The organism is Patescibacteria group bacterium (genome assembly GCA_018896645.1).
Classification (GTDB): Bacteria; Patescibacteriota; Patescibacteriia; order UBA2591; family JABMQE01; genus JAHIMF01.
In genome coordinates this window covers 1-52438 of record JAHIMF010000087.1, presented here as the reverse complement: position 1 = coordinate 52438, position 52438 = coordinate 1, and the positions used below count along the sequence as shown (strand labels likewise).

Here is a 52438-nt window from a genome sequence, read left to right as displayed (position 1 = left end):
GTAGGGGTTAAAGAATTAACAGAAAGGCTTAGCCATCTTGCCAAACAAGAGGGATTAAAGATTGATAAAGATGTCTTGGTCACGATTGCCGCGCGGAGCGAGGGCTGTATTCGGGATGCGGAAAGTTTGTTGCAGCAGATTTTGTCTTTGGGGGAAAAAAGGATAACCATGGATGAAGCCAGTTTGGTTTTGCCGCGTTCGGACATAAAATTAGTCATCAATTTTTGCGAGCACTTATTTAAAAATGAGATATCTGGGGCTTTACAATTGGTTAATAATTTGCTAGAAGAGGGGGTTGATTTGGAACAGTTTGTTGGTGATACTATTGAGTTTTTAAGAAAACTTCTAGTCTATAGCGTTGATCCCGAACTCGCAACACTGAAAGCAGAGCTGGATGAAGATATTGAAGAGAAACTAAAGAATTTAAATACCCAAACCAAAACCCCGCGAATTGCTTTTCTAATTTCTCTATTTATTGATAAAAAAAGAGAAATCAAACAAGCCGAAATACCCCCGCTTCCTTTGGAGTTATTAGTGGTTGAGTTTTGCGAAAATCAAGAAAACAAGAAATCAATCCAGCCAAAGACTGATCACCCCTTGGGTGAAAATCAAAAAAACAATCAAACCCATTCAGCAGGCTCAGGGCAGGCAATTGAACAATCTGCCCGCAATGCTCGCGCAAGCGAGGCAGGCGGGTCGAACAATATATCACTGGACAACGATATAAATAAGGACAAAGATGTTAGTAATGTTAATGAAAGAGCGGGTGATATAAGCTTCGACTCAATCAAAAATAATTGGGATAAAATATTGCTGGAAATAAAAAAACAGAACCATTCAATTTCTGCATTTTTAAAAACTGGTCAATTAATTGCTTTTAGCAATCAGATTTTACAAATCAGGTTTTCATATAAATTTCACCAAGACAGAATTAAAGATGTTAAGAATAAGCGGATAGTGGAACAATGCATTTCTCAAGTCGTGGGCCAGCCAGTTAAACTGGAATTTAAAACACTAGAGGTGAATAATAATGCCGGGAAAACTAACCGTGTTATAGAAGATGCTTTGGAAGTGTTTGGCGGGGAGTTGGTGGAAGAATAATATTCGGGGGTCGTCTAATGGCAGGACAGTGGGTTCTGGTCCCACTAATCGGGGTTCGAATCCCTGCCCCCGAGCCAAGTTTTGTCAAGGCAAAATAGAAATGTCCTACTTGTAGCAATTTAGAAATGTCCTACCCGAGGGTTTAGACGTTGATTGGTTCGACCTTTAATTGGCGAGCATATTGAGGCGAAAAGATGAAAGGTTTTCGCCATGGATGATCAATCGGCGGTTTCCAGGCGGGCTCGGCCTTGGTTAAGAATTTCACTTTCATTTTTATCTTTTCCGGTCTTTTCTCAAGCTCTTTGAAATTAAGATATTTGTTTCTTAAACTGATAAAGATTTTTCCATCTAATCTTTTTTCAATTTTGACTTTATCTTTTCGGCAGATTGTGGCTGGTTGGATTTCGTCTAATTGGTACCATCTGCTTTCGTAGCTGATTGTAAAATCGTTATTGACAATTCTCGTATCTTGAAACGAAAATATCTGTTCTAAATTTTCTTTTTCAACTTTATTCAAAACGCGATGAAGATTATTTTTGCTTCTCGGAACGACCGCAAACTTGGCGTTGAATTTAGGAATGAAAACTTTTTCTAAAAACTCATTAGCTTCGTCAATCGTTGAAATATTGGCCAGCCGCAATTCTTTAATTAGCCGATCTTGCAGGGTGCCGAACAATCTTTCAATCCGGCCCTTGGCTTGGGGCGAATGAGCGTGAATTACCGCGATGTTTAAATCTCTCATTGCCCGCTCAAATTGGGTTAAGGCGCTGGAGTCGTCTAAGAGGCGCCTGGCATTGACTTTGTAGGTAGAATGCTTATCCAAGTAGATTTCAAGGGGTTTGCCGTGTTGGCTGACATAATCTTGCCAAAAGGAGAAAACCGGGACAACGTCCTCGTCAGTGGTAAAGCTGGCTTTGGTTATCTCGCCTTTGCCGTCATCAATTGCCGCCAGAAGACAGCACACCGGCGCTCGGCCTTCAAGCCAATCATGGTAAGAACCGTCGAATTGTTCCAGCTCGCCGCAGGCCTCTTTCCTTGGTCGCCAATATCGATGCTCCTTATTTTTCTTTCTTGGTTTCGGCTGCCATAATTTTTCCGCTATCATTATTTGTCTAATCTTTTCTTTAGATAATTTTATCCCATAATTCTCTTCCAATTTCTCCGCCGCGAAAGCGGGCTTGAAATCAGCATACTTTTTCTTTAAAAAATCTTTGGCTTTTTCAATTGTCTCATCGGGGATTTTACGGTTGCCGGCTCGGCCGCGGCTGCCGTGGATTAAACCTTGGGCTCCGGAATTGTTAACTTTTCTTTTCAACCTTCTTATTTGCCGGACCGATAAATTAATCTGCCTTGCCGCTTCTGCGCCGTTGATTTTCCCGGCGATCAAATCTTTGATAATGTCATACCTTGATAATTCTTTGGACGACATAGCGATTAGTTCTTGGGTCATAATTTTCCTTGTTTAGCTAGTTAATTAACCTGCAAAGAATTATGACACAAATTTAGTCGGGTAGGACATTTCTATTTTGCTCTACTAGGACATTATCATGTTGCTACGACACGAGCCAAGTTATGTTTGACATTTTTCTTTTTTTATGATAATAATAAGTAATGCCGAGATAGCTCAATGGTAGAGCAACTGTTTTGTAAACAGTAGGTTGGGGGTTCGAATCCTCTTCTCGGCTCCAGAGTAAATTATTAATTATTAACTATTAAACGTATGTCCCAAGATAACCTCATAAAATTAGAATGCACCGAGTGCAAACGAATTAATTATCATTCCCGGAAAAATAAAAAAACCGTGAAGGATAGGTTGGAATTGAAAAAGTATTGTAAGTGGTGTCGAAAACACACGGTGCACAAGGAAACCAAATAAACTCCTTTTTGATGTTTTGTTTCTTAATTGGTAGTCGGGGGTTGAGGAATATTTTAATTTACTATTTATTATCCAGTTATTTACTATTTTTCTGCTTTTATTTTCGCTTAGTTATTAAGTGAATAATAAATAATAAAGGGGGCGATTAGTTAAGTGGTATAACATCGGTTTCCAAAACCGAGATCGGGGGTTCGATTCCCTCATCGCCTGCCAAAGAAATACTGATTTTAAATACTTATTTTAATGATTTTTTTTATCCTTTGACATTTATATTGAAGTTTGATAATATAAAAAATTGCGGGTATAGAACGTTCATTTATAAATCAAGAAAGGAGGTGGGAAAACCTATCAGTCGTCTAATATGGCAATCAATCATCTAACGCCAAAAAAGGAAAGGAAAGAAGGTTATGGCCGAGAAAAAGGTTCAGGGGGGAGCAGAGAAAGAGGCGAAAGCACCGTCCACCATCCCCTTGAAGCATATTAGCTACAGTGCAGAAGTTGATGGCATCTTTGCTGGCGTGAAGTGCAGCCAGCAGTTTAAGAATGAGGCTCAAGAATCAATAGAAGCAGTTTATGTTTTCCCAATGCCCGAAGAGGCAAGTGCGACAGGCTGCGCTATGCAGATTGGTGAACGTAGGGTTGAGGCGGAACTCAAAGAACGGGAAAAAGCTCGCAAGAAGTATGAAGAGGCCATTGAGACCGGACATCATGCTTCACTGCTGGAGCAGGAGAGAGTTAATATTTTCACTATGAATGTTGGTGGTATTGAGCCGGGTGAAGAAATAAATGTTGAAGTGAAGTATGTCCAGCGAGTTCCTTGGCAGGCAGGCGGCGGCCGGTTTGTTATCCCCCTGGTAGTGGCGCCAAGATTTATTCCGGGGGAGCCTACTGGGCAGCAAGCTGGCGGCTGGTCACCAGATACAGACGAGGTGCCAGACGCTTCGCGGATTACGCCGGTAGTTGCCAAGGAGGGTGTACCTTACAATGCAGACATCACGGTTAGATTTTCACCTGGATTCAGATGCCAGCTTTCCAGTCCTTCGCATCCTGCTATTGTTGAGGAAAGAGAAGTAGGCGCGGACGAGACGGTTGAAATCCAGACTGGCGACATTCGAACAGACAGGGATGTTATATTAGTTTATGAATCTTTGTCTGAAGTGCCGGAGGTCGCGGTCCATAAGGGAGAGTTTGACAGCGAAAGCTTTGTTCTGGCCAGCATTGTGCCTCCTGGAGAGGTGACACCAGTTGGTTCAGATATCGTGGCGGTTTTGGATTGTTCGGGTAGTATGGGTTTTATGTCTGGTGCTAAGATTGAAGGTCTTAAGGTTATTGCTAAAAAGATTGCGGGAAATCTTAGAGCGCAGAATGTTGATCACCGATTAGGTATCCTGCCTTTTAGTAATAAAGAGATGGTTTGGCCCAGTCATCCCATTGGAGAGATTACCGAAGCCACAGAGAAGTTCATTGATAGGCTGAAGGCCAGTGGTGGTACGGACCTGGGGCCGGCGCTTACTCAAGCACACCAGATGTTCACTGATTCTGGCCGGCCAGGTGTAATACTGCTGGTGACAGATGGCCAGACCGAAAGTCTGCGTTACACTGGCAAAGGTGTCCGTATTATCTCGGTGGGTATTGATACGGCTGTAAACGATGAAGTTATTAAAATGTTGGCTAAAGAAACCGGGGGTACATGGGAATGTGTTTATCCTGGTGAGGGTTATGATGCAGTGGCTGGTAGGATGACGGGTTATATTTCTGGTCCGGTTCTTGAAGGTGTTTCCGTGGAAGCCAAAGGTGCTGATGTTGTTGGTCTTTCTGATGTCTTTAAGGCCAGGCCAGCGACTATTAGCCTTCGCTTCAAGGCCGAGCCAGGTCAGATCATCATCAAGGGTAAGAATCCAGTTGGTGAAGTGCTTTCATGGGATTTGCACATTGCAACGGCCGATGAGTGCAACTTCGCTACCCATGTTTGGGCCAGGGATTATATTCGGGAAAATCCGGATAAAGATACCCAGACCGAAACGAGCCTAAAGTATGGCGTTATTTGTAGGTACACCTCGTTTGTGGCCGTGTCCTTAAAGGAAATTCCCGGCAAGAAGCCCGAGAGAATAGAGATTCCTGTTAATTTGCCAACTGTTTGGGAATGGGAAGAAGGTTGGGGGACTACTGGGGTTTATTTGGGATTAATGGGAGCCCGTCGGATTCAAGCTGGTGGAGTAAAAAGGGGGACAGCCAAGGAGTTAACCTATCTTGGTTTTCCCACAGGCCGAGGAGTTATCCGGCGCATTCCGCCAATTCCCAGACCACCAGTACTGCCCAGGCCTCAACCAGTAATACCGACAGCAGTCAGATTCACTCTTGATGCCAAAGATGTTGTGGACCGTTTAGTAGCCATTCTATCCAATATTAAAGAAGACCGCGAAGCAACGGAAAAGGCTTTTGCTGGTGTGGGGCAGGAGTTCATCCCAGAAGAAGCCGGTAAGCTGCCCGAAGATAAAAAGGCAATGGCCTACTATTTTGCAGTTCGTTTAGCCAGCTATGGCTTGAAATTGGACAGGCATGTTGTGGCCGAGCTTCGGGCCAAACCCAAATCTGAATTAGCTCTGGCTTGGTATAATTTGGCTTTGAGAGAGGAAGGCCGTCCGAGCCCGGCAATCTTGCCAGCTGGTGATGAGGCTTCTGAATATATTGCTTGGAAGTTTGGTACGGGGAAGCGGCCCGAAGATGGAGAATGGTCGTTGATTCCCTGATTGTTCCTTAGAATAAAAAAGTAAGCGGAAAGGTTTTTTCATGCCTCTCCGCTTTTTTATTTGCTATAGTTTTTATTTTTTTGTATAATTATAGTACACGGATTGCCACCGATTAAAGCGGATAGCCGCAGTTCACAGATATGTTTTATCAATTTTTTGAACAATGAATAAATAAATAGCTGAATAATAAATAATAACCTATGCCTATCAAGAAACTTGACATTCTAACAATCGGCGGGGCTACCCGGGATATTATTTTTTATACTGACGAGGGTCAGGTAGCGAATAATAAAAAAGACCCAACCCGTCAAAGGTTGGTTTGTTTTGAGCAGGGAGCCAAGATTAATATTGAGGAAGCTTATTTTTCCACTGGCGGCGGAGCTTGCAATACCGCCGTGGCTTTTTCGCGATTAGGGCTAAAAACCATTACTATTGCCTGCATTGGAGATGATAAGGAAGGTGAAAAAGTAAAAGAGGATTTAAAAACCGAGGGAGTTGATACATCATTTGTTCAAGTTAATAAGGATGGGGCCACTGGGTTTTCTTTTATCGCCATAACCCGTAGCCACGAGCAAGAACACGCGGCTTTTTTGTATCGAGGAGCTAACAACGGCCTAGACATCAGTAAGGACGATTTAAAGAAAGCCAATAGTAAGTGGGTGTATTTGTCGTCTTTAACCGGGGCGGATTGGCAATCAATTTTAAAAACTATTATTTCCTATGTTCAAAAATCAAAATTTCCGCCTGGTGGTTGGCGGAAACGGTCAGGCACTAAGCTGGCCTGGAATCCTGGCAGTACTCAACTTGAAGGTGGAAAGAAAATTTTAGATAAATTTTTGCGTTTAACAGATGTTTTAATTTTAAATCAGGACGAGGCGATAGAGTTGGTGCTTTCTGACAAAACCATTGGCAAACCAAATTCTCACATTAAAAAAGCCGAATATTTATTAGAAACGATTTATGGCTGGGGTGTTGGCATGGTAGTTATCACGGCTGGAGAAAAAGGAGTTTATGCGTATGACGGTGACAAACTTTATCATAAAAGAGCGCGCAAGACAAAAGCGGTTGATACCACTGGTGCCGGCGATGCTTTTGGTTCGTCGTTTATAGCTGGCCTGCATTTGTATAATAATATTGAAAAAGCTTTAAAATTGGCATTGATAAATAGCGCTTCGGTGGTGGCGGAGATTGGGACGCAGAAGGGACTTCTAAGGTTGTCAGATATTAAAAAGTTGGGAAGTAATTTATAGTAACTCGTTGTAACTCATAGTAACACAATAGTAACACAATGGCAACACAATGGTAACTCATTGTTTTTGGAAAAGAAAAAAAGGCCCAGGGTTTGATTTCAATCTTTAATTTTTTATTAAAATGTCTAAAATAATGTTACCAGAAATTGCAGAGATTTATGAAGTTATTTGTGTTTTGGGTAAAAAAATTAGAACGACTAAAAATTACTGGAGATATATCTCGGAGACAAAACATGCGGATTTAGCTGGTAAGCTTGATTTAGTTTTATTATGTTTGACTAAGGCGAATGAAGTTTGGAAAAAGAAAGATGTTCATATTTATTATCATAAAATTAATAAGCATTGGGTTTGCGTTGTAACGCGCCACTTGAATAATGATGGATTTATTGTGACCGTATATTTAACAAGCAAATCCAAGAGAAAGGGGAAGAAAATATGGCCAAAAAAATGAGTAATAAAAAAAAGAAAATTCAAATTTTTATTGATCCTTACGGGAACACAATTAATGTTTGGTGGGGCAACCCAAAAGATTCTTTTATATCTGAAGAAGCAGATGACTCTTGGGATGTAATTGCCTTTAATAAAAAGAGGGTGCCAATTGGCTTTGAAAAGATTGGCTTTTTTCCTGATGAGCTTGATCCGATGAGATATGTAAAGAATCCGATGAAGTTGTTGAAGAGCGGGGAGTTGCCCGTAGGGATAAAGTTGGGAGTGGATAAGAAATCAAGAAGTTAGAAAAAATGAAAAGTAACTTATTGTAATAAGCTCGGTTCGCCTGCGGCTCACCTTCGCGTAATTTATTGTAACTCATTGTTTTTGGAAAAGAAAAAAAGCCCAAGGTTTGATTTTTTAACCTTTAATTTTTGTCAAGATGTCTAAAATTTTAATTGAAGTTTCCGCTCGGCATGTGCATTTATCCCAAGAACACTTGGAAAAACTTTTTGGCCGGGGATATGAATTAAAACCCTTAAAAGAACTTTCACAAAAAGGCCAGTTTGCGGCAGAAGAAAATTTAACACTGCAAACTAAACAAGCGGAGATTGAAAAGGTGAGGATTTTAGGCCCCGTCCGCGAGCAAACCCAAGTAGAGTTAAGCGCTACTGATGCTTATATTTTAAGAATTAAGCCACCCCTGCGTTTGTCAGGCGATATTAAAGATTCACCGGGGATAAAGATTATTGGTCCTAAAGGTGAAGTTAGTCTGGAACAAGGTGTTATATTAGCAAAACGCCACATTCATGCGGATCATAGTGATGCTAAAAAGTTTAGTGTTTCTGATGGCCAAGAAGTATCAGTTAAAGTTGCGGGTAGGCGCGAGGTAACTTTTCATAAGGTGGTTGTCAGAGTTCATGATGAGTATGTCTGGCGCATGCATGTGGATACGGATGAGGGGAATGCGGCGGGTGTTGTAAGGACTATGCGCGGGGAGGTTATTTAAGACATTTCAGGTAGAGATATTTTTTTCTGTGAGATTTATTAATTTATTGGTTTATTAGCCGTGATTCACTGATTTTTTGTTTAATAAATTAATAAATAAATAAACTAATAAATTAAATCACCCATGCCCAGCTCAATTCTCGTCATCAACACCGGTTCCACTTCACTTAAATATAAACTTTTTGATTTAGAAAGTTTTAGAGTTTTAGCTTTGAATGATTTTGCTGGCGTGGAAAATCATGATGAAGCTATAAAACAGGCCTTGCGCGAAATTGGCAATCTTTCAACTCTGGTAGCCATTGGCCATCGGGTAGTGCATGGCGGCGCAGAATTTAGCGAGCCGACAGAGATTATCAAAGATAACATTGGACGATTAGAGGCCTATAATAAACTTGCCCCCCTGCATAATCCTTATAACATCGCGGGCATCAGGGCTTGTTTAGAATATCTGCCGGGTATTCCTAATATTGCAGTTTTTGATACTGCTTTTTTTAAAGACTTGCCAGACAAAGCCAAGATTTATGCTATTCCTTTTGAGTTTTATAAAGAGCATGGCATTCAGCGTTTTGGTTTTCATGGTATTTCTCATAAGTTTGTGGCCCAGCAAGCCGCTGAAAAATTAGGTAAACCTCTTTCTAAAATTAATCTCATTACTTGTCATTTGGGCGGCGGAGCCAGTATTACTGCCATTAGGCAAGGCAAACCAGTTGATACTTCTATGGGGTACACCCCGCTTGAGGGGCTGGTAATGATGACCCGTCCTGGTGATATTGATGCAGGCATCGTGCTGCACTTAAAAAATTCAATGAATGGCAATGATAAGGGAATGGTTTCTGGATTATTAAACAGGACTAGTGGCATTAAAGGAATCTGTGGAATAGGTGATTATTTGGATTTACTCGAGGCAGTCAAACGTAAAGATAGCCGAGCCTTGTTAGCATTTAATATTTTTGTGTACCGCATTCAAAAGTATCTTGGCGCTTATTTAGCAATACTTGGCGGAGTTGATGCCATAGTTTTTACTGGCAAAATTGGCGCCGGTAAACCGATTACCAAAGAGAAGATAACTAAGAACTTGAAGGTTTTGAGGGGGGTGAAGATATTGGTGATTCCCAGTGATGAAGAGCTGATGATAGCCCGGGAAGTGAGTGAGGCGTTGAAAACAGGGAGTGATGAATCATAGCTAGTTTTAAAATAAGGATTGGCAACTAATAGTAATAAGCTCCCCCGGTTGCGACCGGGGTCGCGTAATACAATTGTAATACAATAGTAACTCAATAGTAATAGAGTTGTTATTTTTGGAATAAACTAATAAATCAATAAAAGCGAATCCGAACGAAGTGAGGATGAGCGCAATAAATCAATCTGCATGAATAAAGAACTTAAATTAGAAATTTTAGAAAAAATGTCAACCTTAGTGACCGCGGGTTTTGGTTTAGTAGCGGCTTTGGCTTGGAATGAGGCCATAAAGAAATTATTTGAGACGATTTTTGGCAAACAGTCTAATTTAATTGCCATGTTTGGGTATGCGATTATTGTGACCGTGATTGTGGTGTTGGCTACGGTTAAACTGGGGCGATTAGTTAACAAGGTAAAAGAGGAATTGAATAAGGAGGAAAAGAAAGAGTTGGATGAGCTGTGTGAGGAGAGGGAAAAAGTTAATAAGGTTAATAAGTAGTTAATAGAGTTAATATTTTTTGTAATAAAAAAAGCCCTGATCAATATTTGACCAAGGCGAGAACTGGTTATGACTGCGTATTATCAGGTAGCCGTCAAGCTTGTTTCGACCTGCAAGGCTACCTCTGACCCGCGTCTTTTGCGGATCAGCACAATCATCGCTCCAAAGTATATCCCCACAGGATGATTCATAAAGGTGTTGAGCATGGCAGTTTTTATCTCTTCTATCGATGGCTTGTCGTCTCCTACTACTTTTTTGAATTTTTTTAATAAGTCCTCCATATTACCTCTTCCTCCTTAGATTTAGTTTCAGAGTAGAATGTAAGGACATACATCAAATTTAAGTTGTCATATTAGAAATATTTTGTCAAGTTTTTTGTATATGCAAAAACAATGGAAAATTAAAGAAAAAATCAGCGATAAAATAAAAAACGAGTTCCCAGAGGTGAACTCGATTATTTTACAATTGCTTTATAATCGCGGGTTGACTAAGCAAAAAGATGTTGATGAATTTTTAAATCCAGATTATGGCCAGGATAGCCATGATCCTTTTTTGTTTAAAGACATGGAGAAAGCAGTGGCTAGGATTGGGCAGGCAATTGAACGCGATGATAAAGTATTAGTCTATGGCGATTATGACGCTGATGGCGTGTGCAGCAGCGTGGTGTTGTATGAGATATTTAAGAAATTGGATTTGGATGTGGAAGTGTATTTACCGCATCGGGAGAAAGAGGGCTATGGTTTAAACATGAAAGCGTGCGATTATATTATTGGACAAGGAGTAAAATTAGCAGTAACAGTGGATTGCGGGATCAGTAATAAAGATGAGATTAAAAAATTGCAGGATGCCGGTATTGATGTGATAATTTTAGACCATCATCATCCGCCAGCAAAATTACCCAAGGCATACGCAATTATTGATGCTAAAGTTGAGGGAGAAATTTATCCATTTAAAGAGTTAGCAGGAGTGGGGGTGGCGTTTAAATTTGTGCAAGCGTTAGTCAGTAAAGGTAAGCTGAAACAAGGGCAGGAAAAATGGTTTTTGGATTTGGTGGCCTTGGCAACCGTGGCTGATTGCTGTTCTTTGCTTGGCGAGAATCGGACTTTAGTAAAATGGGGAATGGTGGTTTTAAATAAGACAAAACGGCTTGGTTTGCAGGAGCTGATTAAGGCCGCAGGCAGAGAACTGGGCAAGATTGATACTTATGCGATTGGGTATCAACTTGCGCCTAGGATCAATGCGGCCGGTCGGATGAATCACGCGAATGGAGCTTTTAAATTATTGATATCTAAAAATGCGGCAGAAGCCGAGAAATTAGCTTTGGGCTTAAACAAAGAAAATGTTGAGCGCCAAAAACTGACTGACAGGATGGTGACCGAAGCGAAAGCCCAAATTGAGCCCTTCCGTGAAGAGGCAAAATTAATTTTTGTTATCAATCCAGAGAAAGGGGATTGGCCGCCCGGAGTTGTCGGGTTAGTCGCGGGAAAACTATGCGAGCAGTACCATCGGCCGACATTAGCCCTAGGCAGAAGCGAGGACGGGAAACTTGTTGGTTCTGGCCGTTCAATTGACGAGTTTAATATTATTAAGGCCGTGACAGAGGCGAGCGAATATTTATCTCATTTTGGGGGGCATTCCGGCGCTTGCGGATTTACTATAAAATCGGATGGCGATACAGAACCGTTTAAACAAAAAATGATAGAAATTGCCGAAAGTCAGCTTAAAGATATTGAACCAAGTCCGGTATTGGAGGTTGATGCTCAAGTTGGATTAAGGGAAGTAAGCTGGGAATTATTTGAGCAATTAGAAAATTTTGAGCCGTTTGGCGATGATAATCTTAAACCCCGATTTTTGGCAAAAGATTTGGAAGTGGCTGATTTTTCAGCAGTGGGCAGTGATGGCAAACATATGAGGTTGATGTTGAATCAATGCGAGGTTAAGAATCGAAAGACGATTGGATTTGGCTTTGGTGATTGGTGCGGGCGACTTAAAGTAGGCGATAAGGTAGATATGGTGTTTGAGGTTGATGTGAATGAGTGGAACGGGAATCGGGAATTGCAGATGAAGATTGTGGATATGAAATTAGTAACTGGTCACTAGTCACTGGTCACTAGGGTTTGTTTAAAGATGGTTTTTGAGCTTGTGATGGTTGGGTACTAATATTCACGAATTTGTACGCTAATTTTTAACTTTTTAAAAATGATTTTATGGGAGAAAGAGAACCAAAACAACCAAATTTTTCAGAATCGGAATTCGGGAAAAAACAGGAGGAGGCTTTGGAAATGGACGAGAAGGCTCGCGAGATGGTTGAAAAAGGTGAAGTGAAAAGCAAGCAGGAGGCGGTGGAGATGATGGAGGAGAAAGAGATGGAAGAGAAGACGGTTGAAGAGATGCTTAAAGAGGCGCTTCCCTTGGCATGGGAAGAAGCCTTAAGATTTGCTAAAAGAGAGGGTTTTGCTGTTAAGGAAGAAATTAAGAAAAGAATTGATTTGGCTAAAAAATATAATTTAGAAGTTGAGCATTTTTTCTATGATCCGGAAGAGTTAAACAAAGAAATCCCTAATCAGCAGGAGTTTGTGAAAACTGCTGAAGGATTAGAGTTAGTTAATGAATTTGCAGAAGAATTTTCCAAGCATTACAAAAAACCGATGTTTTGTATTTTTAACGCACGCAATGGGACAATTTTTTCTTATGGTATGGATACATTGAGTACCCAACTCAATACGCAGCTTGAGAAAATTACTGTCAAAGAGGAGAAAAGTGTCCAAGAATTAAGGAATGAGTTTGCTCGCGGATTAAAGGAAAATCCGCATTACAAGATGAATAAAAATCTAGCTTTAATCGAAACTGCAAAAAATTGGATGAATCAAGGTAAGATAGAATATTTATCTTTAGGATTGAAAAGATTTAGAGTATCTTCGGCAACGGCTGACGCATCATCTGATTACAGGCATGCTTTTAATCCTCGAGAAGAAGCTGTAATGAAAGAGTGTGTTAAAATGTTGGAGGATGATCTATGTAGTGTTGTATTCATTGATGCATCTGCTAAATTCCGTCAAACATTAGATTTTCCACACTCATTTTCGGCAATCGACAGCGAAATGGCTCGTCAGGGAGCAGACAGAGGTTTTGAATTTACCGAATTAATGGAGCCAGGTGTCGAGATAAAAAGGTCTGTAAAATATGCGGTAAATGAAACTGATTTTCGTCGTGAAAAGTGGGGATTTTTAGATGTTACATCATCAAAATCGATGAAGACAGGAAAAGAATGGTTTCAATGGTTTGATAATTTTCCGCAGTTATATGGTAAATTTGGTAAAGAGTTTGGACATCGTGATCGAGTTTTTGAGCTTAATAAAGGGGGAGAATCTTCGAATGAACGTATTATCCAATCCGCTCAACGCATTGAATATCTTTCCCAAAAAGTCAAAATAGCTTTAAGATATTATCAAAAAGATGAAGAAGACAGAAATTGGTACGAGAGGAATTTTGAGGGGATAATGTTGGGTAAAAAAGATGCACCGGAGAAGGGGAGCAAAGAATATTTGGAAATGCTTAGAAAATGGGTGCCGTACGAGTCGGATGAGAAGGGCGAGGCGAAACTTGATGACAAGGGTTATCCAATTCCCAGAAAAGAAGCGCCGATGACGATGGCGGCGGAGGATGAGTTGGCACGGGTGGAGGCGGCGATGGGGGAGTTAAAATAATAGACGAATTCGTAATAGACGAATTTGCACGAATTGGTACACGAATAATACGAATTACGAATTTACCGAATTCGGTTTTAAACAAAATTTTATGCCAAAAAAACTAAAAATTTATACCGACGGCGGAGCAAGGGGTAACCCTGGTCCAGCTGCTTATGGTGTTGTTATTTATGATGAAGGTGGCAAGAAAATTGGTGAATATTCAAAATATATTGGTGAGACAACAAATAATCAGGCAGAATATCAAGCGGTTGATTTTGCTATGCAAAAAGCCAAGGAACTTAAGGATAGCGCCATTCAACACAATTCCTCTCGGTCTGACTCGAGGTCCGCGACAGGGCCTTCGGAGATTGAAATTTATTCAGACAGTGAGTTGATTGTTAATCAGCTAAACCAAAAATATAAAGTTAAAAATCAAGAATTAGGCAAGTGGTTTTTAAAGATTTGGAATTTGCGGCAGGGGATTGGGAGGGTGAGTTTTATTCATGTGCCCAGGAGTAAGAACAAGGAAGCGGATAGGTTGGTTAATGAGGAGTTGGATAGGAAGGCAGGATAGATTTTGTTTGGTAATTTTGATAATTTTTTAAAAAAATAATTTTACTCCTATATTCCGATATATCGGAATATAGGAGTGCAACAAGGAGAATTTTTTATGGCTAAATATGACCCAAACAACCTTTCTAAAAAACATCGAGATGCGTTATTAAATGAGCTAAGCGCCATTCTTTTTAAATTAGAAAGTCCAAAAGAAATTTATAATTTTTTAAAAGACCTTTTAACCGAGAGTGAAGAAGTGATGATTGCTCGAAGATTACAGATTGCTAAAATGTTGTTGAATGATTGCACATATGAAGATATTAAGTCAAAACTCAAAGTTGGATATGACAATATAAAAAATGTTAAGTACTTTCTTGATTTTGGCTGGGGCGGATATTTGAAAGCGGTGAATAGTAAGAAGAAGTTGAAACCTTGAGTTCTTGACTTTTTTAGTAATTTGCGCTATGATAATAAGGCTCAAGTAAGCAAGATGGTCGCCCCCCACCACTTTTACTTTTTATACACTATGCATGTTCTATGTTTATGTTTTAAAAAGCATCAAAGTAGGTAAGTTTTATATAGGTTTTACGGAAAATTTGAAGAGGCGGATATTAGAACATAAGACGGGACAAGTAAAGTCCACTCGAAATTGGTTGCCATTAGAACTTGTATATTATGAAGCTTATAAAAGTAAAAAGGATGCATTGATTAGAGAAAGGAGACTAAAACATTTTAAGAATGGTTATAAGGAATTACGTAAAAGAATTGTGAATAGTGTTGAGCTATAGACGGTAAAAGTGGTGGGGGGAGGAAAGTCCGGACACTCACCAGCACATAATTTATGTGTTGGTAAAAGAGCAGTCCGTAACACGGACCGGGAGTAGGTTGAGTAAAGACATCTCTAGAGAGTTTTTATTTAATTGAAGCCCAGGACCAGTGCAACAGAAACAAACTACCTTGTATTATGCGAGGCAAAGGTGAAATCGTGAGGTAAGAGCTCACGCGTTTGAATGGTGACATTCAGGCGGGGTAAACTTCTGCTCGGGTGAAAGGCCAAAATTGGTAGGCCGTTAGAATCTGATGGCAACATCAGGTCTAGATAGATGACCGTTTAAAACAGAATCCGGCTTATTGCTTGCTTGGGCATTATCATAAATCCGAGGCCTTAACCTCGGTTTTATGTTTTTTTGGGCGATAAGAGCTTTACAAAGGCTCTAAAATTCGTTAAGATTTAGACATAATCCAGATCTATAGTCAAAATGCAAATCTACAAATATACACGAATGCCGCAAATATGATTCGCAATTCGTAGATTTGCATTTCATTCGTAGATTAGCATTATATCTATGAAAAAGTCAGAACTCACATTTTCAGTGGTCCTTGTCCCCTTGGACTATATTATGATTTTGCTGGCAGGAATGTCAGCGTATTTTTTGCGTTATTCAAAGTTTTATCAGGAGAATATTAGAGAGATTGTTTTTGACTTGCCATTTAACGGTTATTTTGCGACTATTTTAGGGGTGGGAATTTTTTGGGTGGGGATTTTTGCTTTGACGGGGCTTTATACGATTGGAGTAAGGCGAAAGTTTATTGATGAATTTTCTAAGATTTTTGTGGGTTGCAGCGCGGGTTTGGCCTTGATAACTTTTTTAGTGTTTTTTAAGCGCGAACTTTTTGATTCGCGTTTTATTGTTTTGGCGGCTTGGATTTTGGCAATTTTATATGTGAGCATTGGCAGATTTATTATGCGGAAAATCCAACAATATTTTGTTAAAAGGGGATATGGAATAAAAAGAGTGGTGGTTATTGGTAATGACAAAACAACTAAAAATATTATTTTTGAGATAGAAAATAATTTATCGCTTGGTTTTAAAATTGTAAAATTTTTTGAGGAGCTGAATGAATCAGTTCGAGACAAAATTGGAAATATGGACAAAGAGGTTGACGAAGTAATTTTGGCTGATCCTAATATCTCGCGAAGAGAATCTTTAAAGCTTCTTGATATTTGCAATGAACTTCATATCACTTATAAATATGCGGCTGATATTTTTAACGCCAGGACTATAAATGTTGATATTACGATGATGAATAGTATTCCAGTGATTGAGATAAAGAGAACTCCGCTTGATGGTTGGGGGCGGGTAGTAAAGCGTATTTTTGATATTTTTGGTTCGCTTTTTTTTATAATTTTACTTTCTCCGGTTATGATTATTGCGGCAATCGCGATTAAGCTTGATAGCCGGGGGCCGATATTTTTTACTTACAGCCGAATCGGCGAGCAAGGCAAGCCGTTTACTTTTATTAAATTTCGTTCAATGACAAAGAATGCTCATAAACTGAGGTTTGACGAGGAGTTTTTAAAAGAACAAGAAAATATGCGTGATGGCACTCCAATGATGAAATTCAAGAATGATCCTCGTATTACGCGAGTTGGAAAGTTTATCCGCAAGACATCAATTGACGAGTTGCCTAATTTTTTCTGTTCGCTTATTGGAACTATGAGTTTGGTCGGCCCGCGGCCGCATGAGCCGGAAGAAGTGGAAAAATATCAAAAGCGCCATAAAAAAGTTCTAACTTTGAAGCCGGGCATTACCGGTTTGGCGCAGATTTCGGGGCGGAGCGATTTGGACTTTGAAGACGAGGTAAAATTAGACACTTATTATATTGAAAATTGGAGTTTGAAACTAGATTTGCAGATTTTATTTAAGACGCCGTTCGTTGTTCTTCGGAAACGTGTAAGGGGGTAAACGTTTCTACCCCGCTTTAGCGGGGGTCGGGGAGCTTTAGCTCAAGTGTGAAATATTTACATATTTTTATATATTCATTTGATATCTGTTTGATGTTTTTTAAAATAAAAAAGGGCCCAAGAAAATGAATTTGAGCCCCTAACGGGTTTACTTTTTGCTGATCCAGCCTGGCATTTCTGGCCAGCGGGGTTTTGGTCCCCAGGCTTCCAATCTTGCTGGACGGTTAAGCAAGAAGTATTCAATAAACATGGAAAGTATGCCTGCTATAGCGAGTGCTATAAAAATTGTCAAAATGTAATCAGGGATCGATTTAGGCTCAATCCAGCTGATGAATAGAATTATTGATCCCATTGAACTTACAAACAGTGATCCAATATCGTAGAAGAAGCGTTTCTCGCAGATTTTTTTATAAGATTCGCGATAACGATTTTCAAGCTCCGTTCGTTTAGCTATTTTTTCGGCCTTTTCTTGGGCGCGCTTTTTTTCCTCCTTTTCTTTTTTCTGGATAAACTCAGTAATATTCCGTCCTTCGACTGGGCAGAAGATTGCATCGATAGGATGCAGGTGATCACAAACCGGACATTCCTTCATAATGCGAGCACCACAAAACTGACAATACTCAGTGATTAAATTCTGTTTCCCGCAGGAATTACATACAATCATGATTTTCCTCACTTTCTTTCGAGTTGAACTTTTCATCACCGCAGACGATCGTCGCAATGAACAAACTCGGGATAACCCCACAAAAGAATAATATTGCGAGCGCCATAACGATGACTAGGAGATACAGACATCCGACTATTTGCAAAAGCATGAAAACTATACCCGCAATTTCTGCAAACATGATTTTCCTCCCCTCTGTGTTATGAAGTTGTTAATGTTCATTTTTGACTCTGTTTGACTTCTACTCCAAATATAATATACACTAACCATATATTCAACAAAATTGCTAAAAATACCTAATTTTTAAACTGTTAGTTTAATATGCTCTTACAAACAAAAGAAAAATTAGAAGATTTAATCGTAAAGTTACTGGCAGAAAGACCTATCTTGACAGCTACTCAAGTGAGGCAGGAGATTAAGGAGAAAAACAAAAAATACAGCTTGCAGGCTGTATACAAAGAATTACGGAAATTACAGAATAATGGAGTGGTTTCAAAAATTAAACAGAAGTACGGCTTACGTTTGCCTTGGGCCTTGGACTTTGTGTCATTAGCTGATATTATTTCGCAGACCTACATTGATTCTCCGAGGATCGCTTCCATTCTGCCAGAAAGAAATAAAAAGGAAATTTGGCATTTTAATAATCTTTTAAAAATGAATAATTTCTGGTCGCATATTCTGTTAATTTTAATTCAACAGTCTGAAAAAAAGATATTATTAGGTTGGAATCCCCATCCATGGTTTCATTTAGCGCAGACCAAACAAGAAGAGCAGTATATCAAATCATTAGGATTAGCTAAGGGTAAGTTGTATCTAATTGTTGGTGGCAGCACTTATTTGGATAGATGGGCAGAAAAGTTTTTTGATAAAAAAATTGTGGAATATTCTTTTGGCAGAAGCGCCTGCGGGACAGAATGTTCACCTCATTATATTAATGTTATTGATGATTATGTCTTAACAGTAAAAATTGATAAAAAGACAGCTAGGATAATAGATGATTTATATAAGAATACAACATCAGCTGATGATATAGACATCGCATCCATTATGGACGTCTTTCATGGTAAGATTAATGCCAGTATCTGGTTGGAAAAGAATTCCAAGAAAGCCCAGCAGATTAGTGGTAGATTTAGTAGATTTTTTGGTGTTAAGTTTTAACAATAAACAAATGAAAATAGCATTAGCGCATGACCATCTAAATCAACTTGGAGGAGCGGAAAAGGTTCTTTTTGCTTTTCATGAAGTTTACCCCAGGGCGCCGATTTATACTTTAATCCACGACTCACGAAGCGCTCGCGGGGTTTTTGATAAATTAAATATTAAGACATCTTTTTTGCAAAAAATGCCTGGAGGATTGCGTCACATGCGGTGGTATTTATCTTGGATGCCAGCAGCTTTTGAGAGTTTGGATTTGACTGGTTATGATGTGGTTTTATCTGATGCTTCGGCGTTTGCCAAGGGCGCTATTGTTAGCTCTGGTAGCTTGCATATTTGTTATTGTCATACACCGACACGGTATTTATGGAGCGATACTCATCAATATGTTAAGGAATTAAAACAAGGATGGCTTATAAAAAAAATTTTACCGTTGGTTTTAAATAAGCTTCGCGCTTGGGATTATCAAGCAGCGCAACGAGTTGATAATTTTATTGCTAATTCTTGCAATGTCCAAAAAAGAATTAAAAAATATTATCGCCGAGAGAGTGATGTTATATATCCGCCAGTGGAAGTGGAGCATTTTAAAATTGCGGATGAATTGGGAAAATATTATTTGATTGGCGGACGGTTGGTTTCATATAAACGATTTGATTTAGCAATAAAAGCTTTTAATAAATTGGGCATTCCGTTGAAAATTTTTGGAACCGGGCCGGAAGAAGAAAAGTTGAGGAAGATGGCCAAGAATAACATTGAATTTTTAGGTCAAGTGTCTGATAATAAAAAAGCCGAGCTTTATTCCCGGGCTTTGGGTTTTATCCATCCGCACGAAGAAGATTTTGGGATTACCGCAGTGGAATCAATGGCGGCTGGCCGGCCAGTGATTGCCTACAAAAAGGGCGGGGCTTTAGAGACAGTGATTGACGGTGAAACTGGTGTATTTTTTGAAGAGCAGGAATGGGAGGCCTTGGCGGACGCGGTGATTAGGTTTGAGCCGTCAAATTTTGATCCTGTTAAAATCCGAGAACATGCTTTGGGATTTGGTAAAGACAGGTTTAAGAGGGAAATGGTGGAATTTGTGGAGAAAAAGTGGAAAGAGTTTCAGGCAGGATAACTGATAATTAATAATTAATAATTTTACGGTTTGACGGTTGGAACCGTCATATTGTGATTATATTTTCATTTAGCATTTTCCATTTATCATCTTGTTTGGTTTGATATGACAAGGTCATCCCTTCGGGATAATGTAATATCATAAATATTGTAATTTTATGTTATGATGTTATGGACTATCATAATGTGAAGAATAAAGTGGACTAATCGGGTGAATAGTACAATACTTTTTGAAATAAAAAAGACCCCCTGCAATCCAATTGCTTGGATGGGGGCCTCGTGAGGTATGTCTGTGATGGTTACAAAGCTATGTAAAGTAGCCAGTTTAATTGGGTTTTGTAATCACTGTCTTCCATCTTGCATTGTACGACAAATGCTCACATATGTACGCCATAATAACCATTACAATGCAGCCAATGTCGCCAATCAAGATTGGTAATCCTACCCACCACCATGAGTATCCCCACGCAATTGAATCCATCAGGCAGTCAGCCATTTTCCCAACTGCGGTGAAAAAAGCCACACCGTTGCCGGACAAGAGAAGAACAATAGATATCCCAAATGATATAGCGGACACCTCACCCCACATTTTTTGCTTGTTTTTCATCTTGGTTTCCTCCTTGATTTAGAGTGTGAGACGGCCAGTTTTCGTGGGTTATATAAAATTATCATATCTAAAAATTTTTGTCAAGATGCGCATCGCCATTGATATTCGTTCCCTTTTAGAGCCCTGCATGAGTGGGATAGGCGAATATAGTTACAATGTATTAAAGCGAATTTTAGAAGCTGATAAAGAAAATCAGTTTAATTTGTTTTATAATATTCGGCATTCGGTAAAAACTAAACCACCTAAGTTTGACTACCCCAATGTGAAAACTCTTGGATATCAATATCCAAATCGCTGGCTGAATTTGTCTTTGAGGTATTTTGGTCGGCCAAGACTGGAAAAGTTGAGTGGTGACCCAGATTTGATGTGGTTTCCTAATTTTGGATTTATGAATTTTAATATTAAAGTGCCTTATGTTTTGACAGTGCATGATTTAAGTTTTGAGCGGTATCCGGAGTTTTTTACGCCGGCGCATCGGCTTTGGCATAAGTTGATTGATTGTCGGAGGATGGCGCGGGGAGCGGCAAAGATTATTGCGGTGAGCGAAAATACTAAGAATGACTTGATTGAATTATACGGGATTTCTAATGATAAGATTGATGTGATTTACGAAGGTGTGGGTGAGGAATATTTTAAAGAAACAGAGAAATTAAGCCATTCGACAAACTCAGGCCAGGAAAATAAAGAAATAAAGGACGACGCGAATATGCGAAAAGTTGTGGGGAAGTATGATTTACCGGAGGAATTTATTTTGTTTTTGGGAACCATTGAACCAAGGAAAAATATAGAGGCCATAATCAGGGCTTTTGACAAAGTTTGCAACACGCCCCAAGCCCCAAGCCTCAAGCTTATACTAGCCGGGGGGAAAGGTTGGAATAATGAGCAAATATATGACATTTATAAACAAGCTAAACATCGTGATAAAATTAAATTTATTGGGTATGTTGATAAAGAAGACAAACCAGCGCTTTATAGCTTGGCCTCGCTTTTTGTATTTCCTTCAATTTACGAGGGGTTTGGCTTGCCGCCGTTGGAGGCCATGGCTTGCGGCACAGCAGTGATTGCGAGTAATGCCTCGTCTTTGCCAGAGGTGGTGGAGGATGCCGGGTTGTTGGTTGACCCGTATAATGTGAATGAGTTGGCGGAGGCGATGCGGGTGATGTTGGGGGATGATAAGTTGAGACAGGATTTTATAGAAAAGGGGAGAGAGCAGGTGAAGAAATTTTTATGGCGAAGTTGCGCTGATAGGACATTAGAAGTGATAAATAGGGTTGGCGGGTTATTTTAGTTTGTTGTAATAAGCTCGCCTCGCTGTCGCTCGGTTCGCGTAATACAATAGTAATAAAATTGTTATCTTTAGAGTTTTAGAACTCTATAGCTTTAAGCTTTATGGCTATTAATATGCGCATTGCCATCGACGCCCGCCTCTACGGCCCCGCTAAAAATAAGGGTCTGGGCCGGTATGTTGAACAATTAGTCAAAAACCTTGAGCTCGTTGACCCTGAACCAGAGCAGAGCTCGGTTCAGGGCAAGTCCAATGAGTACATTATTTTGTTACGTAAAGATAATTGGGACGAGTATCAACCCAGAAGTTTAAATTTTAAAAAAGTGTTAGCTGATTACAAATGGTATTCATTGACAGAACAGATTTTTTTGCCGATTAAATTATGGCGGCTGAAAGTTGATTTAGTGCATTTTCCGCATTTTAATGTGCCGTTATTATATCGGGGAAAGTTTGTGGTAACGATTCATGATTTGATAATGTATAAATTTCCAAATGAGCGGGCAACGACTAGGAATAAATTTTTATATAAAATTAAGTATTGGTTGCATGGGGTGGTAGTTAAGTCAGCCGTGAAACGCGCGGAGCAGATTATTGCGGTGTCTAAACATACAAAGCGTGATTTGGTAAAAGAATTTGGAATAGTTGAGAATAAAATTAGTGTGATTTATCTTGGATATGAGGTGAGTCAAGAACAAGAAACAAGAAACAAGAAACAAGAAACAAATGAAGTTTTAATTAAATTTAATATCAGGAAGCCGTATCTTTTGTATGTTGGGAATGCTTATCCGCATAAGAATTTGGAGCGGTTGATTAAGGCGTTTGAGTCGGTGAGATTGAAATATCCAAATTTACAGTTAATGTTAGTTGGCAAGGATGATTATTTTTATGAACAATTAAAACAATTTAGCAATTTAACAATGAAACAATGGAACAATGAAGTCATCTTCACAAACCACATCTCAAACGGTGGACTCACAGAACTTTATAAAAACGCATCAGTCTACGTTTTCCCATCATTATACGAAGGTTTTGGCTTGCCGGGCCTGGAAGCTATGAGCTATGGCTTGCCCGTGGCATCATCCAAGGCCTCATGTTTACCGGAGATTTATGGAGAAGCGGCGTTGTATTTTAAGCCAACCGATATTAATGACATGACCGAAAAGATTTGTCAGATTATTGAAGATGAGTCTTTACGTGAAGAATTGATAAACAAAGGCTTGGAACAGATAAAAAAATATAGTTGGGAAGGGTGTGCTAGGCAGACACTTGAGACTTATGCACATTTACTGAACCACGGGAAAGCTGTATAATAAAAATGTAGATAGTCTAGTGTCCTGCCTCGCCACAGCCTTCGGCAAGGCGGGCAAAAATCTAAAGTTAAAAGTTGGATTTTCAGTTAAAGATTTTTAGACTGTATATTCTTTGAATTAATTTTTAATTTTAGATTTTAGACTATTGTTGACCCATGCCAAAGAGAAAATCATCCCGCCGTTATTTAGAGCGGGCTAAAAAGAAGAGAACAACTTGTTCCAAGAATAAGGGGGCGAAAAAGAAGGTAGTGGGAAACAGAAAAGCCAAGGCAAAACTAAAAAATGGAATGAAGCCCAACAAAAAGCAAGTGGCTGGAATTCAACGCCGGGTTTTTCCAATGTCCCAAACTTATCTAGAGCCCCTGATTGGCAAGGAGGAGGTCGCCTTTCATGAGAGCAAATACGCGCCGCAGGAATTAACCTGGGACCAGTTTTTTGAGTCTAATGGGCAAAACCAAGAGAAATCTTATCCTGAAGAAACTACGGTGGGTGTTAGAGATAATTATTTTTCTGGCGGCGGTTCTAAGGTTAATCTTATTACTCAAAAAGAAACTTTAACAGATTTCATAATCTCTCTTCCCAGAGATTTTTTACTGTTTTATAAAAATATTCTCAAAGCTTTATCAAAATTTGTTTATGAAGAGGCATTTTTGTTTGGTCAAATGGTCCAATGGAATTTGGAAACCATGGGTCGGGCTCCTTTGAGAATTGTTGGTGGAATTCTTTTGCTTGTTTTGTTTGGGTTATCTATTTTTGAGAAGATTTTGTCGCCCCTTATCAAATTAGTCGTTCGTTTTGTCGAGTTTGCATCTTGGAGTTGCCAAAATTATTGCTATGTTCTGCGACGGATATACGGACGCATTTTTAGATTCTTTAGAAGAGATGTTTTTGTAAAACCCCAGCCGCCGCTTGGTTGGGGTCGGGCTGTGGCTGCTTTTATTGGGATTTGTTTGGCCATAATTTTACCGTTTCAGTCCTACTTATATCTAACCAAACTAAAAAAAACCCAAGGCCTGGTTTTAGGAGCAGCCACCTCGGCTTACGAACATTTGCAAAATGCCGAGCAGGCCACTACGGGTTTTGATTTTGGCCAAGCTCACCAGGAATTTAAAATCGCTAATCAAGATTTTAACTCGGCCAAAGACGAGTTAAATCAACTTGATTTTCTAATATCCGGCATGCTTAAAGTATTGCCCCAAGGCATTAGCGCCAATCATTTACTGGAAGCGGGTCAGGCAGTAGCTGCGGCTGGGGAGCATTTGATGTATGGTTTAAATTTTATGATTACCGGCACAGAGCAGGCTTTAACCACGGAACAAGGCCAGGAAACCGAAGTTTATAAAACCGACTTGGCCACGAAACTGCTTACTTTGGAACAAAGTCTGGACCAAGCTTATCCCTTGATTACCAGTGCCCGGTATAATTTGCAAGAAGTGGCTCAAGACGCAATACCCGAGGCTAATCAGGAAAGCTTTAAGAAAATAAAGGATAAGGTTGAACAACTGGAGGCGGCTATAGGAAAATTGCGTTCTTTTACTCTAGTTTTAGGAGAAATTTTGGGGGTCCATGGTTCGCGTCGTTATTTGGTGATTTTTCAGAACGAGGCCGAAATTCGTCCTACTGGCGGATTTATAGGCAGTTTTGCTTTGATAGATGTTGCCCAGGGCAACATAAAAAAACTGGAAATTCCCGGGGGCGGACCCTATGATCTTCAAGGTTCACTCCTGAAACGCGTGGCTCCGCCAAGGCCCTTGCAAAAGATCAATGGGCTTTGGCAGCTGCAGGATGCCAATTGGTTCCCGGATTTTCCAACTTCAGCTGAAAAAATAATTTGGTTTTATGAAAATTCGGGCGGGCCTTCGGTTGATGGAGTGATTGCTTTAAATTCGGGGTTGGTTTCGGACCTTCTGGAGATTATCGGGCCCATAGAAATGTTGGAGTATGGCAAAGTGATTGATGCCCAAAATTTTCAGCAAGAAACCCAGCTTGCCGTTGAGGTGGAATATGATCGAGAAGAGAATAAGCCTAAGCAATTTATTGCTGATTTAACGCCAAAACTTTTAAATAGCTTACTCACCATTTCCGTAGAGCAGGCATTCCAGTTGTTGACTTTGATAGACAAGAGTCTTAGTGAAAAAAGGGTGCTTTTTTATTTTCTAAACCCCGAGCTGCAGGAAGAGGTCTGTAGCCGAGATTGGGCCGGACAGATTAAGTCCATAGGGCCAGAGGACGATTATTTATTCGTGGTTAATACTAATATTGGCGGCGGTAAAACCGATAACGTTATTGAACAAAAGATATATCATCAAACCGAGATCTCTGCCATTGATGGCAGGATTATTAATACCGTAACTATTCAGCGGACCCACAAAGGGGTAGGCGAAGATATTTTTCTGTCCCAGGAAAATATAAATTATATCAGGGTTTATGTACCGCGGGGAAGCGTGCTTTTAGAGGGTCAGGGCTTTACCCCCCTAGGTCCTGGTCATTTTAGAGACTTGGAAGAAAACATTGAGGAGGATATTGACCTTAAAGAAATCGAGGGCCAGGTCCTTGTGGACGAACTGACAGGCACCCGCATTACTAATGAATTTGGAAAGACGGTTTTTGGCAATTGGATAATTTTGGAGCCGGGCGAGACCGCAATTTGTAAATTTAGATATCGTCTGCCGTTTACCTTCAATCTCTATTCTGATGCTAGTGAAAGTTCCGGTGATGGATTGCTGACTAAGATATCACAGAAGCTGAATCCGACATTGACTGCCAGTGCTTATACTCTTTTGGTGCAAAAACAGCCGGGCAGTAAATATGATCAGCTGGAAAGCTCTTTGATTTTTCCGGCAGACTTGTCTGTCAGCTGGCTTTACCCAATAGACGAAAGCATTGGCCAATATAAAAATTCAATCAAGTTTAAGTCCATTTTAAATACTGATAAGTATTTTGGGGCGGTGTTGAGACCCCTGTCATCTCGACCGAGTGAGGAGTGAAACGACGAACGAGTGGAGAGATCCCGCTGGATTTCCTGTAGACTTGGGCACAACTCCGTCATTGTAACTTCCTGTCATTGCGAGCGATATAGCAATGACATCGATTACCTCGCAATGACATAGAATATCTAATATTAGCCAAAATAACAAAATTGTCAATTTAAAGCTATTGACAATTTTTTTTATTTATGCTAAGATAAAGTATTGTAATTTGACAAACAGGGTTTATTGGTTCTAAGATATTATGATTGGCCAATGAAATGGAGGATTAGCAGAGAGCCCTCCTCCTGCTCTCTGTGCCCCCCACCACTTTTGCTAAGTTTATATTTATGAAGATTATGAAGATATAGAAAGCAAAAGTGGTGGGGGGGTCCAGATTCTATCTGGATTTCCTAATCCTCCTTTTTATTGACTGATGTTTTAGCCAATAGTTCGTTCACGGTTCAATTTTTTTCCATTTAAGCCCCACATGGGGCGTTTATGCAAGGAGGCTATGATGAATGAGAAACATCGTACGGATGACCAGCCCATGGTGTGCTGTGCCTGTAAGAAGGAGCTCAAGCCGGGGAATGCCTGGGCCCCTAATCGGAACGAATTGAAGGGGGTAATCTCACGTCTCCGTATCGCGGCGAAGGCGGCCGAGGGAGACATAGCCGAAGATTTGCGCGAGCAAATCAAGGCTCTTGAAAAGCTCGTCTACCCGAAGGACGGGGAGTCGGTTTCCCTGTTCTGCTCGGGGCATGGGCAGCAGTTGCGGGAGGCCACTGGGTCTCCCAAGGCTACCATTCCCTGGGAAGTCCTCAAAAAGATCCTCGATGCTAAAGAGGATCGCGAGCGGGATATCCAGGGGGCCTTGAACCAGGCGCGCAGACTCCGTATCGGGGGACATGCGGATGACGCCTTGTCCCACATGGAGACCTTTGCGGCCGAGTTGGTTGAAAATGGTGGCCGCGAGGATCCTCGGGTGGGCAGGGAGATTGAGTCCCTGCGCCGCTACATTGAGCAGGGTCCTGCCCGGGCGAAGAAGTTATTCGCCCGAATCCGGGAAAGTCAGCAGAGACCGCAAAGGGGAGCCCCCAAGGCCACACGAGTGGCCGACGGGCGCCTGAAGCGGAGAAAATAATAGAGGAGAAACTCGAGGGGTATGGTACCTGTACTTTATGGTGCCTGCCCCTCTTTTCACATCCATCAAATGGAGGGGAAAAATGATTGGGTTGATTATTGCTGTATTAATTGGCGCCTGTGTTTATATTTTTGGGGTGCCGAGTACATTTGCTCAGGCTCTGGTCAATGGTAGCCACTTTCTTTTTTGGTGGTATATTGTGACTACACCTTTGGTGGGATTATTATTAATTTTTCCCGCCTCGTTAGCGGTTCTGGGTGTTGGCGCCTTGCAAGAGTTTTTGCGAAAACAAGGGTTCAATGGAATATTACCAGAGCCTTTGTCAAGAAGTAAAAAAATATCTTTGGGAATAGTTTTGACATTTCTCTGGCGACACGTCTTTTTTATCGTGGGGGCTTACTTTTTTTGGCAGGGAGCAGTGCCAGCCGCTCCGGTACTTTGGAAAGTCATTATTGGAGGACTATTCCTTCTTCGCGCTTTAAGCGGGGTTAAAATATCCTTCAACTTCAAAAGGAAGGATATTGGCAGATAATCTTGTGTCTCGCGCGAGTAGTGATAACCTAATATACCGTGGCTGCTTCGCTCAGAGCAGAGATAAATAAACTGGGCCCAGTCTTGGGGAGTGTGCTGATCAACTTGAGAGCAAGTTGATAAGACTCCCTTCTTTTTTTACAACTTTTTACAACCACTTCAGGTTGTTTTTTTATTGAAAAGATGATAGAATAATTACAGGCCCACCTCAGGCAATTTTTTGTCTGATTTATTTTATATGTTCCAAAAGTTTATCCACAAACTAAAAAACACAATCACCGGCGGCGCAATTGTTATCGCTAGTTTTTCTGTTTTGTCTAAATTCATCGGGCTTTTGCGCGACCGGCTGATTGCCTCAAATTTTGGCGCCGGGGATATCACTGACATTTACTTTGCGTCTTTCCGGCTGCCGGATTTGATTTTTAATACTCTGGTGCTTGGAGCTTTATCCTCGGCTTTTATTCCCATTTTTATCAAATGTCTGCAAAAAGATAAAGAAGAGGCGTTTCGAATTGCCAATTCAATTCTGCATTGCATTGTTTTAGCCTTAGCGATTTTAGCGGGAATCTTTTTTATTTTTGCGCCGCGCATTGTTCCTTTATTAGTGCCGGGTTTTGATCCAGAAAAACAAAGGGCAGTAGCCGAACTCACCAGGATAATGCTTTTTAGCATTATCTTTTTTGGAGCCAGCAATGTTTTTAGCGGTATTTTGAATTCTTTTAAACGGTTTGTGGCTTATAGCTTGGCTCCGATATTTTATAACCTGGGGATTATTGCCGGTGTCTTATTTTTAGTACCAAGGTTCGGGATCAAGGGGTTGGCTTGGGGCGTGGTTTTGGGCGCCTTTTTACACTTATTAATTCAAATTCCATCTGTTTTAAAAGCAGGTTTTAGGTGGCAAGCAGTTTTAGCATTCAAAGACAGGGCGGTTCAACGAGTGGGATTACTGATGCTGCCGCGCACTTTTGGCTTGGCAGTCAATCAAATCAATCAGCTGGTAATAAATGTTATTGCTTCTACATTGGTTGTTGGCAGTGTGGCAGTGTTTAATTTTGCTTTTAATTTACAATCATTTCCTATTGGCATTTTCGCGATTTCTTTGGCTGTTGCCTCGTTTCCTTATTTTAGCGAAAGCGCAGCCAAGAAGGATTTAAAGGAGTTTATTGCGCATTTTTCGGTTACTTTGCGCCGGATTTTGTTTTTAATCATTCCTGCCTCCGTGTTTATTTTGTTACTCCGGGCCCAGGTTGTGCGGCTAGTTCTGGGGGCCGGAAGATTTGATTGGCAGGACACCGTGATGACCTTGGAGACTTTGGGTTTTTTTTCAATTTCACTTTTTGCCCAAGCCTTAATCCCGCTCCTTGCCCGAGCTTTTTATGCTTTTCAAGATACCAAGACCCCGGTCTTTGTCAGTATAGTTTCGGTATTAATTAATATCTTTGGCGGACTATATTTAAGTAGGATACTGGGTGTGGCGGGTTTAGCCTTAGCTTTTTCTATAGCCAGTATTGTAAATGTGATTTTATTGTTTGTTTTATTAAGGTGCAAGCTGGGTTTTTTAGACGAGAAAAAAATCATTTTTTCACTTTTGAAAGTCAGCATGATTTCTGTTTTGGCCGGCGTTGCCGTTCAGATTAGTAAAATGGTCGTTGGCTCAATATTTGATTTGACGACATTTGGCCAAGTTTTACTGCAATTCCTGGTCGCGGCTGGAGTTGGAGGACTAGTGTATCTGGGCTTGGCTTTGGTGTTCAAGTGTGAAGAAATTGGAGTGATAAAAAAACTAAAAGTTTAGTTAAGGTTTTATGAACTATTTGCGCAAATAGTTCAATATTAGATTATAAGTAAATCATGTCCAAAAGAAGTAATTTAAACGAATATCCGATTCATTTTGTAACGACCAATGTAAATAATAATATTTTTTTATTTAATCGCGAGCAGTATTGCCAGATTATTGTTGATAATTTGAAATTTTATCGGAATAAGTATAAGTTTAAATTATACGCTTGGGTGATTATTCCCTGGCATATTCATTTGTTGTTGGAGTTGTTAGAAGGGATCAAAATTCAAGATGTGATGAGAGATTTTAAGAAATATTCAGCGGTACAGATTGTGCAACAGTTGAAAAAGGATGAAAGGATTGACTTACTTCAGAAATTTTCTTTGCAGGATGGCATTCCTGATTATAAATCAACGTTGGGCGTCCGCTACTCCTCGGCCGTTCAGGGTCCTCAGACCCTGAACGCACACGGTCTGAGGACCGTGTGCGGGCCAAAGGGTAGAGCAACGGCGAGGCGGAAAAGAACACGTAAATTTCAAGTTTTTGAAGAAGATTATTATGACTTTAATGTCTACACCGAAGAGAAGTTTTTTCAAAAAATCAACTACATTGAGATTAAAAATCCCGTCAAACACAGATTAGTCAAAACCCAAAAAGAATTGGAAAATTACAAGTGGTCATCATATAGGAGTCGTTGTTTTGGAGATAATTCGGTGATAAAAGTTGATGTTCCAGAAATGTAGAGATTTTATCGTGGAACTATTCGCGCGAATGGTTCACTAATAAAATTGAGAGTTAGCTTGATAGTATGGACTATCATACTAAAGTTTTAGAAAAAAAGAGCCCCAACTTTTCAAGGTCGGGGCCAAAATAAGAACAATGAACGAAACAAACTATCTATGATGGCAAATTTGTACAAAGAATTGCCTTTGTAAGTTCGACTCCTTCTCCTAATGTTTGCACAATAAACCCTGTTACTTCCTCAAGCATCCCGTGCCTGTGAATATTATTCTCCTCCATAATAACAATGATGGGTTTCCTAAGCATATCGGCCCAGGCTATTTCCATCACGGTACCGATTGAGACCCTCTTAGCTTCAAGAAAATTCACAAATAGAACATCACATCTTGAAGTATCAAATCGATCACGGCAGACCGTCCCTTTCCGAGTAGACAAAGGATGACTTTCAAGAAAACATCTACTTGCTTTACTCCCTATTTTTAATTCCTTTTTGAGAAAATCCTTGCCTCGCATTGGCGAAGCAGTGGCTATTCCAGCAATTGCTAATTGTTCGGCTACGCCTTCTCTCCAGCCGGTGCACTCTTTATAACTCGTACCAAGTATTGGACCAGCCAAATAAACTAAAGGTTTCATTTTGTCCTCCTGTGCGATAATAAGATTGTGGTGGAATAAACTTGGACTGTTAAGATAACTTTATCACAAGATAATTTTATGTCAACCCCCGCATTCAACATCCGCAACTTTTGTATCATCGCCCATATAGACCATGGAAAGTCCACTCTCGCGGACCGTTTTTTAGAATTAACCCATACCGTCAGCCAGCGGGACATGAAAGAGCAAGTTTTAGATCAGATGGAGCTTGAAAGGGAAAAGGGGATTACTATAAAATTGACACCTGTCCGAATGAAATATATACCGCTGTCCTTGAGCAACTCAAGCCTCAACTATCAGGCATCAGGCAAAGAATACATACTAAACTTGATTGACACCCCTGGCCATGTTGATTTTACTTATGAGGTCTCGCGAAGTCTAGCGGCGGTTGAAGGTGCAATTTTGCTCGTTGATGCGACGAAGGGCATACAGGCGCAGACATTGTCAAATCTTTATTTAGCTCTGGAGCAAGACTTGGCAATTATCCTAGTGGTTAATAAAATAGATTTACCCAATGCTGATGTGGCTAAGACAAAAAAAGAGATGGCGAGTTTATTGGGAGTGGACGAGTTGGAGATTTTAGAGGTTTCCGCTAAGAAGGGGACAGGTGTGGAAAAAGTTTTGGAGCGGGTTGTTAGGGATGTGCCGGCACCGATCTCACCAGCAAGCTTTCGGGCTATCTCAAGCTCAAAGAGGGCTGGTGAGCAGCCATCGGCGAGGGGCAGCACAGGCGCCCTTGATCCTGTGCGGGCATTGATTTTCGATTCACAGTTTGATGAATACAAAGGCGTACTAGCATATGTCCGAGTGTTTGACGGTCAGATGAGAGCGGGTGATAAAGTCAAATTCGCGGCCACGGGTAAAGAGAGCGAGGTGCTTGAAGTTGGGGTATTCACGCCCAAGCTAAAGAAAACCGAACAATTGGAGGCCGGCGAGATTGGTTATGTGGTCACCGGACTTAAACAGGTTGAAGTTTGCAGGGTTGGGGATACTATTGTGGGGACTGGAGTTAATCCATTGCCAGGCTATAAAGAAGTGAAACCCATGGTTTTTGCCGGAATACATTGTAAAGAGGGGAGTGATTTTAATAAACTCCGCGAGGCTTTACAGAAGCTCAAGCTTACTGATGCTGCCTTAAACTTTGAGCCAGAAAATTCTCCAGCCCTGGGTTTTGGATTTAGGTGCGGCTTCTTGGGTTTATTGCATTTAGAAATTATCCAAGAGCGCCTTCGCCGCGAGTATGAACTGGAGTTGGTAGTTACTACACCATCTGTGGCTTACAAAATTAACCTTAAAAACGGAAAGCAAGTTGTGATTCATAGCCCGCAAGAGCTGCCCAATCCTAATGATTATGAAACCGTCTCGGAGCCCTGGATGAAAATTGATATCATCACCCCAGAAGATTATTTTGGCAATGTAATGAAACTTTTGCAAGATCGCAGCGGTGTTTATAAAACCACCGAATATTTAACCCATGGCCAAAGCGAGGGGGCAGTACCCCGCACCGAGGCGCAAGGCGGATATGGTGCGCGGGTTATTCTTCATTATGAAATACCGCTTTCATTTCTTTTGACGGATTTTTATGATAAACTTAAAAGTGCGACCAGCGGTTATGCTTCTATGAATTATGAGTTTTTGGAATATCGGTTGGCTGAACTTGAAAAGATAGATATTTTGGTGGCTGAAGAAAAAATAGAAGCCCTTTCCGCAATTGTTTATAAAAAAAGAGCCTACCAAGAGGCTCGAGCAATAGTTAAGAAACTAAAAGAGGCAATACCCCGCCAAATGTTTGAGGTAAAAATTCAAGCCGCAGTTGGGTATCAGGAAGCCAGGGGAAATGAGGGCGGAGGAAAAATTATTGCCAGTGAGCGGATTTCAGCAATGCGTAAAGATGTTACTGCTAAACTTTATGGCGGTGATGTGACTCGGAAAAGAAAATTACTGGAGAAGCAGAAAAAAGGCAAGAAAAAAATGAAAAGCCATGGTCGGGTAGATATTCCAACTGAGGCTTATTTGGCGGTGCTAAAGAGATAAGTTGGGATTTAAAAAAGAGCCGGTGCCACCAGCATAAAGACCATTGAGAGAATAATAAAGACAGCGGCGAATATCCAAAATATTTTGTGCTTTTTTTGTTTTTTCATTGAAGTTAGCTGGGAATTTTCTACTGTCGGTTGATTCAAGTATATCAAATGCGAAGTTTAATTGCAAGAGCGCCTGATATAATTCAAATCTACAAATGTATTCAAATGCCGCAAATAAAATTTGTCTGCCTCGTCGGCGAGACGGGTAGCATTCGTAGATTAGCATTCATTCGTAGATTTGAATTATATTTATTTGAATTATATTTATAATTTGCTATAATTTATATGAGAGGTACCCCAGGTTCAACCCTTAAAACAATTTTAGCGTCAAAACTTTTTTTATTTGCCAGTCTGATTTTTTTAATTTTGGCTTCTTTGACATTAGTGAGAGTGGTGACCAGAAAGATGGAAGTCAATCGAGAGATTGCCGAGCTGGAAAATAAAATAAATGAACTGGAGGGGCGCAATATAGAATTAACCTATTTGATTGATTATTTGCATACAGATACTTTTGAAGAAGAGAGCGCCAGGTTGCAGCTGGGCCTTAAAAAACCAGGGGAGGAAGTGGTGATAATATCCTCACCAGCAGCCACTTCTCTTGAAATGATTCAGATACAAGAATCCATGAATGATACTAGTGAGCCGGAAGTTGAAGAGCCGTATAACCCAATTAAATGGTGGCGATATTTTTTTGGGACTGAAGCAAGGTAATCATAAAATTTACCGTTTACCTATTTGCTATTCCAGCCAAAGGCTGACCCCTCCAAAGGCGGGCAGGCACCTTCTGGCTGGAATAATAAACAGTAAAACTATGCCTGAAGAAAATTTAAACAACAAAGAGAAACAACAACCCACAGAAAAACCATCCCAAGAGATGCCCGAGAATAAAATTGATTCGGGAGCCCCCCTTACTGGTGATATGCAAAAATGGCGGAGAATTGTACTTGATGCCATCACTCCACGCAAAAAGAGGGAAGTAGTCCTAAAGCCAATGTCAACCTCCGAAGTAAAGCCCGCGCCCACCGTTAAATTTCAGAAAAAGGTTTTAATCCCGAAACCACTCAAACAGAACGATTCGCTAAAAAAGAAAAAACCGTTGTTTGGTTTTTTTAAATCAACGAAATGCAAAAAAGCGGCATTATGGCTAATCGCGCTGGTGTTATGGATTATTGTTTTTGCTTTAATTCTTAAGGCTCGGTAGGAGAAGTTGGAGCCAACGGTCGGACTCGAACCGACGACCTAACGCTTACGAAGCGCTTGCTCTACCAACTGAGCTACGTTGGCTTGTGGAGCGGGTGAGCGGAGTCGAACCGCCGTCCTTAGCTTGGGAAGCTAATATAATAACCGTTATACGACACCCGCAAGGGTAGTTATTCTTCGGCTGTTCATAGTATAGCTTATTTTTATAAACATGAAAAGCTTGCTTATTACGTACTCACCATGATTAAATTTAGAAATATTTCAAAGGTCTATCCGCCAGATATCTATGCGGTTAAAGATGTCAGTTTTCATATTAAACCCAAAGAAATGGTTTCCCTTGTTGGAAGATCTGGCGCTGGTAAGTCAACCTTAGTTAAGATGTTAATCGCTGAAGAAAAGCCAACCAAGGGCAGGGTAATTGTAGGCGGTTGGGATATTACTGATATTAAACAAAACGAAGTACCAGTTTTACGGCGTCAAATTGGGGTAGTGTTTCAGGATTTTAAATTATTAAAAAAGAAAACCGTGTTTGAAAATATAGTTTTTGCTTTGCATGTTTGCGGAGCGCCGCCTGCTCGTATTAAAACTATTGTGCCAAAAGTATTAAGAATCGTTGGGCTGGAAGATAAACAGCAACGTTTTCCAGAAGAACTTTCGGGCGGGGAACAGCAGCGGGTTGTCATTGCCCGTTCTTTGTGTCATCGGCCAAAAATTTTGATTGCTGATGAACCAACCGGAAATTTGGATTCCATCAATACCCGTGATATTATTAATTTACTGAAAAAAATTAATGAATTTGGGACCACGGTTGTTTTAGTCACCCATAATCGCGAGGTGGTAAATTATCTTAAAAAGCGCGTGATTACTATGGATGAAGGGAAGATTGTGAGTGATCGGGAGCGGGGAAAGTATATGATATAAATTTGAGTATTTTTTAGGTATTAATTAGTTATTTAATTATTATTTATCAATTATCAATTATCTAACATCAGAAAATAATTAATAATTGATAAATAAAATATGCTAAACGTTATATATGTTTATATCTTTATTCCGTCTTACCAAACTCACTCTTCAGAACTTTTTCAGAAACATTTGGCTTTCAATCGTTACTTTGACTATTGTGATATTGGCTTTAATTTCTATAAACATTTTGATTACCCTGAATGTTCTAACCAATACTGCCGTTGAGACCATAAAAGACAAGATAGACATTAGTCTTTATTTTAAACCCGAAGTCAGCGGGGACCAAGTTTACACGGTCAAAGCCAAGATTGAAACCTTTGATAAAGTAGCCAATGTTGACTATATCTCACCAGACCAGGCTTTAGTTGAATTTAGGGCGCGGCATGAGGATAATCCCTTGTTAATGGCCTCTCTTGACGAACTGGACGGTAACCCATTGGGCGCGACCCTTGTTATAAAAGCTAAAAATTTAGAGGACTACGCCTCAATTTTAGCTAAAATTCAGGGTCCCGAGTTTGGGGAGTATGCTAATTTTATTCAAGAAACGAATTTTAATGATTACGAACTGGTTATTGGGAAACTCAATAAATTTTCCAAAAAAGTTCAGACAGTGGGGATAGTGGTGATTGGAATTTTTTTATTGATTACTATTCTAATTATTTTTAACACCATCAGGATAGCGATTTATACTCACCAGGAGGAGATTTCTATCATGCGTTTGGTTGGGGCCACTTCCTGGTTTATTCGAGGTCCGTTTTTGATGGAAAGCGCGCTTTACGGTTTATTTGCTTGGGGCATTACCATGACGATTATTTTCCCGTTTTTAAATTTTGCGAGGCCGCATCTAATGATTTTTTTAGGCACTCAAGCTTCCGAAGGATTTGATATCGTGGTTTATTTTCAAGAAAATTTTCTTTCAATCTTTGGTTTCCAATTAGTTTTGATTGTTTTACTTTCAATGATTTCTTCTAATATTGCAATAAGGCGATACTTAAGGGTTTGACAGAGACTTAAATTTAAATTATAATTATTTGATAATGCCGGGTCGTCTAATGGTAGGACTCCAGGTTTTGGTCCTGGCTATCGGGGTTCGAATCCCTGCCCGGCAGCCAGTCATTTTTTAAATACTGCAATAAAATTGGTAAAGTAAGTTATATCTCCCCGGAGTTAGCGATGTCCTTAAAAGGTGCAGGTGTATTTGTAGTTATGATCCCCGAACATCTCAAAAAATTCAACCCAAAAGAGCGTCGACAGTATCGTCTGTTAGAGATTATCCCTGGCAGTCTGGTTTGGTTAACTTTTACCCTGGCAATCGCGCTCTCATTTATAAAACCCTTATGGGTTATTTATTTTATTATCATTTTTGATTTATACTGGCTCTTTCGGGTCAGTTATTTTGTTTTTTATGTAATTCTGGCTTGGAGAAAATACAAACAGGCGATTAAGGTTGATTGGTTTACTAAAGTCAAAACCATTTCTGGCTGGGAACGGATTTATCATTTGGCGCTTTTACCAACTTGTGGCGAGTCAATTGAAGTTTTACGCACCACATTCAAAAGTATTCAAAATAACGCCTATCCTTTAGACAAATTCATTATTGTTTTAGCTGGTGAAGAGCGAAAAAAAGCGATTTTTCAAGACAATGTTAAGATTTTAAAAAAAGAATTTGAAGGAGTTTTTTATAAAATTCTATTCACCCTACATCCTGATAATGTTGCTGGTGAGATAAAAGGCAAGGGCGCTAATGCTCATTACGCAGGTCATAAAAGTAAAGAATTTATTGATGAACTGGAGATCCCTTATGAAGATATAATTGTTTCTTACTTTGACTGCGACACTTGCGCTCATCCAGAGTATTTTTCCTGCGTGGCTTATAAATATCTAACTCATCCCGATGCTTTGCGAACTTGCTATCAGCCGATTGTTAATTATAATAATAATATCTGGGATGCGCCGGCCGCGATGCGGGTTACTGCTTTTGGTACGATCTTTTGGTTAATGACCGAGTTGCTTAAACCAGAGCGGATGTTCACTTTCTCGTCTCATAGTATGGGTTATAAACCTTTAGTCGGGGTTGGTTTTTGGCAAAAAGATATTGTAACTGATGACTCCAGAATTTTTTTGCAAGGACTCATGCATTATGACGGAGATTTTGCAGTGACGCCGATTTACGTGCCGGTTTCTATGGACACAGTTTTAGCTAAAAGTTATTGGCGAAGCTTTGTTAATTTATATAAGCAACAACGGCGTTGGGCTTGGGGAGTAGAGCATTTTCCCTATATGCTTTGGCATTTTTTAAAAAATAAAAAAATTTCTTTTTGGAAAAAATTTAAGTACGGTTGGAATTTAGGGGAAGGCATGTATTCCTGGGCTACGGCGCCGATTTTAATTTTTGTTCTTGGGCGCCTGCCTTTAGCGCTTGCTCCAGAAACAGTTCAAAAAACCGTGGTGGCGCAGAATGCGCCTTTGGTTTTAGAGTGGCTTATGACTTTTGCGATGATTGGCCTTTTAGTAGCAGCAATTTTGAGCGTGTTAATTTTACCGCCGCGGCCAAAAACCCAGTCAAAATATAAAATTTTGGTGATGATTTTGCAATGGATTTTTTTGCCAGTGACCTTGATTTTGTTTGGCTGCATTCCTGCGTGCGAAGCTCAAACCCGGTTGATGATAGGTAAGTATCTGGGGTTTTGGGTGACCGAGAAGGCGCGGAAATGAGGAGTGACACCCCGAACGAAAGGAGGTGTGTTATATCTTCGAGAGAGAATGGTTGCTATAAATAAATTAGTTAATAAAAACCCCCATCAAATGATATTGATGAGGGCTGATGTGGTTAAAAGAACGAAGTAGTAAGGGTTGGTTGCAATCAACCCTTACTACTAACCCATCATCTCAAAAATCCCTTACTATCTAAATAAGCCTCACACCGGGTCATGATCCCAGCATCATTGCTATGCTCATCAAACTGAAGGGAAAGAAAAGGCTTTCCGGATGCCTCACGGACATAGTGCTTGATACAGGAATCCGGACCACATTTAAAGTTGGTAATATAGATAATGTGGAGGTTGGGATATTTAGCCACCAGCTTAGCGGTTTGGAGAATCTTACGACCATAGCTCCAATACATATTAGGATTGATATCTGAGATGTCTATTCCTTGAATAGGAAGCATATCCATGGGGATAATATTAACGCCATAGTATCGGCGAAGTTTATCAGGGATATCCATGTTGATCCCTCGGTCATTTACGTTATATGACCGGCCCACTAAGACAATTGCGCGTTCATTATGGGTAGCCAGTAGCTCCAGCGCTTCTTGACCAGCCGTCCCGAGGTCCGCCCAAAATTGTTGCTGGGCCAGGTATGCTTGGTCTATAGCCGCGTCACTGCGTTTATTGGAGATCCCAAAACGTCTAGCCAATCCTCTCAATTCTTTCTTTACTTGTTTTGACCCTTCCCGGAAATGAATAGTAGGTACTAGAAACGTATCATGGTAGTCTGCAAACAGCGGAGCCTGTCGGATAACAAAGGGCAGGGTTTGGCCCCAGGGACAGACATGAGACGCTATTTCAGGAACATCGGTTTCTTCATTAAGCATATTTGGCTGAAGAATATAATCCACGCCTTTAGCAATTAGGTCAGTGATGTGCCCATGAGCTACCTTAATCGGAAAACAAGGTTCAGCCACTAGGGCTTCAATACCGGCCTCAGTGATTTGCTTGTTCGTTGGCTCGGACACCACTACTTTAAAGCCCAATTCCTTTAGATAGGCATTCCAAAAAGGAAACCGATCAAAAAAGTACATGCTCCTTGGCAAACCGATTTTAATCTGGCCTTCTACAGCCTCTTGCTCATCATATCCCGCCATCAGAAGTTCCATACGTTTGGCCATCAGGTCCGGAAGCATCGGCTTTTTTTCAACTTTAGCTCGTTTGCGAAACTGGTACGAACACTTGTCACCCCAATAGGTGCGCTCTCCTTCTATATTAAACTCGCGCATTTCACAAAAGTTTGAGCAAGCCCGACAAGTAAATTCTCTGATTGTATAATCCACTGCTTCCAGGCTATACCCCCGGAAGGTGGTGGGTTTTTTGGTCAGGGATACTTTTTCTCTAGCCAAAAGAGCCATACCAATAGCGCCAACCACCCCATTGTGCGGTGGAACAATAATTGGCTTACCGAGTACTTTGGAAAAAGCCGCAGTTACCGAATCATTGTACGCCGTGCCGCCCTGAAAATAAATCACTTCACCAATCTTGCGATCCCGCACTACGCGATTCAAATAGTTATAGACCACTGAATAAGCTAAGCCGGCTACCAGGTCATCCTTTATAGCTCCGTGTTGGAGAAAGGAGGTTAGGTCGCGTTCCATGAATACTGTGCAACGTTCACCTAAACGAATGGGCTGGCGAGATCGGAGAGCCATCTCGGCAAACTGACCGATGATGTTAATTTCCAATTTTTCTGCCTGTTCTTCCAAAAAGGAACCAGTGCCAGCAGCGCAGGCTTCGTTCATGGTGAAATCTACTACCACACCGTCCTGAATACTAATAAATTTGGAATCCTGGCCACCGATATCAAAAATAGTGTCTACCTTTTGGTCAATAAGTTTTTGTCCGATGTATATCGCTCCGGTTTTATGAGCAGTAATCTCATCATTGATAGTATCGGCCCCTACTAACTCGCCGATTAGTTCTCGGCCCGAGCCAGTGGTACCTACACCGCAGATTGTGATTCGGTCGCCAATGGCTTGTTCGATTTCCTGAAGTCCTTTGTGAACTTTCTCAATGGGCCGAGCATCGGTCGTAGTATAGATTTCATAAATAAGATCACCAGCTTGGTCAATGATGACTAATTTAGTGCTGACTGACCCGATGTCAAGGCCCAGATAGGCATCTACTTTCCCAGACTTTTGGAAACGATAGGGTTTGACCCGGTCTCTTAGCAAGATCGCTTTATCAAGATCTAGAGGTTCAGTAAAAGGAAAAGTTGCTTCCTGTGGGGCTTGGAATCGACTTAAATCCACTACTTTAGGCAAAGCAATGGTTGTTTTTTCTTGATAGCTTTGCATTTCCAATAAGGCCGCACCAATGGCGCCTATCCAGGCATAGTATGTTGGTACAAAAAGGTCATTTTCCTCTAGTTTGAACACAGTGCGCATGGCCTGGACCACACCTTGATTAGCAGCCACCCCGCCGATAAAAGCAATAGGTGGTTTGATTTTTTTACCCTTGGTGATGCTTCCTTTAAAATTACGAGCCACTGCCTCGCACAGACCTTTGAGAACTTCTGGCGGCTCGTAACCTTTTTGCTGGGCATGAATCATATCAGATTTGGCAAAGACCGAACAACGTCCAGCAATGGTGGCGGCTTTGCCTGCTCCCATAACAATATCTCCGACATCTTCAATTTTAAAGAGCAATCGGGTGGCTTGTTGATCCATAAAGGAGCCGGTACCAGCGGCACAATCACCACTGGTTTCGTAATCAGCAATCCCAATGCGGTCCGACACGACATCTCGCTCTAACTGGATAAACTTGGAAGTCTCGCCACCCATTTCAAAGACAGTTTTTACTTCCCCATAAAGGGAGGAGATCCCTTGGGTAATAGCCCGAAATTCATTTTCAAACGGAGCATCTAATAACCCACTAATCAACTTTCCACCTGATCCAGTTATGCGGATGCCTCCAATGCAGTCTTTTGGAACCAGCCCTAACAAGGATTTTAGCATTTCTCGCGTAACATCTGTCGGGTTCCCAGCAATGCGTTGATACTTGGTTACTACCAGCAGGTGACCAGCGATAGATGAAAGCCCGTTTTCGTGCAGTAGGGGTTGATTGCAATCAACCCCTACTTTGGTCAATGCCTGTTCTAGCCGTACCCGATCTTCTTCTTCGCCTACCAGTGCCATTTTAATACTGATTGAGCCAATATCTATTCCTATGACAATCATTTTCGCCTCCTAAGGTTGATGTTGTGAGTCAGACTTGGGTAATATCAGAGTTACTGTATTACGATGATAGCATGGGGGGAGGGGTCTGTAAAGCCCACGACTTCTATCGAGCTTTAGTTCCGGTTTTTGGGTGACGGAAAAGGATAGGAGCTGGGTAAGTGTCCGGAATGACATTAATAAAAAACCGTTATCAGCTTACTCGAGCTGATAACGGCTTTATTTTTTTAAGATTTTTATTATTTTTCCTAGTTACTAGTTTCTTGTTTCTTGTTACTAATTTCTAACACTCAACACACTCCCCACAATCTTCCCATGCCCTCTTAAAAATTCTTCAGCACCCATAGCTCTCTTGCCCTCCAATTGAAGTTCCTCAATAATCAGAGCATCTTTACCGCAATTAACAGCTAATTTTTTCTTCTTGGTTAAAAACACTTTGCCGGGTTTGCTTTTTTTACAACCATCGCATTTTTGCACTTGGATGATTTTTAGAATTTTGGAATTCCAGAGACTCCAAGTGCCGGGCCAAGGCGCAAAGGCGCGGATTTGGCGCTCAATTTCTTCTGCGCTTTTATTCCAATCAATTTTACCGTCTTTTTTCGCAAGCTCGCGCGTGACTATTGCTATTTTGTGGTCTTGGGGTTTGGGTTTATAATTGCCGCTTAAATAGTTTGGCAAAAAATTAATTAGCAATTTACCCCCAATGCCTGATAGCCGTTTAGCTAAGCTTCCCGTAGTATCATCAATCTTTACCTTTTCTTTTCTACTAGCCAAAATTGGTCCATGGTCCAATTTTTCGTCTAAAAGCATTATGGTAACGCCAGTATTTTTCTCTCCATCAAGAATCACCCGCTGCATAGGTGAGGAACCACGGTATTTTGGCAAAAGAGAGGGGTGGATGTTAATACAGCCAAATTTTGGAATGTTAAGAATTTCTTTAGGAATCAGTTGGCCGTAAGCACAGACAATGATTAAGTCGGGCCTTAAGTTTTTTATTTTTTTTATCCATTCACCTGAATCGATTTTTTCGGGTGTCATCACCGGTACTTTATATTTCAAGGCTAATTCTTTAATGGGAGTGGGGGAGACTTTTTTGTTTCTGCCGGCCGGCTTATCTGGTTGGGTAAAGACAGCTGTGATGATGTTGCCTTCCGAAAGAAGCCGCTCTAAATCCAGAAGTTGTTTTAGAATCGGTACGGCAAATTCATCGCTGGCCATAAAAATTATCCGAAAATCCGAAATCTGCGGTTTTGGTTTAAACCAAGGAAAAGGAATTTTAATTTGAGGAAATTTCATTAATTTAAGATTAGATTTTTTAACATATTTTAGCGGTAGCAAGGGGAATCTGTTTACAGTATAACATTTGCAATCACAAGATACAAGGATACAAGAGACAAATTACAAAAAAACCTCAAAACACAAATAACAAATTTTGAACTGTTTTTGTGTCTTGGAATTTGTTATTTGGAAATTTTTTGTATCCTTGTTATTCTATAGAATTTCCTCCGGCTCCACATCAATCAGCCAATTATTGGGGATAACAGCAATGGGTAGTTTAAAATCCAAGGAGGTTTTTAAAATTATTTCTTGATGGAAACGGCCGCGGATTTTTGAAACATAGGGAGAAGCTGGCCCAATAACTTGAATACTTTTGATTTTTTGCAATTGGTTAGCAAGGCGCTCGGCTTCACTAACTCCTTGGTTTTGATTTTCATTTTTATAAATTAATTTAATTAGTTTGATAAAAGGAGGATACCCGAGTTGCCGTCTAGATTCAATTTCTTGTTCAAAAAATTGGTCATAATTTTGGGCTACGGCATATCTGATAGAATAATGTTCTGGCGTATAGCTTTGGATCAGCACTTGCTTGGCCTTATTAAACCCCGCCCAAACTAAAATTTTACTTATCATTTGAAAAGTTTTCTCGCAAGAGCGAAAACTTGGACGGTGAAGCAAAGCATCGCTTGAAACAATCCCCACCAGACCCACATTTTCCAGGTTGGGAAATAATTTAAAAAACAATTGCGTGCCAATAATGATGTCATATTTAGCAATATCTAGGCGATAGTAAGAAGCGTCTTTGTCAATGCGGATAATTTTTTTATCAGGAAATAGTTTACGCGCCTCTTGTTCAATTTTTTGGGTGCCCGTACCCGGGAATTTTATATTATGTCCCTTACAGGCTGGACAAGTGAGCGGGGCATCAGTCTTAAAGCCGCAATGATGGCAAATTAGTTGTTTCTCGGTTTCGTGATAGGCGAATGGCAGATTACAATGCGGACATTTATATAAATAATTGCAATCTTTGCATACTGCCATTGTCGCCGTGCCCTTGCGGTTTAAAAAAAGAACAACCTTTTCACCTTGCTCTAATGTCTCCTTCATCCTTTCCTCCATTTTCAAACTAATTGGCGAATATTCATCCCTACTCAACTCATTCACCATATCTATTAATTCTACCGCGGTTTTCTGATTAATCAATTTTACAAATTCGAGTTTGAAATTTGAAATTTGAAATTTGAAATTTTTTTGTATCCTTGTATCTTGTATCTGGTATCTGGTATCAATCCGCGGCGCTTTGCTCGCAAACATCACCTTGACTCCTAACTTTTCCGCAATTTTCCGCACATCATATCTCGGATTCATGTCAGATTGTTTGTGGTCGCTAGCTTCCTCGTCATCAATAATAATTAACTCCGGGTTTTTCATTGGCGCTAAAATCGCCGACCGGGTTCCTAAGATAATTTTTGCCTTATTCCCGCGTATCTTAGTCCAATTATTATAACAAGCAGTCTTTGCTAATTGGGCGTGTAAAAGCACTATTTTTGAACGAAATTGGGGGTATAAATAGTTATGCAAGAATTCAACGTCAGTAATTTGGGGCAAAATAATTAGAATTTGTTTTTTTTCGCGGATGCAGTGTTCAGCCAGCTTAATGTAAACAGTAATCTTTTCCCGCAAATCATTCCATTGAAAAAGAACATTTTTTTGGGAGTTAATGATTTCGTCAATAGCTTTTTTAATCTCTGGCAACCGCGACTTCAGCACAGTCAGTTTGAACCCAATATCTTGATATCTTGATATCTTGATATCTTGATTTTTTGTTTTCGGCACATCCGGTGCAAATGTTTTCAACACCAAAGCTAAAGGAGCATAATAATACTCGGCAATCCAGTTCAGCGCTTCAATTTGCCGTGGATACAAAATCGGTTTTTCATCCAAAATTTTGATGATTGGTTTTAATCTCCTTATTTCTTTATTTTCGTTAGAATCTGAACTTGTTGAAGGTCTCTGTTTCTTTATTTCTATAATGATTCCCTCAACTTTCTTATTTCTAAACGGCACCTCCACCATCTGCCCAATTTTAATATCTAGTTCCATTTCTCTGGGAACTTGATAATCAAATATAGAGTTTGCAGAACGGGGGAGTTTAATTTTAGGGATTATTTTGGCAATCATGGAAGATAAATTAAGGGCGCAATGGACCCGAGGGGATTTGAACCCCTAGCCCCACTTGCTAAAGGTAGGATGTTAACCTGACTTACACCACAGGCCCGAAGACCACCACGCCCAACTTTAATATAGCAAAAAACCGCTGGGAATTCCAGTGGCTTTTTGCTAGCAAGTGGGTAGACCTGAAATGTAATCAGATCTCCTACCTTTGATATAAGTATAGCATGTCTAATTTTTTTGTCAATTTTTAATTGTGGATAATTTTAGCTTCACTAAAAAAATAAAAACGGAAGATGCAAGTAAAACTCACATTCTTCCGTAAAAATCATACCATAAAGGTATAAAAAACTTCATCCCCAACACGGCATGAGGCCGTTCTAATAGGTTCAGGCACTAGAGGACCTTATCTGTCCCCCAGGCAATGCTGGCAACCCCCAATGTTAGGACACCGGCAACTATAGCGGGTCCAAGAACAAAAAGTATTCCCAAAACTGCGGCGATGTAACATGGAAGTTCTGAAAGCCGAGACAAAGCCTTTTTGTGCCTTGGCAGGGCTTGCCACCGCATCTTCCGGCATTCATCGCAAATTCTATCATCAGGATAGCAAACAGGGAACTCACACCCTTGACAACTATCTGGCGGAAATTTAACTCGTCCTTCCATTCGTCCTCTCCTTTCAGTGTTTGGCGAGAGTTTTTGCTAATTCAACTTTTACGATTAGTAGAGCCCATTAGTTTAGAAGCCAAAAATATAACTCCGCAAAATTCTAACACGCTCAATACAAAACAACCAACACTATCAATAACACAAGCCCAAAATGATTCTTGTTCCAGCCAGTCAAAAAATCTGTTCAGTCGAGTGGCAGGCATATTCAACCCTCCTTCTAATGAATGAAATGAGCTGAAAACATTATATCTTAATGAATATTTATATCATGATGATGAATTTTTGTCATAGTAATGGGCAGCAGTCAAATAAATACTAAATCAATAAGCCACACTCACAACTTCGCCTTCCTCATGCAAATCAACAACTTTCTGCGGCACACTTAAAATATTTTTCCACTTATACCCCATTTTTTCAAAAGTCTCGGCCGAGGTAATGGGGCGGCGCTGGCCATCAGAAATCACATAAACCGCGCTAGCAGTTTCTGATTTGATTAGTTTGCCATCTTTAATTTTCACTGGCGGCAGATTAGGATATTTAGAAAGTTCTTCAGTAGTCACAGGAGTAATATGCCAACCCTTAAAATTGATATCCATAACCGAGCGGTCAATTAAGCCTTGTTTGGCGCCGTTCCTAACATAATAAACCCCGCCAGTCTGACGGTTTTGCAAAAGCGCGCCAGTAGGATAAGCGCTTTCCATAGTAATAGGCTCAATTTCAGTGTATTCTTGCAGGTCTTCATTGGTTACTTTGATAACTTCTTCTAGATTAAAACCAATAGTTCTAAAGACTTCCATCGATTGAATGCCCCGAAGATTATCATCTACCAAAAGATAAATGGTGCCAGCAGGCGAGCGGAGTAGGGAATAGTTAGCAAATTTTATTTCTTTGCCGGCGGGAAATTTTTCTATTTCAGTTTTAGAGACCAAAAGGATATTATTAATATCATAACTGGAGATAAACGCAGCTTTGGATTTAAACGGACGCCTGTAGCCGTTTTGAATCAGCCAAACGCCATCTTCGCCTTCAGTCTGCAGTAAAGAGTCATCAGGATAGTTTATGGAAAACCATTTATCCCAAAGTTTCCAAAAATTTTCGTTGCCGTGAAGATGAGGAGTGTAATTATATAAAGCCGCGGTTGCTTCATTGGCTGGGGTTACGGATTCGTTGTCAATAGTTGTGGTTTTTTTAGGCCAGATGAGCCAGGTGTTTCCGCCGCTCGCAAATTGCTCCAGATACCAATTGTAACCTCCGGCCGTCCCGTCAATTTGTTTAGCAAAGCCTTTATATTTAGCGACTTTAGGATCGCTTAAACTACAGCCATCACACACGGCCCAGCCAGTAGCCCAGTCATAGTTTTTTTGAGTGGGAGCCGGATTATCAACCAAACTTTGTTCTTTTTGTAGAGTTACCAATAAAACTTTGGGGTTGATTTCATAATTTTTTGCCGCATTATAAATCAAAGCTGGGGCAGACTTGGTTTTGCCGTCAATATCTTCAAATCGAGCCGTGTAAAGAGTGCCGCCCTTGTTTTTTATAAACTGAACAATATCAAACATTCCCATAGACGCGTAATCAGTCATTTCGGTGTTGGAGAGGATGTAATGGGGGTTGAAGTCCTGGGCGTTGGCAGTTGTGGTCCAAAACAATGAAACAATGAAGCAAGGTAACAAGGCAACAATAATAAATTTGATTCGCATAGGTCTTAGTTAAAACTAGGTTCAATTAATTAGACTTTTTTTCTAACGTTTTGTTACAGTTATTATAGCAGGAAGTAAAAGGGTTGACAAATTAATGTAATAAGTTAAAGTAATAGTTGTGGGTGGTGGTTTGTTCTTTTAAACACATTGCTGTGGAGGATATTATGTTAAGATTAGAGGTTTATGTGAACTTTGAGCAGATAGATAGTCTGGGGATTGTACGCAAAAAGTCTTTAGGTGATGACAAGTATGAGTATGTTATTCGGAGGCCAGTAAAATATGCCCAAGAAACCATTATCCATAAGAGATGTGAGGGTTGGAAAGTATTGGCGCAAAAAGCGCTCAATCGGATGATTGAGATTGACAAGAAAAACGGGCGATGATAAAGTATGGTTGAGCTTGTCAAATCGTTCCTTTTTACTTTCACCCATTTTAAAGGAGGATGGAGCCGTGGCAGTTAAATTAGTTTCTCCGGGAATTTATAGCATTTTCATGATTTTCGTAGTAGTAATACTCGTGATATTTGCAATGTTGATTACAGGACCTTTGATGTTTGGCTTTGAAGATAAACCCCTTATTGGGGCATCATCTTGGCTTGAAGAAGTATCCTTTGAGGTTGCTGGAATAGAGGGATCAATTTATGCCTCTCTTATTAATGCGAAAATTCAGGTGAAGGTTGACTCAACTGCCATTGGGACTCTTTTGACTGTCAATGATTGGTGGATATTTGCCCTTGGTTACTATGACGCGGATGAGGTGATATTAACCGTTAGAACTATGGAGCAAAAGGAGGAGTGGGATAATTATATAAGGTCTAAAAGAGAGGAAATTAAAACTGAACGTGAACAGGCTTTGGCGCCCAGGGATGTTTCACCTCCTTGGCTATAGAGAAAACTAACTAGAGAAAACTAAAGCCCCCTCCGGTTTCAGAGAGGGCTTTTTTCTTTTTCAAAATTTGAAATTAATTTAATTCTGCTCCTGCGGCATTGGTTCCGGTACTATGCCCAACTTTTTTTCTAAAACCACAACCCTGTTAGTCAACCAATCAATAACTCTAATTTCCAAGCTCTCTTTATCTTGCCTGATTTCGAGTCTTTGAATACTTTTTTGCATTTCTTTTAGAGTTTTCATAATTTCTTGAATGCCGTTATAGTTTGCTTGGATACCGTTATAATTTGTTTCAATTTTTTGTCCTAATCTTTTCTCTGATTGTTTGATCGTCAGCTCCACTCCAGGCAATAAAACCTCATCAGTAAATTCACCGAGGTCTTTCATGGTAACTGGTTGATTCATATCTTTTTCCATGGATTTGAAAGTTAAAATTTAATCTGCTTTAATGGTATCATTATAAGAGTATTTTTGTCAAACATCGCTTTATCCACCAATCACTAAATGATAAATGCCTGTCCGCCTTTGGCGGGATAAATGATAAATTATTTTATCACCACCTTTCCTTTTTCTGTATCAATTTTAACTTTAGCTCCTTCTTTAACCCTCCCCTCAATAATCCGCAAAGCCAACTCATCCATAATCATAGTTTGAATGACTCGTTTTAATGGCCGTGCCCCATAAACCGGATCATAACCCTTATTAGTAATGAATTCTTTAAGTTTGTCGCTAAATTCCAGTTTGATATTTTTAGCTTCAAGACGCTTGGCAGCTTGGGCCAATTGCAGTTCAACAATTTGCTTAATGTCATTTTTAGTCAAACTGTGAAACATGATAATTTCATCCACGCGATTTAAAAACTCGGGCTTAAACTGCTCCCGCACCAGATCCATAATCTTATCTTTAGTTTCATTTTTAAATTTGTGGTCGCTAAAGCCGATAGCTTCTTTTTGAATAATATCACTGCCGATATTAGAAGTCATAATGATAATCGCGTTTTTAAAGTTAACTCGGCGGCCCTTGGCATCGGTTAGTTGTCCGTCATCCAAAACTTGAAGTAAAATATTGAACACTTCGGGATGCGCTTTTTCAATTTCATCAAACAAAATCACGCTATACGGCCGGCGGCGAACAGCTTCGGTTAATTGTCCGCCTTCTTCATAGCCAACATAACCGGGCGGTGAACCAATCAATTTGGCTACAGCGTGTTTTTCCAGGTATTCACTCATGTCGATGCGCACCATTGAATCCTCATCATTAAACATGAATTCTGCCAAAGCTCGGGCAAGTTCGGTCTTGCCAACGCCCGTAGGGCCCAAAAATATGAACGAGCCAATAGGTCGATTTTCTTCGCTTATCCCGGCTCGTGAGCGCCGCACCGCATTGCTTACTGATTGAATGGCTTCCTTCTGTCCGAGCACTCGTTTCCCAATCTCTTTTTCCATGCGGGTTAATTTTTCGCTTTCCTCCTCAAGCAGGCGAGTTATAGGCACTCCTGTCCAGCGGCTGACAACCGCGGCAATATCTTCTTCACTGACCTCTTCTTTTAAAATTTGTTTTTCTTTTTGCAGTTTAGCTAATTCGGCGGCTTTGGCTTTAAGCTCTTTTTCTAATTCTGGAATTTTGCCGTATCTAATTTCGGCTACTTTTTGGAGCTCTGAATTTCGTTCAGCAATTTCTGCATCCTGTTTTAAGCCGTCAATTCGTTTTTTAATCTTTTGAGTTTTAGAAATGACTTCTTTTTCCGCTTTCCACTGGACTTCCAGTTCGCGAGATTGTTCTTTAAGTTCGGCTAAATCTTTATCTAAGTTCTTAATTCTGGCTTTAGCTTCGCGCGAACCTTCTTTTTTTAAAGCTCGTTTTTCAATTTCCCATTGCATTTCCTTGCGCTTAAATTTATCCAGCTCCTCGGGCATGGAATCAATCTCCATACGCAAAGCAGAAGTTGCTTCATCAATCAAGTCAATGGCTTTATCCGGTAATTTACGGTCAGAAATATAACGGTTAGAAAGTTCTGCCGCGGCAATCAAAGCAGAATCTGTAATCCTTACTCCATGATGAACTTCATATTTCTCTTTGATGCCGCGCAAAATAGCAATAGTATCTTCCAAGCTCGGTTCACTCACGTATACGGGCTGGAACCGACGTTCCAAAGCCGCGTCTTTTTCAATATATTTTTGATATTCTTTGAGCGTAGTGGCGCCAATCGCATGCAATTCACCCCGAGCTAAGGCCGGTTTTAACATATTGGAAGCATCAACGGAGCCCTCGGCGCTTCCAGCGCCGACAATTGTATGAAGTTCGTCCATAAATAAAATTATTTTGCCAGCCGCTTCTTTAATCTCCCGAAGCACGGCTTTGAGTCGGTCTTCAAACTCGCCGCGGAACTTGGTGCCGGCAACGAGTGAGCCCATATCAAGCGAAATTATTTCTTTATCTTTCAAACTTTCAGGCACATCGCCAGCCACAATCCTTTGGGCCAAACCTTCAGCAATGGCGGTTTTACCAGTCCCGGCTTCGCCGATTAGAACCGGATTATTTTTAGTGCGCCTGGAGAGCACTTGCATCACCCGTCTGATTTCATCATCCCGGCCAATTATTGGGTCAAGTTTTTCTTGTCGGGCGGTTTCCGTCAAATTGAGAGCGTATTTTTCCAGGGCCTGGTATTTAGCTTCCGGTTCGGGGTCAATTACTCGTTGGGTGCCCCGAACCTCGGAAAGGATTTTTAAAACTTCCTCATATTTTATATTGCTCTGTTCCAAAATGATTTTGGTGGGGGAGTCAACTGTTAAAATTCCCAAAAACAAATGTTCAGTAGATATAAACTCATCCCCAAATTTTTTAGCTTGATTTGATGATTCATTTAAAACTTTTTTAAAATCTTGGGAAACATAAATTTCAGCAATCCCGCCAGAGGTTTCTACTTTTGGCAGTTTATTTATTTCTGTATCCAGTTGGGATTTTATCATTTCTATATTCACGCCCAATTTCCGCAAAACCGAAAGCACCACACTTTCTTCTTGAGAAAGCAGAGCGTAGGTGAGATGAGAAATATCAATCTGTTGTTGGCCCTTGTCGCTTGCTAATGTTTGCGCGTTTTGCAAAGCTTCTTGGGATTTGGTTGTGAAATTTTGGTTTAACATAAATATAATCAATTTGTGCGATTTGTGCTAAATTTGTGCGTTAGCACTCTCAACCGTAGACTGCTAATATCATTATATGTTATAAATTAACAAATTGTCAAGAAGCGAAAATAATATTTGCATAAGTTAGTATTGAAATAATATAAATATAATATAATATAATCAGGTGATAAGCCTGGTACTTGAATCAGTTTAAAATTACCAGAATCCACTCTTTGATAGGGTGGTTTTTTGGTTACTATTTATAGAAGGCCAATGGGATTATTGTTAGCAATACTGTTGATCTTCTTTTCTTACTTCAAAATTTAAAAACCCACACTTTAGAGCTATAAGGTGCGGGGTTTTTTAGTATGTTTTCGCCTAATATTAGTCAAAAAACGATATTTTTCTTATTCTACCCCTTGACATTTTTTTGGGGATATGCTAAGATTGGAGGTTAAAAATTAATCTTAATTCAACATTCTTATGCTTTACAAAGAACCATTTAAACCGCGAAAAAGTCTGTTTTACGGCATTTTTAAACAATTAAAGAAAAAATCGGTTTTAGCAGTAATTCTGGTGTTGTTTTTAAATTTATTGGCAGCTAATTTAGTTTTTGGCTGTCATGTTAATTTAAGTATTGATAAAACTGACTCTCCAGACCCAGTCCAACCGGGCCAAGAAATTACTTATAGTATCAGTTATACAGTAGAAGCAGTTGGCTATGACGCTACAAATGTTATAATTACTGACCAACTTCCTTCGGAAGTTAGTTTTGTTTCCGCTTCTGTTCCCGGAGTTGAAAGCAGTGGCATAGTCACATGGCAACTTGGTAATGTGAGTTCAAATAATACCAAGAACGGCACAGTAACCTTAGTGGTAAAAGTTAATCAGGGTGTTGCTGACGGGACAGTGATTGCTAATACGGCTGTTATTGATACTGACCAAACCAGTCCAAAAGATAGTACCACAGATACAACCGTTTTTGTCCCATCTTTTTGCGGTGATGGCGCAAAACAGTCTCCTAACCAAGTAGGTACTGGCGGTCCTTTAAATGATGGCTATGAGGATTGCGATGGCACTGACGGCGTTGGCGCTCATCAAGAATGTAATAGCCAATGTATTTTACAAGATTTAACTTTTTGCGGTGACGGCACTATTCAGAACCCTAATGATGATGGATTTGCTGAGCAGTGTGAAGTTAATACAGATTGCGGCGACCAAAATCCTTACACTGTTGATGTTTGCGATTTATGTTTATGCGAACATCATGACCAAACCTTTTGTGGTGATGGCGCAAAACAGTCTCCTAACCAAGTAGGTACTGGCGGTCCTTTAAATGATGGCTATGAGGATTGCGATGGCACTGACGGCGTTGGCGCTCAT

The 52438-nt window shown here is 40.3% G+C and carries 45 protein-coding genes, 7 tRNA genes, 1 other RNA gene and 1 pseudogene; 38 read left to right on the top strand and 16 right to left on the bottom strand.

Annotated elements, in window-relative coordinates; genetic code table 11:
• Both KKD20_06685 and KKD20_06680 read left to right on the top strand, forming a co-directional pair.
• The coding region (locus KKD20_06685; protein ID MBU4332762.1) for a hypothetical protein at nt 1-1101 on the top strand (1101 nt) is incomplete at its 5' end.
• A gap of 3 nt (nt 1102-1104) precedes the next feature.
• A tRNA-Gln gene (locus KKD20_06680) sits at nt 1105-1178 on the top strand.
• A 65-nt stretch (nt 1179-1243) separates the two neighbouring features.
• Here KKD20_06680 and KKD20_06675 read toward each other — a convergent pair.
• Nucleotides 1244-2551, bottom strand: a complete 1308-nt coding sequence (locus tag KKD20_06675; GenBank protein MBU4332761.1) for an ISNCY family transposase — start codon at nt 2549-2551, stop codon at nt 1244-1246.
• 163 nt (nt 2552-2714) lie between these two features.
• Here KKD20_06675 and KKD20_06670 point away from each other — a divergent pair.
• The 10 genes and pseudogenes from KKD20_06670 (at nt 2715) to KKD20_06625 (ending at nt 10011) form a co-directional block, all read left to right on the top strand.
• A tRNA-Thr gene (locus tag KKD20_06670) sits at nt 2715-2789 on the top strand.
• A 32-nt stretch (nt 2790-2821) separates the two neighbouring features.
• Nucleotides 2822-2977: a 50S ribosomal protein L33 gene (gene rpmG / locus KKD20_06665; protein ID MBU4332760.1), complete on the top strand. Its 156-nt coding sequence runs from the start codon at nt 2822-2824 to the stop codon at nt 2975-2977.
• Between the two features lie 139 nt (nt 2978-3116).
• Nucleotides 3117-3190: transfer RNA gene (locus tag KKD20_06660), tRNA-Trp, on the top strand.
• 194 nt (nt 3191-3384) lie between these two features.
• Nucleotides 3385-5727, top strand: coding sequence for a VWA domain-containing protein (locus KKD20_06655; protein MBU4332759.1), 2343 nt, complete (start codon nt 3385-3387; stop codon nt 5725-5727).
• Between the two features lie 200 nt (nt 5728-5927).
• Nucleotides 5928-6977 carry a carbohydrate kinase family protein gene (locus KKD20_06650; protein MBU4332758.1) on the top strand — a complete coding sequence of 350 codons (1050 nt, stop codon included), beginning with the start codon at nt 5928-5930 and terminating at the stop codon, nt 6975-6977.
• Between the two features lie 133 nt (nt 6978-7110).
• Nucleotides 7111-7428 carry a DUF4258 domain-containing protein gene (locus KKD20_06645; GenBank protein MBU4332757.1) on the top strand — a complete coding sequence of 106 codons (318 nt, stop codon included), beginning with the start codon at nt 7111-7113 and terminating at the stop codon, nt 7426-7428.
• Complete coding sequence (locus KKD20_06640; protein MBU4332756.1) at nt 7425-7712, top strand: hypothetical protein; 288 nt, start codon at nt 7425-7427, stop codon at nt 7710-7712. Before KKD20_06645 ends, KKD20_06640 begins: the two co-directional genes overlap by 4 nt.
• A 136-nt stretch (nt 7713-7848) precedes the next feature.
• The gene (gene pduL / locus KKD20_06635; GenBank protein ID MBU4332755.1) at nt 7849-8415 is read left to right on the top strand and encodes a phosphate propanoyltransferase; all 567 of its coding nucleotides are present in this window, start codon (nt 7849-7851) and stop codon (nt 8413-8415) included.
• Nucleotides 8416-8538: 123 nt separating this feature from the next.
• Nucleotides 8539-9597, top strand: coding sequence for an acetate/propionate family kinase (locus KKD20_06630; GenBank protein MBU4332754.1), 1059 nt, complete (start codon nt 8539-8541; stop codon nt 9595-9597).
• A 186-nt stretch (nt 9598-9783) separates the two neighbouring features.
• Nucleotides 9784-10011 (top strand): annotated as a pseudogene (locus KKD20_06625) (hypothetical protein).
• A gap of 164 nt (nt 10012-10175) precedes the next feature.
• Here the strand turns inward: KKD20_06625 and KKD20_06620 are convergent.
• The gene (locus KKD20_06620; protein ID MBU4332753.1) at nt 10176-10373 is read right to left on the bottom strand and encodes a hypothetical protein; all 198 of its coding nucleotides are present in this window, start codon (nt 10371-10373) and stop codon (nt 10176-10178) included.
• Between the two features lie 100 nt (nt 10374-10473).
• Between KKD20_06620 and recJ the strand changes: the two genes are divergently transcribed.
• The 7 genes from recJ (at nt 10474) to KKD20_06585 (ending at nt 17083) form a co-directional block, all read left to right on the top strand.
• Nucleotides 10474-12192: a single-stranded-DNA-specific exonuclease RecJ gene (recJ, locus tag KKD20_06615; protein ID MBU4332752.1), complete on the top strand. Its 1719-nt coding sequence runs from the start codon at nt 10474-10476 to the stop codon at nt 12190-12192.
• Between the two features lie 107 nt (nt 12193-12299).
• A complete protein-coding gene (locus tag KKD20_06610) occupies nt 12300-13799 on the top strand; it encodes a hypothetical protein (GenBank protein ID MBU4332751.1) in 1500 nt (499 codons plus the stop codon).
• Between the two features lie 91 nt (nt 13800-13890).
• Nucleotides 13891-14355, top strand: coding sequence for a ribonuclease HI family protein (locus KKD20_06605; GenBank protein ID MBU4332750.1), 465 nt, complete (start codon nt 13891-13893; stop codon nt 14353-14355).
• A gap of 96 nt (nt 14356-14451) precedes the next feature.
• Complete coding sequence (locus KKD20_06600) at nt 14452-14772, top strand: trp operon repressor (GenBank protein ID MBU4332749.1); 321 nt, start codon at nt 14452-14454, stop codon at nt 14770-14772.
• A gap of 94 nt (nt 14773-14866) precedes the next feature.
• A complete protein-coding gene (locus KKD20_06595) occupies nt 14867-15124 on the top strand; it encodes a GIY-YIG nuclease family protein (GenBank protein MBU4332748.1) in 258 nt (85 codons plus the stop codon).
• Nucleotides 15114-15483: RNase P RNA component class A (rnpB, locus tag KKD20_06590), an RNA gene on the top strand. Before KKD20_06595 ends, rnpB begins: the two co-directional genes overlap by 11 nt.
• A gap of 199 nt (nt 15484-15682) precedes the next feature.
• Nucleotides 15683-17083 (top strand): sugar transferase, encoded by a 1401-nt coding sequence (locus tag KKD20_06585; GenBank protein ID MBU4332747.1) that lies wholly within the window; start codon nt 15683-15685, stop codon nt 17081-17083.
• A 147-nt stretch (nt 17084-17230) separates the two neighbouring features.
• On the opposite strand, the gene KKD20_06580 is transcribed toward KKD20_06585, so the two are convergent.
• On the bottom strand, nt 17231-17746 hold the full coding sequence (locus KKD20_06580; protein MBU4332746.1) for a hypothetical protein: 516 nt from the start codon (nt 17744-17746) through the stop codon (nt 17231-17233).
• A 321-nt stretch (nt 17747-18067) separates the two neighbouring features.
• Between KKD20_06580 and KKD20_06575 the strand changes: the two genes are divergently transcribed.
• Both KKD20_06575 and KKD20_06570 read left to right on the top strand, forming a co-directional pair.
• Nucleotides 18068-18904: a hypothetical protein gene (locus KKD20_06575; protein MBU4332745.1), complete on the top strand. Its 837-nt coding sequence runs from the start codon at nt 18068-18070 to the stop codon at nt 18902-18904.
• A 10-nt stretch (nt 18905-18914) separates the two neighbouring features.
• Nucleotides 18915-20015 (top strand): glycosyltransferase, encoded by a 1101-nt coding sequence (locus KKD20_06570; GenBank protein MBU4332744.1) that lies wholly within the window; start codon nt 18915-18917, stop codon nt 20013-20015.
• 324 nt (nt 20016-20339) lie between these two features.
• On the opposite strand, the gene KKD20_06565 is transcribed toward KKD20_06570, so the two are convergent.
• A complete protein-coding gene (locus tag KKD20_06565; protein ID MBU4332743.1) occupies nt 20340-20621 on the bottom strand; it encodes a hypothetical protein in 282 nt (93 codons plus the stop codon).
• A gap of 25 nt (nt 20622-20646) precedes the next feature.
• On the opposite strand from KKD20_06565, the gene KKD20_06560 reads away from it, so the two are divergent.
• The 7 genes from KKD20_06560 to KKD20_06530 all read left to right on the top strand — a co-directional run bounded on the left by KKD20_06560 (nt 20647) and on the right by KKD20_06530 (nt 30380).
• Nucleotides 20647-21909 carry a glycosyltransferase family 4 protein gene (locus KKD20_06560; GenBank protein ID MBU4332742.1) on the top strand — a complete coding sequence of 421 codons (1263 nt, stop codon included), beginning with the start codon at nt 20647-20649 and terminating at the stop codon, nt 21907-21909.
• A 113-nt stretch (nt 21910-22022) separates the two neighbouring features.
• A complete protein-coding gene (locus tag KKD20_06555) occupies nt 22023-23216 on the top strand; it encodes a glycosyltransferase family 4 protein (protein ID MBU4332741.1) in 1194 nt (397 codons plus the stop codon).
• Nucleotides 23217-23371: 155 nt separating this feature from the next.
• On the top strand, nt 23372-26203 hold the full coding sequence (locus KKD20_06550) for a DUF4012 domain-containing protein (GenBank protein ID MBU4332740.1): 2832 nt from the start codon (nt 23372-23374) through the stop codon (nt 26201-26203).
• 493 nt (nt 26204-26696) lie between these two features.
• A complete protein-coding gene (locus KKD20_06545) occupies nt 26697-27326 on the top strand; it encodes a hypothetical protein (protein ID MBU4332739.1) in 630 nt (209 codons plus the stop codon).
• Between the two features lie 37 nt (nt 27327-27363).
• Nucleotides 27364-27858: a hypothetical protein gene (locus tag KKD20_06540; protein ID MBU4332738.1), complete on the top strand. Its 495-nt coding sequence runs from the start codon at nt 27364-27366 to the stop codon at nt 27856-27858.
• A gap of 237 nt (nt 27859-28095) precedes the next feature.
• Nucleotides 28096-29652 carry a murein biosynthesis integral membrane protein MurJ gene (gene murJ / locus KKD20_06535; GenBank protein ID MBU4332737.1) on the top strand — a complete coding sequence of 519 codons (1557 nt, stop codon included), beginning with the start codon at nt 28096-28098 and terminating at the stop codon, nt 29650-29652.
• Between the two features lie 56 nt (nt 29653-29708).
• A complete protein-coding gene (locus KKD20_06530) occupies nt 29709-30380 on the top strand; it encodes a transposase (protein MBU4332736.1) in 672 nt (223 codons plus the stop codon).
• Nucleotides 30381-30534: 154 nt separating this feature from the next.
• On the opposite strand, the gene KKD20_06525 is transcribed toward KKD20_06530, so the two are convergent.
• Entirely contained in the window at nt 30535-31011 is a 477-nt protein-coding gene (locus KKD20_06525; protein ID MBU4332735.1) for a hypothetical protein, read from the bottom strand.
• 78 nt (nt 31012-31089) lie between these two features.
• Here KKD20_06525 and lepA point away from each other — a divergent pair, with 78 nt between their 5' ends.
• A complete protein-coding gene (gene lepA / locus KKD20_06520; protein ID MBU4332734.1) occupies nt 31090-33063 on the top strand; it encodes a translation elongation factor 4 in 1974 nt (657 codons plus the stop codon).
• On the opposite strand, the gene KKD20_06515 is transcribed toward lepA, so the two are convergent.
• The gene (locus KKD20_06515) at nt 33052-33336 is read right to left on the bottom strand and encodes a hypothetical protein (protein ID MBU4332733.1); all 285 of its coding nucleotides are present in this window, start codon (nt 33334-33336) and stop codon (nt 33052-33054) included. The genes lepA and KKD20_06515 overlap by 12 nt on opposite strands.
• A 59-nt stretch (nt 33337-33395) precedes the next feature.
• Between KKD20_06515 and KKD20_06510 the strand changes: the two genes are divergently transcribed.
• Together KKD20_06510 and KKD20_06505 are read left to right on the top strand one after the other, a co-directional pair.
• Complete coding sequence (locus tag KKD20_06510) at nt 33396-33821, top strand: septum formation initiator family protein (protein ID MBU4332732.1); 426 nt, start codon at nt 33396-33398, stop codon at nt 33819-33821.
• A 100-nt stretch (nt 33822-33921) separates the two neighbouring features.
• The gene (locus tag KKD20_06505) at nt 33922-34311 is read left to right on the top strand and encodes a hypothetical protein (protein ID MBU4332731.1); all 390 of its coding nucleotides are present in this window, start codon (nt 33922-33924) and stop codon (nt 34309-34311) included.
• Nucleotides 34312-34318: 7 nt separating this feature from the next.
• Here KKD20_06505 and KKD20_06500 read toward each other — a convergent pair.
• Together KKD20_06500 and KKD20_06495 are read right to left on the bottom strand one after the other, a co-directional pair.
• Nucleotides 34319-34394 (bottom strand) — tRNA-Thr (locus tag KKD20_06500).
• A 3-nt stretch (nt 34395-34397) separates the two neighbouring features.
• Nucleotides 34398-34472 (bottom strand) — tRNA-Gly (locus KKD20_06495).
• A 78-nt stretch (nt 34473-34550) separates the two neighbouring features.
• Between KKD20_06495 and ftsE the strand changes: the two genes are divergently transcribed.
• The 4 genes from ftsE (at nt 34551) to KKD20_06475 (ending at nt 37991) form a co-directional block, all read left to right on the top strand.
• Nucleotides 34551-35231 carry a cell division ATP-binding protein FtsE gene (ftsE, locus tag KKD20_06490; GenBank protein ID MBU4332730.1) on the top strand — a complete coding sequence of 227 codons (681 nt, stop codon included), beginning with the start codon at nt 34551-34553 and terminating at the stop codon, nt 35229-35231.
• 115 nt (nt 35232-35346) lie between these two features.
• Nucleotides 35347-36279 (top strand): permease-like cell division protein FtsX, encoded by a 933-nt coding sequence (locus KKD20_06485; protein ID MBU4332729.1) that lies wholly within the window; start codon nt 35347-35349, stop codon nt 36277-36279.
• A 35-nt stretch (nt 36280-36314) separates the two neighbouring features.
• Nucleotides 36315-36388, top strand: a tRNA-Gln gene (locus KKD20_06480).
• Between the two features lie 61 nt (nt 36389-36449).
• A complete protein-coding gene (locus KKD20_06475; GenBank protein MBU4332728.1) occupies nt 36450-37991 on the top strand; it encodes a glycosyltransferase family 2 protein in 1542 nt (513 codons plus the stop codon).
• A 169-nt stretch (nt 37992-38160) separates the two neighbouring features.
• Here the strand turns inward: KKD20_06475 and KKD20_06470 are convergent, their stop codons facing one another.
• From KKD20_06470 to KKD20_06445, 6 genes are all read right to left on the bottom strand, one after another.
• A complete protein-coding gene (locus KKD20_06470) occupies nt 38161-41226 on the bottom strand; it encodes a hypothetical protein (GenBank protein MBU4332727.1) in 3066 nt (1021 codons plus the stop codon).
• A gap of 273 nt (nt 41227-41499) precedes the next feature.
• Entirely contained in the window at nt 41500-42519 is a 1020-nt protein-coding gene (fmt, locus tag KKD20_06465; GenBank protein ID MBU4332726.1) for a methionyl-tRNA formyltransferase, read from the bottom strand.
• Between the two features lie 195 nt (nt 42520-42714).
• Entirely contained in the window at nt 42715-44682 is a 1968-nt protein-coding gene (priA, locus tag KKD20_06460) for a primosomal protein N' (GenBank protein ID MBU4332725.1), read from the bottom strand.
• Nucleotides 44683-44704: 22 nt separating this feature from the next.
• Nucleotides 44705-44779, bottom strand: a tRNA-Ala gene (locus KKD20_06455).
• 290 nt (nt 44780-45069) lie between these two features.
• Nucleotides 45070-45339: a hypothetical protein gene (locus KKD20_06450; protein MBU4332724.1), complete on the bottom strand. Its 270-nt coding sequence runs from the start codon at nt 45337-45339 to the stop codon at nt 45070-45072.
• Between the two features lie 323 nt (nt 45340-45662).
• Nucleotides 45663-47042, bottom strand: coding sequence for a hypothetical protein (locus KKD20_06445; protein ID MBU4332723.1), 1380 nt, complete (start codon nt 47040-47042; stop codon nt 45663-45665).
• A 164-nt stretch (nt 47043-47206) separates the two neighbouring features.
• Between KKD20_06445 and KKD20_06440 the strand changes: the two genes are divergently transcribed.
• A complete protein-coding gene (locus KKD20_06440; protein ID MBU4332722.1) occupies nt 47207-47425 on the top strand; it encodes a hypothetical protein in 219 nt (72 codons plus the stop codon).
• The gene (locus KKD20_06435; protein ID MBU4332721.1) at nt 47403-47930 is read left to right on the top strand and encodes a hypothetical protein; all 528 of its coding nucleotides are present in this window, start codon (nt 47403-47405) and stop codon (nt 47928-47930) included. The genes KKD20_06440 and KKD20_06435 overlap by 23 nt, the downstream gene beginning before the upstream one ends.
• 78 nt (nt 47931-48008) lie before the next feature.
• On the opposite strand, the gene KKD20_06430 is transcribed toward KKD20_06435, so the two are convergent.
• Complete coding sequence (locus KKD20_06430; GenBank protein ID MBU4332720.1) at nt 48009-48347, bottom strand: hypothetical protein; 339 nt, start codon at nt 48345-48347, stop codon at nt 48009-48011.
• 128 nt (nt 48348-48475) lie between these two features.
• Nucleotides 48476-51073, bottom strand: coding sequence for an ATP-dependent chaperone ClpB (gene clpB, locus KKD20_06425; GenBank protein ID MBU4332719.1), 2598 nt, complete (start codon nt 51071-51073; stop codon nt 48476-48478).
• 465 nt (nt 51074-51538) lie between these two features.
• Here clpB and KKD20_06420 point away from each other — a divergent pair.
• The coding region (locus KKD20_06420; GenBank protein MBU4332718.1) for a DUF11 domain-containing protein at nt 51539-52438 on the top strand (900 nt) is incomplete at its 3' end.

Coding starts and splice junctions, on each gene's coding strand:
- KKD20_06675 (MBU4332761.1), bottom strand. CDS start 2,551: ATGACCCAAGAACTAATCGCTATGTCGTCCAAAGAATTATCAAGGTAT.
- rpmG (MBU4332760.1), top strand. CDS start 2,822: ATGTCCCAAGATAACCTCATAAAATTAGAATGCACCGAGTGCAAACGA.
- KKD20_06655 (MBU4332759.1), top strand. CDS start 3,385: ATGGCCGAGAAAAAGGTTCAGGGGGGAGCAGAGAAAGAGGCGAAAGCA.
- KKD20_06650 (MBU4332758.1), top strand. CDS start 5,928: ATGCCTATCAAGAAACTTGACATTCTAACAATCGGCGGGGCTACCCGG.
- KKD20_06645 (MBU4332757.1), top strand. CDS start 7,111: ATGTTACCAGAAATTGCAGAGATTTATGAAGTTATTTGTGTTTTGGGT.
- KKD20_06640 (MBU4332756.1), top strand. CDS start 7,425: ATGAGTAATAAAAAAAAGAAAATTCAAATTTTTATTGATCCTTACGGG.
- pduL (MBU4332755.1), top strand. CDS start 7,849: ATGTCTAAAATTTTAATTGAAGTTTCCGCTCGGCATGTGCATTTATCC.
- KKD20_06630 (MBU4332754.1), top strand. CDS start 8,539: ATGCCCAGCTCAATTCTCGTCATCAACACCGGTTCCACTTCACTTAAA.
- KKD20_06620 (MBU4332753.1), bottom strand. CDS start 10,373: ATGGAGGACTTATTAAAAAAATTCAAAAAAGTAGTAGGAGACGACAAG.
- recJ (MBU4332752.1), top strand. CDS start 10,474: ATGCAAAAACAATGGAAAATTAAAGAAAAAATCAGCGATAAAATAAAA.
- KKD20_06610 (MBU4332751.1), top strand. CDS start 12,300: ATGGGAGAAAGAGAACCAAAACAACCAAATTTTTCAGAATCGGAATTC.
- KKD20_06605 (MBU4332750.1), top strand. CDS start 13,891: ATGCCAAAAAAACTAAAAATTTATACCGACGGCGGAGCAAGGGGTAAC.
- KKD20_06600 (MBU4332749.1), top strand. CDS start 14,452: ATGGCTAAATATGACCCAAACAACCTTTCTAAAAAACATCGAGATGCG.
- KKD20_06595 (MBU4332748.1), top strand. CDS start 14,867: ATGTTCTATGTTTATGTTTTAAAAAGCATCAAAGTAGGTAAGTTTTAT.
- KKD20_06585 (MBU4332747.1), top strand. CDS start 15,683: ATGAAAAAGTCAGAACTCACATTTTCAGTGGTCCTTGTCCCCTTGGAC.
- KKD20_06580 (MBU4332746.1), bottom strand. CDS start 17,746: ATGATTGTATGTAATTCCTGCGGGAAACAGAATTTAATCACTGAGTAT.
- KKD20_06575 (MBU4332745.1), top strand. CDS start 18,068: ATGCTCTTACAAACAAAAGAAAAATTAGAAGATTTAATCGTAAAGTTA.
- KKD20_06570 (MBU4332744.1), top strand. CDS start 18,915: ATGAAAATAGCATTAGCGCATGACCATCTAAATCAACTTGGAGGAGCG.
- KKD20_06565 (MBU4332743.1), bottom strand. CDS start 20,621: ATGAAAAACAAGCAAAAAATGTGGGGTGAGGTGTCCGCTATATCATTT.
- KKD20_06555 (MBU4332741.1), top strand. CDS start 22,023: ATGCGCATTGCCATCGACGCCCGCCTCTACGGCCCCGCTAAAAATAAG.
- KKD20_06550 (MBU4332740.1), top strand. CDS start 23,372: ATGCCAAAGAGAAAATCATCCCGCCGTTATTTAGAGCGGGCTAAAAAG.
- KKD20_06545 (MBU4332739.1), top strand. CDS start 26,697: ATGATGAATGAGAAACATCGTACGGATGACCAGCCCATGGTGTGCTGT.
- KKD20_06540 (MBU4332738.1), top strand. CDS start 27,364: ATGGTGCCTGCCCCTCTTTTCACATCCATCAAATGGAGGGGAAAAATG.
- murJ (MBU4332737.1), top strand. CDS start 28,096: ATGTTCCAAAAGTTTATCCACAAACTAAAAAACACAATCACCGGCGGC.
- KKD20_06530 (MBU4332736.1), top strand. CDS start 29,709: ATGTCCAAAAGAAGTAATTTAAACGAATATCCGATTCATTTTGTAACG.
- KKD20_06525 (MBU4332735.1), bottom strand. CDS start 31,011: ATGAAACCTTTAGTTTATTTGGCTGGTCCAATACTTGGTACGAGTTAT.
- lepA (MBU4332734.1), top strand. CDS start 31,090: ATGTCAACCCCCGCATTCAACATCCGCAACTTTTGTATCATCGCCCAT.
- KKD20_06515 (MBU4332733.1), bottom strand. CDS start 33,336: ATGCTAATCTACGAATGCTACCCGTCTCGCCGACGAGGCAGACAAATT.
- KKD20_06510 (MBU4332732.1), top strand. CDS start 33,396: ATGAGAGGTACCCCAGGTTCAACCCTTAAAACAATTTTAGCGTCAAAA.
- KKD20_06505 (MBU4332731.1), top strand. CDS start 33,922: ATGCCTGAAGAAAATTTAAACAACAAAGAGAAACAACAACCCACAGAA.
- ftsE (MBU4332730.1), top strand. CDS start 34,551: ATGATTAAATTTAGAAATATTTCAAAGGTCTATCCGCCAGATATCTAT.
- KKD20_06485 (MBU4332729.1), top strand. CDS start 35,347: ATGTTTATATCTTTATTCCGTCTTACCAAACTCACTCTTCAGAACTTT.
- KKD20_06475 (MBU4332728.1), top strand. CDS start 36,450: ATGTCCTTAAAAGGTGCAGGTGTATTTGTAGTTATGATCCCCGAACAT.
- KKD20_06470 (MBU4332727.1), bottom strand. CDS start 41,226: ATGATTGTCATAGGAATAGATATTGGCTCAATCAGTATTAAAATGGCA.
- fmt (MBU4332726.1), bottom strand. CDS start 42,519: ATGAAATTTCCTCAAATTAAAATTCCTTTTCCTTGGTTTAAACCAAAA.
- priA (MBU4332725.1), bottom strand. CDS start 44,682: ATGATTGCCAAAATAATCCCTAAAATTAAACTCCCCCGTTCTGCAAAC.
- KKD20_06450 (MBU4332724.1), bottom strand. CDS start 45,339: ATGGAAGGACGAGTTAAATTTCCGCCAGATAGTTGTCAAGGGTGTGAG.
- KKD20_06445 (MBU4332723.1), bottom strand. CDS start 47,042: ATGCGAATCAAATTTATTATTGTTGCCTTGTTACCTTGCTTCATTGTT.
- KKD20_06440 (MBU4332722.1), top strand. CDS start 47,207: ATGTTAAGATTAGAGGTTTATGTGAACTTTGAGCAGATAGATAGTCTG.
- KKD20_06430 (MBU4332720.1), bottom strand. CDS start 48,347: ATGGAAAAAGATATGAATCAACCAGTTACCATGAAAGACCTCGGTGAA.
- clpB (MBU4332719.1), bottom strand. CDS start 51,073: ATGTTAAACCAAAATTTCACAACCAAATCCCAAGAAGCTTTGCAAAAC.